53 protein-coding genes, 1 tRNA gene and 1 riboswitch (1 of these 55 running past the window's edge) are annotated in these 57,671 nt (G+C 44.3%); of the genes, 16 read left to right on the top strand and 38 right to left on the bottom strand.

The genetic code is table 11. The features are described 5' to 3' along the window. Positions 1-2: 2 nt before the first annotated feature. Positions 3-641, top strand: coding sequence for an endonuclease SmrB (smrB, locus tag ACM0P2_RS05905; protein WP_159118175.1), 639 nt, complete (start codon positions 3-5; stop codon positions 639-641). A gap of 3 nt (positions 642-644) precedes the next feature. Here the strand turns inward: smrB and ACM0P2_RS05900 are convergent, their stop codons facing one another. From ACM0P2_RS05900 to ACM0P2_RS05875, 6 genes are all read right to left on the bottom strand, one after another. Next, positions 645-770, bottom strand: coding sequence for a hypothetical protein (locus ACM0P2_RS05900; RefSeq protein WP_268891112.1), 126 nt, complete (start codon positions 768-770; stop codon positions 645-647). Between the two features lie 193 nt (positions 771-963). Beyond that, positions 964-1,377, bottom strand: a complete 414-nt coding sequence (locus ACM0P2_RS05895; protein ID WP_159118176.1) for a hypothetical protein — start codon at positions 1,375-1,377, stop codon at positions 964-966. A gap of 102 nt (positions 1,378-1,479) precedes the next feature. Continuing rightward, positions 1,480-1,938: a hypothetical protein gene (locus ACM0P2_RS05890; RefSeq protein ID WP_159118177.1), complete on the bottom strand. Its 459-nt coding sequence runs from the start codon at positions 1,936-1,938 to the stop codon at positions 1,480-1,482. 297 nt (positions 1,939-2,235) lie between these two features. Further along, positions 2,236-2,874, bottom strand: a complete 639-nt coding sequence (locus ACM0P2_RS05885; RefSeq protein WP_159118178.1) for a hypothetical protein — start codon at positions 2,872-2,874, stop codon at positions 2,236-2,238. Positions 2,875-2,941: 67 nt separating this feature from the next. After that, positions 2,942-4,540 carry a glutamate--cysteine ligase gene (gene gshA / locus ACM0P2_RS05880; protein ID WP_159118179.1) on the bottom strand — a complete coding sequence of 533 codons (1,599 nt, stop codon included), beginning with the start codon at positions 4,538-4,540 and terminating at the stop codon, positions 2,942-2,944. A 74-nt stretch (positions 4,541-4,614) separates the two neighbouring features. Then, positions 4,615-7,485 carry a M16 family metallopeptidase gene (locus tag ACM0P2_RS05875; protein WP_159118180.1) on the bottom strand — a complete coding sequence of 957 codons (2,871 nt, stop codon included), beginning with the start codon at positions 7,483-7,485 and terminating at the stop codon, positions 4,615-4,617. A 295-nt stretch (positions 7,486-7,780) separates the two neighbouring features. On the opposite strand from ACM0P2_RS05875, the gene ACM0P2_RS05870 reads away from it, so the two are divergent. The 3 genes from ACM0P2_RS05870 (at position 7,781) to ACM0P2_RS05860 (ending at position 10,167) form a co-directional block, all read left to right on the top strand. Next, on the top strand, positions 7,781-8,347 hold the full coding sequence (locus ACM0P2_RS05870; protein WP_159118181.1) for an Hpt domain-containing protein: 567 nt from the start codon (positions 7,781-7,783) through the stop codon (positions 8,345-8,347). Further along, positions 8,347-9,132, top strand: a complete 786-nt coding sequence (locus ACM0P2_RS05865; RefSeq protein WP_159118182.1) for a pseudouridine synthase — start codon at positions 8,347-8,349, stop codon at positions 9,130-9,132. The genes ACM0P2_RS05870 and ACM0P2_RS05865 overlap by 1 nt, the downstream gene beginning before the upstream one ends. A 78-nt stretch (positions 9,133-9,210) precedes the next feature. Further along, positions 9,211-10,167 carry a ketopantoate reductase family protein gene (locus ACM0P2_RS05860; protein WP_419227420.1) on the top strand — a complete coding sequence of 319 codons (957 nt, stop codon included), beginning with the start codon at positions 9,211-9,213 and terminating at the stop codon, positions 10,165-10,167. Positions 10,168-10,207: 40 nt separating this feature from the next. Here ACM0P2_RS05860 and lysS read toward each other — a convergent pair whose 3' ends face one another. Then, the gene (gene lysS, locus ACM0P2_RS05855; protein WP_105931805.1) at positions 10,208-11,776 is read right to left on the bottom strand and encodes a lysine--tRNA ligase; all 1,569 of its coding nucleotides are present in this window, start codon (positions 11,774-11,776) and stop codon (positions 10,208-10,210) included. Positions 11,777-11,799: 23 nt separating this feature from the next. Next, positions 11,800-12,898, bottom strand: a protein-coding gene (gene prfB, locus ACM0P2_RS05850; protein WP_159118185.1) for a peptide chain release factor 2 whose coding sequence is annotated in 2 segments (ribosomal slippage) — positions 11,800-12,822 and positions 12,824-12,898 — 1,098 coding nt in all. Because the reading frame shifts where the segments join, the coding sequence is not laid out codon by codon here. Positions 12,899-13,231: 333 nt separating this feature from the next. On the opposite strand from prfB, the gene ACM0P2_RS05845 reads away from it, so the two are divergent. Beyond that, positions 13,232-13,450 (top strand): hypothetical protein, encoded by a 219-nt coding sequence (locus ACM0P2_RS05845; protein WP_105932038.1) that lies wholly within the window; start codon positions 13,232-13,234, stop codon positions 13,448-13,450. A gap of 126 nt (positions 13,451-13,576) precedes the next feature. Here the strand turns inward: ACM0P2_RS05845 and ACM0P2_RS05840 are convergent, their stop codons facing one another. After that, positions 13,577-14,662 (bottom strand): alkene reductase, encoded by a 1,086-nt coding sequence (locus tag ACM0P2_RS05840; RefSeq protein WP_159118186.1) that lies wholly within the window; start codon positions 14,660-14,662, stop codon positions 13,577-13,579. Positions 14,663-14,949: 287 nt separating this feature from the next. Here ACM0P2_RS05840 and ACM0P2_RS05835 point away from each other — a divergent pair, with 287 nt between their 5' ends. Next, positions 14,950-16,008 carry a flavin reductase family protein gene (locus ACM0P2_RS05835; RefSeq protein ID WP_419227419.1) on the top strand — a complete coding sequence of 353 codons (1,059 nt, stop codon included), beginning with the start codon at positions 14,950-14,952 and terminating at the stop codon, positions 16,006-16,008. Further along, positions 16,005-17,168, top strand: a complete 1,164-nt coding sequence (locus ACM0P2_RS05830; protein WP_159118187.1) for a fatty acid desaturase family protein — start codon at positions 16,005-16,007, stop codon at positions 17,166-17,168. The genes ACM0P2_RS05835 and ACM0P2_RS05830 overlap by 4 nt, the downstream gene beginning before the upstream one ends. Here ACM0P2_RS05830 and ACM0P2_RS05825 read toward each other — a convergent pair. Together ACM0P2_RS05825 and ACM0P2_RS05820 are read right to left on the bottom strand one after the other, a co-directional pair. After that, a complete protein-coding gene (locus ACM0P2_RS05825; RefSeq protein ID WP_419227418.1) occupies positions 17,146-17,583 on the bottom strand; it encodes a DUF2177 family protein in 438 nt (145 codons plus the stop codon). The two genes, ACM0P2_RS05830 and ACM0P2_RS05825, sit on opposite strands and share 23 nt — an antisense overlap. A 102-nt stretch (positions 17,584-17,685) precedes the next feature. Beyond that, complete coding sequence (locus ACM0P2_RS05820; RefSeq protein ID WP_419227417.1) at positions 17,686-19,611, bottom strand: diguanylate cyclase; 1,926 nt, start codon at positions 19,609-19,611, stop codon at positions 17,686-17,688. Between the two features lie 191 nt (positions 19,612-19,802). Here ACM0P2_RS05820 and ACM0P2_RS05815 point away from each other — a divergent pair, with 191 nt between their 5' ends. Then, a complete protein-coding gene (locus tag ACM0P2_RS05815) occupies positions 19,803-20,267 on the top strand; it encodes a hypothetical protein (protein WP_173359477.1) in 465 nt (154 codons plus the stop codon). Between the two features lie 72 nt (positions 20,268-20,339). Here the strand turns inward: ACM0P2_RS05815 and ACM0P2_RS05810 are convergent, their stop codons facing one another. After that, complete coding sequence (locus ACM0P2_RS05810) at positions 20,340-20,798, bottom strand: hypothetical protein (RefSeq protein ID WP_159118190.1); 459 nt, start codon at positions 20,796-20,798, stop codon at positions 20,340-20,342. A gap of 263 nt (positions 20,799-21,061) precedes the next feature. Between ACM0P2_RS05810 and ACM0P2_RS05805 the strand changes: the two genes are divergently transcribed. Then, positions 21,062-21,940, top strand: coding sequence for a DUF417 family protein (locus tag ACM0P2_RS05805; protein ID WP_159118191.1), 879 nt, complete (start codon positions 21,062-21,064; stop codon positions 21,938-21,940). Positions 21,941-22,001: 61 nt separating this feature from the next. Here ACM0P2_RS05805 and ACM0P2_RS05800 read toward each other — a convergent pair whose 3' ends face one another. Further along, a complete protein-coding gene (locus ACM0P2_RS05800; RefSeq protein ID WP_419227690.1) occupies positions 22,002-24,860 on the bottom strand; it encodes a diguanylate cyclase in 2,859 nt (952 codons plus the stop codon). 102 nt (positions 24,861-24,962) lie between these two features. After that, positions 24,963-26,177, bottom strand: coding sequence for an endonuclease/exonuclease/phosphatase family protein (locus ACM0P2_RS05795; RefSeq protein ID WP_173359475.1), 1,215 nt, complete (start codon positions 26,175-26,177; stop codon positions 24,963-24,965). Between the two features lie 250 nt (positions 26,178-26,427). On the opposite strand from ACM0P2_RS05795, the gene ACM0P2_RS05790 reads away from it, so the two are divergent. Further along, positions 26,428-27,474, top strand: a complete 1,047-nt coding sequence (locus tag ACM0P2_RS05790; protein WP_159118192.1) for a PLP-dependent cysteine synthase family protein — start codon at positions 26,428-26,430, stop codon at positions 27,472-27,474. Positions 27,475-27,787: 313 nt separating this feature from the next. On the opposite strand, the gene ACM0P2_RS05785 is transcribed toward ACM0P2_RS05790, so the two are convergent. The 4 genes from ACM0P2_RS05785 to prfC all read right to left on the bottom strand — a co-directional run bounded on the left by ACM0P2_RS05785 (position 27,788) and on the right by prfC (position 32,582). After that, a complete protein-coding gene (locus tag ACM0P2_RS05785) occupies positions 27,788-27,991 on the bottom strand; it encodes a hypothetical protein (RefSeq protein ID WP_159119510.1) in 204 nt (67 codons plus the stop codon). A 488-nt stretch (positions 27,992-28,479) separates the two neighbouring features. Continuing rightward, the gene (locus tag ACM0P2_RS05780; protein ID WP_159119509.1) at positions 28,480-29,046 is read right to left on the bottom strand and encodes an NADPH-dependent FMN reductase; all 567 of its coding nucleotides are present in this window, start codon (positions 29,044-29,046) and stop codon (positions 28,480-28,482) included. A gap of 202 nt (positions 29,047-29,248) precedes the next feature. Further along, complete coding sequence (gene argS / locus ACM0P2_RS05775; RefSeq protein WP_159119508.1) at positions 29,249-30,979, bottom strand: arginine--tRNA ligase; 1,731 nt, start codon at positions 30,977-30,979, stop codon at positions 29,249-29,251. Positions 30,980-30,992: 13 nt separating this feature from the next. Further along, positions 30,993-32,582, bottom strand: a complete 1,590-nt coding sequence (gene prfC, locus ACM0P2_RS05770) for a peptide chain release factor 3 (protein WP_120960300.1) — start codon at positions 32,580-32,582, stop codon at positions 30,993-30,995. A 505-nt stretch (positions 32,583-33,087) separates the two neighbouring features. Here prfC and ACM0P2_RS05765 point away from each other — a divergent pair. The 4 genes from ACM0P2_RS05765 to ACM0P2_RS05750 all read left to right on the top strand — a co-directional run bounded on the left by ACM0P2_RS05765 (position 33,088) and on the right by ACM0P2_RS05750 (position 37,438). Then, positions 33,088-33,414 carry a MarR family transcriptional regulator gene (locus ACM0P2_RS05765; protein WP_419227416.1) on the top strand — a complete coding sequence of 109 codons (327 nt, stop codon included), beginning with the start codon at positions 33,088-33,090 and terminating at the stop codon, positions 33,412-33,414. Next, a complete protein-coding gene (locus ACM0P2_RS05760) occupies positions 33,414-34,487 on the top strand; it encodes an HlyD family secretion protein (RefSeq protein WP_173359474.1) in 1,074 nt (357 codons plus the stop codon). Before ACM0P2_RS05765 ends, ACM0P2_RS05760 begins: the two co-directional genes overlap by 1 nt. Positions 34,488-34,495: 8 nt before the next feature. Next, a complete protein-coding gene (locus ACM0P2_RS05755; RefSeq protein WP_419227415.1) occupies positions 34,496-35,527 on the top strand; it encodes a DUF2955 domain-containing protein in 1,032 nt (343 codons plus the stop codon). A gap of 153 nt (positions 35,528-35,680) precedes the next feature. Then, entirely contained in the window at positions 35,681-37,438 is a 1,758-nt protein-coding gene (locus ACM0P2_RS05750) for a diguanylate cyclase (protein WP_419227414.1), read from the top strand. Here ACM0P2_RS05750 and ACM0P2_RS05745 read toward each other — a convergent pair. From ACM0P2_RS05745 to ACM0P2_RS05730, 4 genes are read right to left on the bottom strand one after another with little or no spacing between them, the layout of a single operon-like run. Next, positions 37,433-38,368, bottom strand: coding sequence for an alcohol dehydrogenase catalytic domain-containing protein (locus tag ACM0P2_RS05745; RefSeq protein ID WP_419227413.1), 936 nt, complete (start codon positions 38,366-38,368; stop codon positions 37,433-37,435). The two genes, ACM0P2_RS05750 and ACM0P2_RS05745, sit on opposite strands and share 6 nt — an antisense overlap. Before the next feature lie 30 nt (positions 38,369-38,398). Beyond that, on the bottom strand, positions 38,399-39,235 hold the full coding sequence (gene dkgB, locus ACM0P2_RS05740; protein ID WP_419227412.1) for a 2,5-didehydrogluconate reductase DkgB: 837 nt from the start codon (positions 39,233-39,235) through the stop codon (positions 38,399-38,401). 21 nt (positions 39,236-39,256) lie between these two features. After that, positions 39,257-40,165, bottom strand: a complete 909-nt coding sequence (locus ACM0P2_RS05735; RefSeq protein WP_159119500.1) for a TIGR03571 family LLM class oxidoreductase — start codon at positions 40,163-40,165, stop codon at positions 39,257-39,259. A 10-nt stretch (positions 40,166-40,175) separates the two neighbouring features. Continuing rightward, positions 40,176-41,375 (bottom strand): MFS transporter, encoded by a 1,200-nt coding sequence (locus ACM0P2_RS05730; RefSeq protein ID WP_419227411.1) that lies wholly within the window; start codon positions 41,373-41,375, stop codon positions 40,176-40,178. Positions 41,376-41,568: 193 nt separating this feature from the next. On the opposite strand from ACM0P2_RS05730, the gene ACM0P2_RS05725 reads away from it, so the two are divergent. After that, a complete protein-coding gene (locus ACM0P2_RS05725) occupies positions 41,569-42,465 on the top strand; it encodes a LysR family transcriptional regulator (protein WP_419227410.1) in 897 nt (298 codons plus the stop codon). Between the two features lie 7 nt (positions 42,466-42,472). On the opposite strand, the gene ACM0P2_RS05720 is transcribed toward ACM0P2_RS05725, so the two are convergent. The 10 genes from ACM0P2_RS05720 to ACM0P2_RS05675 form a co-directional block, all read right to left on the bottom strand. Next, complete coding sequence (locus tag ACM0P2_RS05720) at positions 42,473-43,402, bottom strand: DMT family transporter (RefSeq protein WP_419227409.1); 930 nt, start codon at positions 43,400-43,402, stop codon at positions 42,473-42,475. 228 nt (positions 43,403-43,630) lie between these two features. After that, on the bottom strand, positions 43,631-43,927 hold the full coding sequence (locus ACM0P2_RS05715) for a 2OG-Fe(II) oxygenase (RefSeq protein ID WP_419227408.1): 297 nt from the start codon (positions 43,925-43,927) through the stop codon (positions 43,631-43,633). 126 nt (positions 43,928-44,053) lie between these two features. Next, the gene (gene rimI, locus ACM0P2_RS05710) at positions 44,054-44,554 is read right to left on the bottom strand and encodes a ribosomal protein S18-alanine N-acetyltransferase (RefSeq protein WP_419227407.1); all 501 of its coding nucleotides are present in this window, start codon (positions 44,552-44,554) and stop codon (positions 44,054-44,056) included. An 8-nt stretch (positions 44,555-44,562) separates the two neighbouring features. Next, complete coding sequence (locus ACM0P2_RS05705) at positions 44,563-45,291, bottom strand: alanine acetyltransferase (RefSeq protein ID WP_419227406.1); 729 nt, start codon at positions 45,289-45,291, stop codon at positions 44,563-44,565. 307 nt (positions 45,292-45,598) lie between these two features. Further along, positions 45,599-45,675 (bottom strand) — tRNA-Trp (locus ACM0P2_RS05700). Positions 45,676-45,885: 210 nt separating this feature from the next. Next, positions 45,886-46,746, bottom strand: a complete 861-nt coding sequence (locus ACM0P2_RS05695) for a phosphotransferase (protein WP_159119486.1) — start codon at positions 46,744-46,746, stop codon at positions 45,886-45,888. Further along, the gene (pnuC, locus tag ACM0P2_RS05690) at positions 46,712-47,356 is read right to left on the bottom strand and encodes a nicotinamide riboside transporter PnuC (RefSeq protein ID WP_159119485.1); all 645 of its coding nucleotides are present in this window, start codon (positions 47,354-47,356) and stop codon (positions 46,712-46,714) included. Before pnuC ends, ACM0P2_RS05695 begins: the two co-directional genes overlap by 35 nt. Then, positions 47,356-47,619: a YkoF family thiamine/hydroxymethylpyrimidine-binding protein gene (locus ACM0P2_RS05685; RefSeq protein ID WP_159119484.1), complete on the bottom strand. Its 264-nt coding sequence runs from the start codon at positions 47,617-47,619 to the stop codon at positions 47,356-47,358. Before ACM0P2_RS05685 ends, pnuC begins: the two co-directional genes overlap by 1 nt. A 17-nt stretch (positions 47,620-47,636) precedes the next feature. After that, positions 47,637-49,727: a TonB-dependent receptor gene (locus ACM0P2_RS05680; RefSeq protein ID WP_159119483.1), complete on the bottom strand. Its 2,091-nt coding sequence runs from the start codon at positions 49,725-49,727 to the stop codon at positions 47,637-47,639. 55 nt (positions 49,728-49,782) lie between these two features. Continuing rightward, positions 49,783-49,886: riboswitch (TPP riboswitch) on the bottom strand. Between the two features lie 130 nt (positions 49,887-50,016). Next, positions 50,017-50,442, bottom strand: a complete 426-nt coding sequence (locus tag ACM0P2_RS05675) for an acyl-CoA thioesterase (RefSeq protein WP_105931777.1) — start codon at positions 50,440-50,442, stop codon at positions 50,017-50,019. Between the two features lie 59 nt (positions 50,443-50,501). Between ACM0P2_RS05675 and ACM0P2_RS05670 the strand changes: the two genes are divergently transcribed. Next, positions 50,502-52,790 (top strand): GNAT family N-acetyltransferase, encoded by a 2,289-nt coding sequence (locus tag ACM0P2_RS05670; protein WP_419227405.1) that lies wholly within the window; start codon positions 50,502-50,504, stop codon positions 52,788-52,790. A 166-nt stretch (positions 52,791-52,956) separates the two neighbouring features. Here ACM0P2_RS05670 and ACM0P2_RS05665 read toward each other — a convergent pair whose 3' ends face one another. The 6 genes in view from ACM0P2_RS05665 to ACM0P2_RS05640 are tightly spaced (at most 11 nt apart) and all read right to left on the bottom strand, a layout consistent with a single transcriptional unit that may run on beyond the window. Beyond that, the gene (locus tag ACM0P2_RS05665; RefSeq protein ID WP_198813386.1) at positions 52,957-54,222 is read right to left on the bottom strand and encodes a tetratricopeptide repeat protein; all 1,266 of its coding nucleotides are present in this window, start codon (positions 54,220-54,222) and stop codon (positions 52,957-52,959) included. Between the two features lie 2 nt (positions 54,223-54,224). Next, positions 54,225-54,836: an energy transducer TonB gene (locus ACM0P2_RS05660; RefSeq protein WP_120960332.1), complete on the bottom strand. Its 612-nt coding sequence runs from the start codon at positions 54,834-54,836 to the stop codon at positions 54,225-54,227. Position 54,837: 1 nt separating this feature from the next. Continuing rightward, the gene (locus ACM0P2_RS05655) at positions 54,838-55,236 is read right to left on the bottom strand and encodes an ExbD/TolR family protein (protein ID WP_012517737.1); all 399 of its coding nucleotides are present in this window, start codon (positions 55,234-55,236) and stop codon (positions 54,838-54,840) included. A gap of 11 nt (positions 55,237-55,247) precedes the next feature. After that, entirely contained in the window at positions 55,248-55,772 is a 525-nt protein-coding gene (locus tag ACM0P2_RS05650; RefSeq protein WP_012517736.1) for a MotA/TolQ/ExbB proton channel family protein, read from the bottom strand. Between the two features lies 1 nt (position 55,773). Then, positions 55,774-57,132 (bottom strand): MotA/TolQ/ExbB proton channel family protein, encoded by a 1,359-nt coding sequence (locus ACM0P2_RS05645; protein WP_159119480.1) that lies wholly within the window; start codon positions 57,130-57,132, stop codon positions 55,774-55,776. Positions 57,133-57,138: 6 nt separating this feature from the next. Then, a protein-coding gene (locus ACM0P2_RS05640; protein ID WP_105931773.1) for a DUF3450 domain-containing protein crosses the window boundary here: on the bottom strand, positions 57,139-57,671 show its 3' portion. It continues 229 nt past the right edge of the window; 533 of the gene's 762 nt are visible here — the last part of the coding sequence; the start codon falls outside the window, past its right edge — the gene reads right to left on this strand; the stop codon is at positions 57,139-57,141.

The following is a 57,671-nucleotide window of genomic DNA, read 5'->3' as shown; positions in this document are numbered from 1 at the left end:
TGATGAAAACCTTTAAAAAAGAACTTAAAGCATTGAAGAAGCAGCTTTCTGAACCTAAACGCCAAACTAATCAGGCGAGGCATAGAAAAGCTAGCGATATAAATGCGGAGGAAGAAACCTTCTCATTTACCGATGCTATGAAGGGTGTAACGCCTTTATCACAAGATAAAATTGAGCCCAATAAGCAAGTTGAGTTGTTTAAAAAGTCTCAGCAAATAAAAGGTAAGCATTTAAAGCACAGTAAGCAATTAGCGGCGAGTTTCGACTTTTCCGATATGTACCAAGCGGCGCTGCCTCAAGAAGGTCCTATGCGTTTTTGCCAAGAGGGCGAATCTACACATATTTTAAAACAGCTGCGTCGCGGAGATTACTCGCCAGAAATGACGTTGGATTTACACGGCCTTACCCGTGAAATGGCAAAAATGGAACTAGCCGCGCTTATTCATACGGCAAGAAAAGAGCTAATAGACTGTGTTTGCGTAATGCACGGCTTTGGTCAGGGCGTACTGAAAGCCGCCCTGCCTCATTACCTTGTTCAGCATCCGCACGTGCGCGCTTTTCATCAAGCTCCGCTAGAATATGGCGGGCAAGCAGCGCTTTTAGTGCTGGTCGATATCCCGCTTCAGAACAACAAGCGCTAACGCTTATTTATTCTCATCAGCGCTATTGTGCATAAAGAGATAGGTGTAATACATCATCATCGCTACAATAATACCTATACCTAATAGTGAGCCCCATACCACAGGATCTTTCATCATCGTCCACAACATAATTTGTCTCCTCTTCAACTACGTTAATAATAGAAGAGGCGCGGTCTAAATAATGTGATCTAGATCAAACCCTATTTCCAGCACTTCAACGGCGCGATAATTTGTTGATCTGAGTCAAAATGCTATCGATACTAGGTCTCTATTTCCCATTCAAAGTATTTAAAGCCTTGTCATAATGAGCGTGATTAAATGCTTACTTGTAACGATTGAATAAATTCAGATCTCCCTCTCTACCAAGCAGTGCTTCTGCATTTCGGCAGAGTTTCTCCATCGACTCGCTAACTTGGATTTCAAAGTTGGGAGGAACTGCTCGCAGGCTATGTTGAAAAATTTTCGCGTTGACATGATTGGCAAGTAAAAGAAAACCACGACATCCATAAGTTCGAAGAAAGGGAAGCCTGGAACAAAGTTGAGACGCCGCCGTATGGGTAATAGTTAAACTTTTATCAGGAATAGAAAAAATGACCCATTCATCGAGCTTTTGTCCCGCTCGCGATATATTTTTAAACCATCCATCAACCGCTCTATCATCATAAACATTGCTTGGTATATCAAAAAGCACGTTATTCACATTGAAAAAACGATATTGGTGCTGACTTCCTACCATGGCTACCTCCTGTTAAGCCTGTAGAATAGTTAAGGCAACCGCCTTAACTAAGATCAATACTTTATGGCTTTATTAAACCCAGAAATAACTTATGTAAAGTCATTACTCTTTAACGCGGGCGCGTTGGTCTATTTTGCAGGCCTGCGTAGATATAAATAACTTATCGCTGAGCCATGCTTCCGCTTCTTCAGTAGCGTCGAAATATTTGTAAGGAAGCTGAGAAGACGCATAAACTCTCGACCAAAATATTTTCTGTAGCGCCTTCCCTTCAGATTCGTGTAACACAATCGCGGTAGCAATTAATCCGGTGGAGGTTGCCTTCGCCACAATGGCTTGACCTGAAATTGTCGCTTCCATCGGGGCCAACGCTAAACCATGTACGTTTACCAGACTCCCCCAACACGGTTGGTCAATTTTCTTTCTTTCGAGCCCTACTACCCCCTCATATTTTTGCATAAATTCAAGGTTGAACGGGCCTACAAGGTCAATAAATAATATGCCCTTGGCCTCTAGAAACTGCGCGCGAACTTCTCCATGCGCCTTAAATTTTTCTCTGTCCATACTTTCCTCCACTCGAAAAGTATAAGACACAGATAATTTTTTGCTTAATACTTTGACATTGAATATGGCCTTTTCGTAAAAAAATGTATTGAAAATCATTCTCATTTACAATATCTTGTAGATGCCTGTTCGACGTGAGTTAAAAAAACGGTCTTGGCTTAGCGTCGCTGAGGGATAGACGCCCGTCTATCCCTCATTTTTTTTCTAATCAAACTTGTTCTCTTACCTTTTTGAAAAGTATTTCAAAGCACAAAAAAACGCGACTAAATGCCGCGTTTTGATTTTGTAGTTTATGTTTTAACTAAACAGCTTCATAAACCAACCTTTCTGCAAGTCTTCCTCGCAGGTTTTAAGTTGAGTAGCATAGCGTAATGAACGTGCTTTAACTTTTGACGCGACTTTTTTAAGCCATGGTTTTCGGTCATAGCTTCTGCGCTTATATCCGCCCCAGCCCTCGTGATAATTTAAGTATTGGGCGTAAGCGTCCCATTTAGAAATGCCGTTCACTTTTTGCGACTTGTAAATAAACCAGCCCATGAAGTCGATAGCGTCTTCGAAATCATCACGATCTGCACCACTGTTATTGGTTTCCCTCATGTAGTCAGACCACGTAGGCGTTTTCGCTTGTGAATACCCATAAGCTGAACTCACCCGTCCCCACGGAATAAGCCCGAAGAACACATAATCACGAGGAGGAAGCGCATCATGGCGAAAGGAACTTTCCTGATACATCATGGCCATGGGTACATGAATAGGCACGCCCCATTTATCTCTTGCATCGGCAGCTGCATCATACCAATCGTCTTTTTCATAGAATATTTCGCACAAATTGCTGATGTCTTTAGGAGGCGTAGTTGCACATCCAGCGATAAGCAGAGGAAAAAGAACGATGAGTGTTGATAAAAAAACAACCAATTTTTTGAACTTTTGGTTCATAGCTTGTCTTAATTAATGTTCTAGTAAAATGTGTGTTTCCCTGGAACCCTTCGATGCCTGACTTATGTCAGGCATTTTTTTTTGCTGGAGGCTCAGCGAAATAGTCACGAATAAAAGTATCGAAGTCTTTAGTGTCAGCAGCTTCTATTTCTTTCTGCGCTGCAAACGACGTCTCCGCTTGCGCAGCAAACCCTGCAGCATCTGTATCGGTATACTCGAAAGACTTCATCTCAGCTTGATAGGCCTGGGCTAACTCTAAGCCTAGCACGCCATTATCTTTGTCGCTCTCTATCAAAGTGGAAAGTAATTTTCCAGACGGTGTTAACTCTGGGTTCTGCACTTTCTCAAATTCAGTTTTAACCGCTTGCGAATAACGAGATGTATCGTTAGCTAAGTCGAGAAGTTCCGCGGCTTGCTCAAATGAACTGAATAATGAAGTACACCAGTTGGGAAGAGAAATGTCTTCACCGCCGTTTTGAAGCAGCAGCTCCGGGCTACGTCCTTCAAGTACGACCTTGTTCATGTTTTCTTTCGCTTCTTTAAGCTGTGTTTCGTCTAGTTCTGGGCTTGGCATGAGCAAGCACGACACTAAAAACACATCTAAGAAATCAAACTGAGTCTGTGAGATACCTATTGCTGAAAATGGATTTACATCCAAGGCACGAACTTCAATATAGCTTATACCGCGGCGCACTAGTGCGTCTGTGGGTTTCTCCATAGACTGGGTTGGCTGCTTAGGACGTATCGGCGAGTACAACTCATTTTCTATTTGAATAATGTTGCGACTTAATTGCTGATAATTCCCTTCTTCTCCTGCAGCAAACTGGCTGAACCGAGAAGACGGAGTGTTCATAGCATCACGTAGTAGCTTGACGTAATTATCTAGCTGATTGTAGCAAATCTTAAGTGAAGACTGCTCTGCGCTTGTATACCCTAAATCGCTCATCCGCAAACAGGTTGCATAAGGCATATATACAGTACCCTTACCAACTTTCCTAAACGGAAGTGCATGTTGCTTTCCTTTCAAGAATGAGCCACACAGCGCAGGGGACGCTCCATATAAATAGGGAATTAGCCAACATAGACGGCGGTAATTGCGAATTAAACCAAAGTAATCCGAAGAAATTTGATCTTGTGAATACGCGTTACCATTGAGCTCTGCCCACAGCTTCCAAAAACTGTCTGGCAATGAAAAGTTAAAGTGAACGCCAGCTATGGCTTGCATCATGCTTCCGTAGCGGTTTTTAAGGCCAATACGATAAACACGTTTCATTTTACCAACGTTCGACTCACCAAAATAAGCAATAGGAATCTCGGCTTCATCTTGAATGAAGCAAGGCATACTTAGCGGCCAAATTTGCTCGTCACCAATATTGTTAATAACAAACTTATGGATATCTTTTAACTGAGAAATTGTTTTAGCAGCGCTGCTCTCTGGTGGCGTAATAAATTCAAGCAGAGATTCAGAAAAATCAGTGGTTATTGAATCATGGGTAAGCGCCGAACCTAATGGTTTTGGATGAGGAGTTTGTGCCAGCGTACCATTTGGATTGATACGCAGGGCTTCGCGCTCAACTCCGCGCTTAATATCTTTAAGCGCGGCGAGAAATTCGGGTGACTTTAGCGCAGCTATGCGCGCTTCAAAACGGGATAAGTCTACAGTCAAAATGGTGGTCCGTTATGTCAATATTGCCCCCAGTTATGGGGGACAATAGTATAAATTCAATAAAAATTAATCTATCAGTTTAACGTTTCTCGGGTGTTACTCTCTACTGACAACTCGATAATCGGCATCGATAGCGCGTTTAACTGGGGTAAAATTTTTGCTTTGTCGCCCACTACAATAATTTGCATCTTGTCTAGATTCAAATATTGCTTTGCCAACGCATCTATCGTTTTCTTGTCTATGTGGTTAATTATGTCTAGCTGCTCTTCTCGATAACCTTTTTCTAGACCATAGCTTAATAACTGTCTTAAGAAACGCGCTTTACTGGTTGGTGTTTCAAACTCAAGTGCATCACTTAACGTAAATGCATTACGCATGAACGCGATTTCTTCTTCTGTTACGCCCTCGGTGCGGTAGCGATTGATCTCTTTCAAGATTTCTGTGATACCCTCACCGGTGTTGACCGCTGTAAGATCTGTACTCACTTCGAACCACCCGAGTGTTTTACCACCGACAAAACCGCTATTAGCACCGTAAGTAAAACCTTTATCTTCTCGCAGATTTAAATTAATGCGACTATTAAAAGCGCCGCCTAATGGGAAGTTCATAAGCCGAGATTTGAAGTGATCGCCTGTTGCGTCAAAAGGTAAGCTTCTATCGACAATATAAACCACTGACTGTACGGCTTCAGGACTATCTATCAGGAAAATTTGATTTTCATCATACTTTGGAAATTCACTGTAATCAGCAAACTCATAAGTTTTACCTTGCCACTGCCCAATAAAATCGAGCGTGTTGACCATGGATTGTTTAGACAGGTTGCCAACGGCAACAATACTCGCCTTATCGGGTGAATAGTAGTTAGCGTAAAAACTTTTAACATCATTAAGCGTAATGTTTTGAACGGTTTCCAGTGTGCCTTCATCCGGCAAACTCACGCGATTTTCATCGCCAAACAAGATAAGATCTCTTGCTCGTCGCGCTAGGCTAGAAGGGGTTTGCGCTTGTTGCTGCAGTCCTTGTATCACCCGCTCTTTCATACGCGCGAAGTCTTCTTCGCTGAACGCTGGGTTGAACAGCTTTTCTTTTAACAGTGTCAGCGTTTCATCTAGATGCTTAGTGAGTGTAGATACATAAATTTGCGAGTACCTTCCTGCGGTACTAAAACGTATAGCACTGCCTAATTTAGCAAGTTCACTGGCCAGTTCTTCGTTACTGTAGTTTTTTGTTGTCTCGTTCATGAGCAGTGCCGTTAGGTAAGCTGTACCCGCTTTACCCTCTGGGTCTAGCAACATGCCACCGTCCATACCTATAGTTAGCGTTACCGTAGGCGTTTCTGTGCTGGTTACACCGAGTACTTCAATTCCGTTAGCAAGTTCAGCCTCCCAGTAGTCAGGCACATCAACGACTGGCGCTTCACCAGCTACAGGCATAACACTTCTATCAAAACTAGATGGTGCGCTACTGAACACTTCTTCATCAGTGACCTTCACAGTTTCAACGTCTATGTTTCTTATAGGGCGCTCAAAATTTTGTTCAGCCGCAGCAAGCGAGACCTGTCCCTTTGGCACGACGCTCAATACAACGCTATTTGCGTCTTTAATATACTTTTTATAAACGCGCATTACGTCTTCAGCTGTCACTGCATTGTAGCGCTCAATGTCTTCAGCAATCAGGTCTGGCGTTTGATAGAAAGTTTCATTCGCAGCAAGCGCAGAGACTTTGCCGGAAACGCTTTGCAAACCAAACACGGTGCGAGCCTCTATTTGCCCTTTTGTGCGGGCTAAATCGTCTGACGTTACACCACGCTGCTCAAACTCTTTGAGAGTTTCATTCAGCACATTCTGTAGCGTTAACAAAGAAGTGATTTTTGCAGGATTTGCTAGCGCTAAAAGTTGGAATTCACAGGCAAGTTCACGGCAAGGATGAGATACCACTGCTTGTACTGCAATGCCTTCTTTCACTAAATTTTTGTAGAACAATGATGTTTTTCCCCCGCCCAAAATATCAGCGAGCACATCAAGCGGCGCTTCATCTTCATGGCGACCATATACGGTGGGATAAGTAATTTGCAGAAGCGGAAGATGCACTTTATCTTCTAAAGTAATATAGCGCGTTTCTTTAAGCATCGCGGGCTGAGGCTTAGGTTCTTCTACCTTAGGACCCGCTGGAATTTCACCGAAATACTTATTAACCCACGCTTTGGTTTTGGCAACGTCGATATCACCACCAATGGTGAGAACGGCATTGTTAGGACCGTACCAGCGTTTAAAAAACGCTTTTAAATCATTAACATTAACTCGGTCTAAGTCTTCAACATAACCAATGGTCATCCAGGAGTAAGGGTGGCCTTCTGGGTATAGTGCCTCGCCATTGAGTTCAAAACGCAGCCCATAAGGTTGGTTATCTACTCGCTGTGCCCGTTCGTTCTTAACGGTCTCTCTTTGGTTTTCAAACTTGGTTTGATCTACGGCTTCTAGCAGGTAGCCCATACGATCTGATTCTAGCCATAACACCTTTTCTAACTGATTAGCCGGTACAGTTTCAAAATAGTTAGTGCGGTCGGTATTTGTGGTGCCGTTCAGATTACCGCCAGACTCGGTAATAACTTTAAAATGCTGCTCATCAGCAACGTGCTTAGAGCCTTGAAACATCATATGTTCGAAGAAGTGTGCAAAGCCAGATTTCCCTATATCTTCCCTCGCAGAACCTACATGATAAGTAACATCTACATGGACCAGCGGGTCTGAGTGGTCTTCATGAAGAATAACGGTAAGGCCGTTCTCTAGCTTATACTTTTCATAGGGTATGGATACGGCGGTTGTTGCAAGTTCTTGAGACGTCGCTTCGTTCTTAGATTGTTCTATTGACACGTGCTGACATGCCGCAACAAACATTACACCTATTGTGAGACTTAAAGTACGTAGGGTCAGTTTTCCTGACATGATGATTCCTTTTAAAATAACAACGCTTTTTCACTACAAAATTAAATTGAGAAGGCACTGATAACGTGAGCCGTATTTTGCAATAGCGAATTTCCGAAGATTACCAGACTTTTTAGCGCTTTACCTGTTTGGACTTTGTTATGATTGTATTAATTTATGTATTTCTGAAATACACTGACGCGATGAAGTCTTCATATACTACGTTTTGGCCAATGTAATCGGCAGACGTGATGTATGAAATAATCAATGATCTCCATTTGATACAAAAAACAAGTGGCTAAATAAGGATAAGCGCATGGATCAGTCAACAACAGTACTCGATATTGATTTCGGAATGTCTCAGTTGAGCGGGAACAAAAAACTTTTGTTTACTTTACTAGGCAAATTCACCGATGAATACCGTACTCTTGATGCCAGTTTGCAAGCCCATATTGCCAAAGGCGACTTTAACGAAGCCTACTCTCTTGTTCATACCCTAAAAGGCGTAACAGGTAATCTGGGGCTGTTTGCTCTACATAATGCTAGCAAGCCAGTAGAAAGCGCTTTTAGAAATGAAAATCGCGTAGCTGATGAATATCCCGTATTTTTAGGTCTGCTCAATGAAACGATCGCTGCGGTAGATGCACTAATTCAGGAGCCCGAAACAGAAGCACCGTCGTCAACCCAAGCGACTGGAGCCGCAGCTGAGCAAGCCAGAAAGCAATTACTGGCTGCGCTAAAAGCCAGTGAGTTCATAGCACAAGACAAACTAGATTATTGGCTTGATGCCATTGCTTTGCCTCAAGAAAAGCGTGCAGCTATCGTTGATGCGGTTGACGAGCTTGATTACGAAGAGGCCATTTCTGAGTTAGAAAATAGCTAGTGCAAGCTATTCCAATTATTTTTGAGGACGATAACGTCCTCATTGTTAACAAGCCTGTAGGCATTGCCATGCACGATGCTGTTGATGAAAATGGCGTAATTAAAGAAGGTAATGAAACGATAACACCCTGTGAAAACCTGAGTTCAACTGCACAGACAGATTCAAGAACAGATGGATTAGTCTCGCTTCTTAAAAAACAGCTTACACTAACAGAATTGCATCTGTGCCACCGCTTAGATACTGGTACATCAGGCTGTTTATGCCTTGCCAAAAACAGCCAAACAGCCGCCGAAATCGGCGCGCTCTTCTCATCTAGACGTGTAAATAAATACTATCTAGCCTTGAGCGCTCAAAAACCTAAAAAGAAACAAGGTATGATAATCGGCGATATGAAAAATCGTCGAGGTGGGCAACGTATCCTTCTAAAGACTCAGGAAAACCCCGCCATCACCCAGTTTTTCAGTAACGCGGCAAAGCCCGGAACTCGCGGTTTTATCGTTAAACCTCACTCGGGGAAAACCCATCAAATTCGCGTGGCGCTCAAAAGTATCGGCGCGCCAATTCTCGGTGATACACTATATGGGGGTGAGGCATCAGACAGGCTGTATCTTCATGCATGGCATTTGCACCTTCCTTTGTCTTCTGGTGAATTAGCAGTTACTGCACCTTTCGATACAGGTGAAGCAATCAACGAAGCCGATGTGCAGACTTGGTACAACGGGCTTAATGCACCAGAAACTTATCCATGGCCTTCTCTGCCCGCACGCTTTATGCCGGTGCGCTAGGAAAAATGCGCTACATGCTTAATAGGTGCCAATAGTCATAATAAAATAGAAGCTACTTTGAATGTTTAATAGATGCTAATGGGTAAACTACATATAGTTGGCGGCGGTGCCATAGGAAGCCTAATTGCTGCGAGCGCCCAGAAAAACGGCGTGCCGTATGACTGCTACCCCAGAAATAGAAAAAGCATGCCGTCATGGGCACAATGGCAAGATGGTCAAACCACCATGCTCAAGCCTGCCAAGTTTGAACCTGTCACGCTGGCAGAAACCGATGTGCTGATACTCCCCCTAAAAGTGTATCAACTTAAAGCAGCCTTATTGCAGTGGCTTCCCTATCTCACACAACAACCTACAGTAGTACTGCTTCACAACGGTATGGGCGGGCTTGAGGCCGCAACAGAGCTGTTAGGCTGTGACTATCCGCTGCTGCTTGCCACAACCAGTCATGGCGCGTTAAAAGTAAGCGCGTCGAGCGGCGATTTTCATGTTAAGTATACTGGCGTTGGCGCAACCCAAATTGGCGCGCCCCAAATTTACGCGCCTTCATGTGACAGTCCACCACCTGGCACGCTGTCAGCACTTTCACAAAAGAAGCCCCAGCTTGCCAACGCGATTGCCGCGTTACATGACGCACTCCCTCCTGTGCAATACCAAGGTAATATCTTAAAAGCGCTGTGGACGAAGCTGTCGGTTAATGCAGTAATTAACCCATTAACGGCGCTTCACAATATTCAAAATAAGTACATTGCTGATGCTCAATTTGAACAAAGCCGCAACGCAATCTGTGATGAGTTTACCCAAGTGGCGAATGCTTACGGGCTAGAGTTTGACGCCCAAGTAGTTCTTGAAAATGTGCTGTCTGTAGCCAAGGCAACCGGAGAAAACTACTCAAGTATGCATCAGGATGTTGCTCACGGTAGACAAACAGAAATAGACGCCATCAACGGTTACATTGTAGATATGGCAACAAAAAAGGGTATTCCCGTTCCCGAGAATACCCTTTTAGTAGAGCGTGTTAAGGCGCTGAAGCTTTAACAGCGCCGAGCACCTAAATCACGATATTTAAGGATTAAGATTATTCTTGTTCACCCGCTTCTTGCGCGTCTTTTGGCGCCTGAGGCTTCATGTGTGGGAACAAGATAACATCTTTAATTGTTGAGCTATCAGTAAATAGCATAGCTAGACGGTCAATCCCGATACCTTCACCCGCCGTTGGCGGCAAACCATATTCAAGCGCGCGAATGTAATCGTCGTCAAAGTGCATGGCTTCATCGTCACCAGCGTCTTTCTCTTCAACCTGCTTCGCAAAACGTTCCGCCTGATCTTCCGGGTCGTTAAGCTCGCTAAAGCCATTCGCTAACTCACGTCCACCTACAAAAAACTCGAAGCGGTCGGTAATGAATGGGTTGTTGTCGTTACGGCGCGCAAGCGGCGATACTTCCCACGGATATTCTGTAATAAACGTAGGTTGGATAAGCTTCTCTTCCGCGGTTGCTTCGAAGATTTCGCAAAGGTACTTACCCGCACCCCAAATACCGTCAACTTCAGGCTCTTTAATGTGGAGCTGTTTTGCCATCGCTTTAAGCGCGTCAAGGTTCGCCTCTGGATCGCGGATAGCTTCCTCGTTAGCTTCTGGCCAGTACTTAAGAATAGCTTCACCCATGCTTAAGCGATCAAACGGCTTACCAAAGTCGTATTCAACTTCTGACGTCACATTACCATCGGCATCTTTGGTTGTGTTCTTGATGATGCTTGTACCTAGAATATCTTCTGCTAACGTGCGCAGCATATCCTCTGTAAGGTTCATCAGGTCGTTGTAGTCTGCATACGCTTGGTAGAACTCAAGCATAGTAAACTCTGGGTTGTGACGGGTTGATAAGCCTTCATTACGGAAGTTACGGTTAATTTCGAACACGCGCTCAAAACCACCAACCACTAGGCGCTTAAGGTAAAGCTCTGGTGCAATACGCAGGTACATATCGATGTCTAGCGCATTGTGGTGAGTCACAAACGGCTTCGCGGTCGCGCCACCAGGAATAACCTGTAGCATTGGCGTTTCTACTTCAAGGTAGTCACGCTCGGTAAGATAATTACGAATACCGTTTACGATCTTGCTACGGATCATGAAGGTTTTGCGGGTTTGTTCGCTTGTGATCAAGTCAACGTAGCGCTGGCGATATTTCGTTTCCTGATCGCTCAGACCGTGGAATTTTTCTGGCAATGGACGAAGTGCTTTGGTGAGCAACTCGTATTGCTCCATGTTCACGTAAAGATCGCCTTTACCTGACTTATGTAGGTCACCCGCCACGCCAATAATGTCACCAATATCTAGTGCACCATATTTTGCTTTGAGGGCTTTTTGCGTGTCTTTATCCGCGTATGCCTGAATGCGACCAGTCATATCTTGAAGCAGCATGAAAGGACCACGCTTAGCCATAATACGGCCAGCGATGCTTACTTTGTTACCCTGTTCTTGCAACGTTTCTTTGTCGAATTCACCGAACTTAGCTTGAAGCTCATCCGCATAGTTTTCGCGACGGAAGCTGTTTGGGAAACCGTTTGCACGGCACTGCTCGCGAATAGCGCTTAGCTTTGCACGGCGCTCTGCAATCAATTTGTTATCGTCTGTTTGTTGGTCAGTCATAACCTTTCACTTCGTTGTTCGGTTTACAGCCCAGATTTCAGGCTGGCTTCAATAAATTTGTCCAAGTCGCCATCTAGCACGGCTTGAGTGTTGCGTGTTTCCACGCCAGTGCGCAAATCTTTAATGCGAGAGTCGTCTAATACATAAGAGCGTATTTGACTTCCCCAGCCGATATCAGACTTGCTATCTTCCATCGCTTGTTTTTCGGCGTTTTGTTTTTGCAGTTCAAACTCATAAAGTTTGGCTTTTAACTGCTTCATCGCCTGATCTTTGTTTTTGTGCTGCGAGCGGTCGTTCTGACACTGCACCACAATGCCCGTCGGCTCGTGAGTAATACGTACCGCAGAGTCCGTTCTGTTAACGTGCTGGCCACCCGCGCCCGATGCGCGATAAGTGTCTATACGTAAATCAGACGGGTTAATTTCAATATCGATGTCATCATCAATTTCTGGATATACAAACGCTGATGAAAACGACGTATGACGGCGGTTGCCCGAGTCAAACGGTGATTTACGTACCAAGCGGTGAACACCTGTTTCCGTACGTAGCCACCCAAACGCATATTCGCCCTGAATACGCAAAGTTGCGCTTTTAATCCCGGCTACATCACCGTCTGATACTTCAATCAGTTCAGTTTTAAAACCGTGGGCTTCACCCCAACGCAAATACATGCGCAGCAACATATTGGCCCAATCTTGTGCTTCTGTACCACCAGAGCCCGACTGAATATCAATATAGCAATCGTTTTCATCGTTAGGACCGGAGAACATGCGGCGAAACTCAAGCACTTCTAGCTGCTCAATTAAGCCTTCAAGCTCAGTTTGTGCCTCAATAAAGGTATCTTCATCTTCGGCTTCAACGGCCAATTCGACAAGACCTTCAACGTCTTCAGTTCCCTGGTCGAGCTTGTGGATCGTTTCTACGATTTGCTCTAGGGCCACTTTTTCTTTGCCAAGCGCCTGTGCTCTGTCTGGCTCGTTCCAAACGTCAGGGCTTTCTAACTCTCGGCTAACTTCTTCTAAACGCTCTGACTTTGCATCAAAGTCAAAGATACCCCCTAAGCGCTTCGGTGCGCTCGCGGATATCTTTTATCGCATTAGTAACGGGGTTTATTTCAAACATAGTCCGCTTATTTCGTTAAAAATTTAAGACCGCGGATAGTACCGAATTTAGAGGAATTTTGATAGGGGTTGGCGTAAATATTGCGACGCTGATTTTACCTGGTTATGCGAACACTTTTTGAGCACTAAAGATAAAATGAACAATTTTACCGTTTAACGGCTTGCAGCCAGTATTGGTTTTACCGCCAATACCCATAAGATAAAAGTTATAAAGCGCTATATGCTTTACAAACCCTGTGACTACTGCACCGGTTTAATGCAATCACTTATTACAACTGTGCATTGCGGCCTTGGAATCGTGATACTCGACAAATGGAAACGCAATAGGAAAGGTATGTCGCTAAATAATTTTTCATATGCTGTTATCGGCGTGCTGCTTGGGCTTTTGGTATTGGCATTAGGCCAACTGTTCGACTGCCAGAATTTAGCTGGCGCGACCATGGCACTGCAATGCCCGAATGGAACGCCAATTTCAAAATTGTGGGTAATAGCTTCGATGCTGATAGCGGGGAGCGGAATAGCTGCTTGGCTATATCGAAACCGTAATTTTTAAGCAAGCTCAGATACGTATAAAATTTCTGTATTTAGCTGCAAGCATCTTCAAAAACAACAATCACACAAAAAGGGGCGGCGCCCCTTTTTGTTCTATGTACTCTTTAAACGTCTGCCGATTGAAGGTCTATTTGGCAAACGAATAATCCGTATAACCTCTTTCATCACCACCAAATAAAGTATCAGGTTTATGCTCATTTAGTGGCAAATCGTTAGCTAACCGATGCGGTAGATCTGGATTAGCGACAAAAGGACGACCAAAACCAATCATATCTGCCCATCCTTCTGACAGCGCGCTTTCGGCACGCGCTTTGTCGTACTTTCCTGCATAAATCAGTATACCGTTGAATGCTCCGCGAATAGACTGCTTGAAAGATATTGGCATTTGCGGTGCATCGTCCCAGTCGGCCTCTGCAATGTGCATATAGCCAATCTTGAAACTATTAAGCATGGAAGCAATGGCAAGATAGGTCTCTTCAGGATTATCGTCGACTGTCCCGTTTAATGTTGTTAGTGGCGCTAAACGTACACCTACTTTATCAGCGCCAATTTCCTCACACACGGCCCGCACCACTTCTTTTAAGAATCGAATACGGTTTTGTAAAGTCCCGCCGTATTCATCTGTTCTTGCATTACTCTGAGAATCAATAAATTGGTTAAGCAAATAACCATTAGCCGAATGCAATTCGATACCATCAAATCCTGCTTCCAAAGCATTTCGAGCCGCGACGCGATACTCTTCCACCACCGCGTCTATATCTTTAATACTCATTTCACGTGGCATTACCGACTCGACAAAGCCCGGGTTGCCGTCTTCATCAACGAACACCTTTACTCCTTGTGCTTGAATTGCCGATGCGCTAATCGGCTGCTGCCCCTCCGTATTGGAAGGATGAGATACTCTCCCCACGTGCCAAAGCTGCGCAAACATCACTCCACCCGCTGCATGCACTTTATCTGTCACCAATTTCCAGCCTTCGATTTGCGCCTGGGTATAAATGCCCGGCGTCCACGCATACCCCTTACCGAGCACAGAAATTTGCGTGCCCTCGCTTACGATTAGCCCTGCGCTTGCCCGCTGAGCGTAATAAACTGCCATTAAGGCATTGGGCACATCACCAGGCTGGGTTGAGCGAGAGCGAGTCATTGGCGGCATAACAACACGGTTTTTAAGCGTTTTTCCAGCCAGCGATACGGTTTGAAATAATTTCATAAATCGGTCCTTTCAGCTTCTTTGCATTGTAAACGTTCAGATAGCAGTAAATATAGGACCTATAAGCTAGGTCAGAACCCGTATTTCTAACAAAGCACTTTTGCATTTTTCGCAAAAATATTAGCTCATTTCGACGACGTTACCCTAAATTTTTACACCTCTACTCTTGACGCAGAAAAATTTAAGCTTACACTTGTTCGCTGAATGAGAGTACAGTTGTACGCTTAAATATTGTCATCACTTTTGTATTAAAGATATTCAGACAGAATATAGGTGTGAGTTCTACATTGAGACTATTACTAAATAAATTTACTGATAGCATACTTCACCATGGCTCTTGGAAGGGCTACTGGGAAGTACTGGTGCAGCAATTTAAACCTGCTTGGCGCGACGGCTATTTCAGAGCCAGAATTGTGGCGGTAAAAAACTTAAGCACTGATATGCTTGAGGTGGTACTTAAGCCTGAACGGGCTTGGCCTACGCATGCCGCTGGGCAGCATATCGCATTGACCATAGAAATTAATGGCAGGCTCACCACTCGCGTGTTTACTGTAGCAAGTGGCGCAAACACTCATCGGCGAACTAAATGCATACGTCTGGTGACAAAAGTGAAAGACCAAGGTGCCCTAACGCCTCACCTCCATTCTTGTCCACCTAACCAATGGGTAAATATCTCGGCGCCAATGGGGGAATTTATATGGCCGAAAGTTGAAAAGCCCCTTCTCATGATAGCCGGCGGTTCGGGTATAACCCCTTTTATTGCAATGCTCGATGATGTCATAGAAAAAGCACAACTCAATAACACACCGGTGCATTTACTTTATTTCGCCAAGCCCAATGAACACGTTCTGATTGACGAATTGTCAGCTTTCCAAAAGCGCTGCGAAAGCTTCTCTTATTCAATTTTAACCAAGCAGAAAGGCGGTGATTTAGAAGCGCATTTATCTTACTTTGCTAACGCACACTGGTTAGTATGTGGCCCAAATGCTATGTACGAGCAGGCAAGGCGCTTTGCAGAGCTAATCAGTGCGCCCCTTTCGAGTGAGCACTTTGCTGCGCTTCCAGCTATAAACAGCTCCAGCCCCGGCCAAAGTGAAACCTTCTCGTTGCTACACAACGGCGAAACTTTAACTATCGACAATCAGCAATCCCTACTTTCACAACTTCAACAAGCAGAACAACCCGTAACATACGGCTGTGGCATGGGCATTTGTCACCAGTGCCAATGCGTTAAAAAACGCGGCGTGGTGAGAGATACCCGCACTGGCGAACTTTCAGATAGCGCAGAGCAACTTATCCAATTATGTGTGTCACAAGCTGTTACCGATTTGGAGATCCAATTATGACCACTAGCGTTACGATAGACACACAGCATCGTGAAGAAGTCACTGAGCAAGCACAGTTACCGGTGCACAAAACTCAGGAGATTCAAGTAGCTCAGCCAAAGAGCAATGGAAAAAAGCCTAACTATGAGTTACTCGCTGCTCAGTTTGATGAAATTAAGGCCGACGTAAAACGAAAAGTGGGGACAGAAGATGCCTCGTATATTAGACGCATTATTCTTATTCAGCGAGTTTGCGAGTGGAGTGGACGCATACTACTCATGTTGGGGTTCATTCAACCGCTGCTTTGGGTTGCCGGCGTATTGAGTTTAGCTACGGCTAAGATTCTCGATAATATGGAAATAGGCCACAACGTGATGCACGGTCAATATGACTGGATGAATGATAAACATATAAACTCAAGACGCTACGAATGGGATATTGCTTGCGACGGTTCCAGCTGGAATCGAGTCCATAACTACGAGCATCACACCTATACCAATATTATTGGTAAAGACAGAGACTTTGGCTATGGCTTGCTTCGCTTATCTAACGACTTTAGATGGCGGGTAAAAAACCTTTGGCAGTTCGCGACATATATCGTGCTTAGCGTAATGTTTCAGTGGGGCGTGTCTTACCACGAAATGGCTGCGGAGCGTGTCTTTTTTGGAAAGAAAAAAGACAATCGCAAAAATCAGGTTACCCATAGCGAACTAAAAAAACGTTTTTTTAGCAAAGGTGCGCGTCAGTTAGTCAAAGATTACGTGCTATTTCCGTTGCTAGCTGGGCCGTTATTTTTATGGGTATTTACCGGCAACCTTATTGCCAACTTATTACGCAATTTATGGACTTCTACCATTATCTTTTGCGGTCATTTCACTGGCGACGTAGAAACGTTTAAAGAGGAAGATTGTACTAATGAAACCCGAGGACAGTGGTACTATCGTCAGGCACTAGGCTCTTCGAACATTAAGGGCGGAAATCTGTTTCACGTTCTCACTGGGCATTTGAGTTTTCAAATAGAACACCATTTGTTTCCTGATATTCCTGCAAGGCGTTACCGGGAAATGGCCCCCAAAGTAGAAGCCGTATTCAAAGAACACGGCATGCACTACAACACTGGCGGCTTTATAAAACAATACGCCAGCGTGTTAAAGCGAATTATTCGCTACTCTTTTCCTTAACCAGTTGAAACCCTAACCAGCCAGCCATAGCGCTTGCGCTGGTTAGGCACGTCCCCCACGCCCAATCAATCAACATGATAAACAAAGTAAAACCTTCAATAATGCTGTACGCCGTTAAATTGTAGGCGCCATAACTGGCCAACCCTAGAAGCGCGCCATCGATCCCAGCATAAAGTAGCGACTTATCTCTGTTCGCCACCACAGCAAGTACAAACACCACGCATCCATACATAAGGTAAAAAACCACCCAAGGCCACGTGATAAATTGACTTCTAAGCAGAGGAGCCATTTCACTTTGATACCAGCCATCCGCAATAACGCCAAGCCACAAGAAGTCGAGCACACCAAAAAACACAAAGATTGCAATTAAGGACACTACAATGTTTTTCGCAAAGCGAATGATATTGGAAAGCATGAAACTTATCCCTGTTAGCATAGAGTGACCTTAATGAGTTTACTCTATTATTGATTATTAAACTGAGCATAGAACCGTAAACATATGCCCCATTATCAATGGCTATTCTGTTAACGTTTTTGCCCTTCCCGTTCTTTTAGCTTCGTATAAAAGATAATCGGCACGCTCTAATACTGACTCAATCTTATCAGTGCTTTTAAATGTTACAATACCGGCGGAGAAGCTTACGTTAAATGGTACTTCCTGCTCTCCCCAGTACTCAATGCCCTCTACCTCTTTTCGAATAACATTCATTATTGCGCTCGCCTCAGAGATATCTGTTGCTTGTATAACCAACAAAAACTCTTCTCCCCCATACCGGCATAAGCGATCTATTTTACGTATGCGTTTTATGATAATTTGACTCAGTGTTTTGAGCACTTCGTCTCCCAAATTATGCCCATAGTTGTCGTTAATTTTTTTAAAATGATCGACATCTAAAAGGACTGCACAATTAACCTGTTCAGGTGAGATAAAGGTCAACCAACTGTTGATAGCTCTCCTAGTATAAGCACCGGTTAGAGAGTCTACGTCGGCCAAGGCTTTGGAGATATTGTGTCGACGTCGGTACCACAGCGTGGTGAAACCTAGAATAATAGCCAAACCGCCAAACAATATACTTTTTAGAAAATTAGCTTGGTTGGTCAATTGGTCTTTTTCTCTATTAATTTTTATGTTTTTAAGTTCAGTGATTTCAATTTCTTTTGAGAGAAAGTCATTACCGAGATTAGCATTTGAAGATGAGATAAGTTGGTTTCTATCTAATTTTAGCGACCGATATTTAGTAGCGAATTGATACGCTTTTTTGTAGTTTCCCTTTACCTCATAAATTCTCTGGAGATTTTGATAAAGCCTTAGGTTGATATCCGTTGGTGAGGGATGCAGTGCTGACCAAGTCTCATATTTTTCAGTAAGAGTATCAATCTCCTCAGAGAATGTGACAGGGTCATTACCATCTAATGCTTCAATTAGAGTTAGAGCTGTCTGAATATACGCCTCTATCATTGGCGAAGAGCTATTGCTAGTACTTGCATCAACAACAGCCGCTATTCGCCCAGCTAAACCTCTTATTTTATCGACTTCGGCTTCTGTCATATAATGCGTATATACAGATAAATTAAGTATTAATGCGACAATCAGATTATCTGTATCGTCCTGCTCTGTTGCTAATTCAACAGCCGATTCTGATTTTGCTAAAGCTTCCGAAAAGCGCCCTAATTGGGTCAATGCTTGGACTGAAGCAATGTAGTCTACAGAATATCGCTCACTTACAGGCACTATCGATAGAATATAATCTGCGTACTGCAAGGCCTCAGAGTAAAGCTGAAGCTCTATGAGTATATTCGCTATATATGCTGCAATTTCTCTTTGAGTTAGCATAGCTTTGAACGAATCTTCTTTCTCAACGTTCAAATAATTAAACGAATATTTAAATTCGACTAATGCGTCAATATGCGATTTTGATTGAAATTCATTGCCTAGCCATGCACTTACAAGAGCAACAGCCTTACTATTTGAGGCTTCGAGCATTTCAGATTTTAAGCGTCTAAGTTTTTCTATCGCTGGACTTACTTGTTGTTCATCTCCATCGTGTCTAGCCGAACTCGAATAAATAAAGTACGATCGAACTCCAGCATAAAGTTCAGCATCTAGGCTTTTAAGGGCATCCCAATCATCCGTATCAATTAGCCTGCTTGGACGGCTAAACCAGTTTTCAACTGCTTTATCTCCGTTAAAACCTTCCCAGATAACGTGTTTAAAGATAAGCCCCAGCGAGGAGTCATCCCGAGGGAGACCTGACGACTTAATTTGTTTGCTTAACTCATTATTCAATTGTTCATTATTATTCGACCAGAGGGTTATCGCTCTATATGTTACCTGATCGTAGCGGCTTAATTTCGTTAAATCTTGAGCATTCGCTTCACTCACATGAAGTGCGAAACACAGAAGTATTGAAATTATGAATACCTTCAATTTATTCAACGGCATTAGCTAACTCTTATATTCTCTATAATAAAAGTAGGTTTTTATTTATAAATAGCCATTGAACTTTGGTATCCAATCAACAACGAACACCCCAAATAAGTCGGAAATACTTTACTCAAAACTTACACTGCATATTGTAACAATAGACGCTTTTGAACCTCAAAGTAACGTGGTTTAAACAAGCGTAAAATAAAATGAAAAGAACAGTATTAGTAGTAACGACCTCTTTAATTGTGAGTGCGTGCGCCCACAGGCCACCACCTTTAGACAAGGATGAAATATATTTTGAGACCAAGATCAAGCAAGACGGCACCAAGCTTTTCGCGTTTAGCATTCCTTCAATGAAACAACCAGGTGGCGGTAAAGGTGGCGGCGCTAAAGATGGCGGCGGCAGAGGAGGCCGTGGTGAAGGTGGTGGTCGTGGCGGCCGTGGTGGACAAGAAAACCGAGGAGGCTCATCACAAAAATCGTCAGATAGCGGTGAGAGAATGACAGAGCAACTCTATGCCTCTCTTGATGAAAAATTGGATGAAACAGGTTATTGCCAAACCGGCTATATAGAAATCGATACACATCAAACCGAAGATAGGCTGCACCTATTAGGCGAATGTAATGAGACGGCGAGTGAACTGGACAGACTCGACTTTCCTGCACGTTAGTTGACTATTGGTTGATGAAGCGCACCGCCGTTGGCATGTGCTTCATTCAACGCCCGTTAGCTTTAACGCCTCTTAATCAACACATAGGGTATGCTCCACAATCCCCTTAGACACATAGGCTCTGCAGCCAAATAAGTCAGTAGTTTCTAAACACACGCCACTGACCTTTTGCCCGGCTTCTACCTGATTTTTTCCTGTAACACAAGCCACTTCACACTCGCTGCTGTCACTACACGCTTTACCAGCATCATTCGCTGGTAGCACACAAGCATAAGCCTGCTGTCGGCCTACTTTCTTCCACTTACCACCTTGTTTGTCGCACACTTTTTCAGACTCGATGGAATAGGCTTGCTGTACCAAGGGCAAGGAGGTGTCAACAACTTGCTCTAATCTTTCGACGTCTTCAACACTCGCGATTGGCTCATCAATAGGTTCTGGGGGCTGAGCGCCACAAGCAGACAAGGCTGCACACGCGCCTGCTACTAACCAGATTCCAAAACGCTTATGTGCTCTACTGCTTGTTTGTTTCATTTTTTCTCTCAATTTATTTTACTTTTTAAACCACTACTATTTAAAAACCAAACCATTTAAGCCCTACACTACTTAAGACCTAATTTATTTAAGACCTCTGCTACCTATGACAACTGCTATTGGATAAGTTCTTATTTTGTCGATAAATCCTTATTTGCTTATTGCGCTATGCCTAATAAATTATCAAACCTATGAAATTTTAGTGCTACCTCGACGGGTCTCTACATACACTTCGCAAAACTAGCAGTATTTACGGACGCTTTATGACACTAAACCAAACCGAAAGCATGGTCACCGCATTGCTCACTTTTAGCTTCGCAGTTCTTGGCCTAACATTTTTACTGGGTGCAAACCCCAATGCACTTATCGCTACATTTAATTTCTACTCGTTAGGCACTGTGTTGAGCCAGAGTGCCCTTGGTGCTTTTTCTGGTATCGCGTTGCTGTTGCTACCGTTAATGACCATTGCAGCACGTTTTAACCTAGTTTCAGCAAAAGCAGTAACACTATATGCCGCTTTTGTAACTGCCATTCCATTACTGACGTTATTATCACCAACGAGATGGATGGCCGATTTAGGGGGCTTCCCGATTATTGGCAGCGGTCAAGGCATCATTAAGTACTTCGCAGTATTACCGCTTTTCCTATTCTTGTTTTATCGCGAAAAATTTTCGCTCAAGCAACTTACATACCTTAACTTTGCTCCTGTAGCCATGGTCTTATTATGGATAGGAGGCATGAAGTTTTTCGAGTTTGAAGCTAATGCGATTGTGGGGCTAGTTGAAACATCACCGTTTATGTCGTGGCTATATGCTGTGTTTAGCGTTCAAGGGGCATCGAATGTAATTGGTGGGTTTGATGTCCTCTTTGCACTGCTATTGGGTGCGGGCATCTTTACTAAGAACAAGCCGATGATCATTGCGAGCGGACTGGCTTGTTTATCGGTTTTTCTTATGACACAAACGTTTTTGTTTACTGTGCCGGATACTTTTAACAGCACGACTATCGTCAATCGCCTAGGTCAGTTCGTTATTAAAGACCTTTGGTTTGTCGCTAATCTTGCTGTGGTGGCTTACTTTACGCTGTTCGAGGCAGTTTCACGAGAACGAGAAGAAGCGCAGTTGGGTCAATCGCCACAGTAGAGCTTTACGGCAAAGTCAGGTTAAAGATGTTGTAGTAATTAACCACTACTTCACTTATCGTTTATTCGAAAATGGTCACTTGGTTGCGGCCATATTCTTTTGCAGTGTAAAGTGCTTGGTCGGCATGGGTTAACATTCTGTCGTGATCTCTCGCGCCATCAGCACTTGCTACACCAATACTGATTGTGACTTTCAGCGTTTGCGCTATAAAACTGAAATCATGTGCTGCCACGATTTTTCGAACATGATCCATAGCAACACTTGCATTTATCAAGTCATATTCGGGTAACAACACAGTAAACTCTTCGCCGCCCCACCTTGCACATTTAGCATAATGCGGAACTTCGCGATTTAATATACGGGCCACCTCAGTAATGACTTTATCTCCTACTAAGTGGGAGTACTGATCATTTACCTGTTTGAAATGGTCGATATCGATAACGGCAAGACATAGAGGAGATTGTTTCGCTTTAGCCTCTTCAAAATATTGTACAAGCCAGCGGTCGAATGCTCGTCTATTTGCAATACCGGTTAGATCATCATGAGTTGCTTGGAACTCGAACCGCTTGGTTTGTAATTCTAATGACCTGGTTTGTTCATCGACCCTTTGTTTTAAATTCATTTCTGATTTTTTCAAGTGATGAAAACGTACTTTGTAAAGTGCATAGATAACGAAGCAGAAGAAAAGAAATACCGAGAATTTAAAAGCAAATGTCTGATAAATGCTGGGTAGCACGCGAATAGAAAATGGTGACGTAATCTCTTGCCAGGTGCCTCCAATGTAACGAGCACGTACTTTAAACTGATAACGACCAGGTGCTAAATTAGTGTATTCAGTCATTCTAAATTGATGACGGTTAACCCAATCTTGGTCATATCCTACTAACATAGCCTGATACTCTATACGCGAAGGCATAGCGAATCCCAACCCTGCATACTGAAACGCAACTCGCGTGTTTAACGGCGTTACGTCTACTTCCCTTTTATCCGTATCAAATTGCTGGTCAGCACCGTCCAGTAGTACCGCCTCTATACTTACCGGAATAGGGAATTCACTCAGCATGGCAAGGTTTGCAGGCGTTACTGTGGCGAGCCCTTTCGCAGTAGGAAGCCAAACATTTCCGTCTACATCAACAAACTGAGATGGCTGTGACCCACCATTGATTTGAATACTCGCCAGGCCATTTTCTTCCTTAAAATGCTCAAATTCCAATAATGCACTTGGATGTGTCAGACACTCCTTAAGACTTGATAGTGAAGTGAGAATGACCCCTTGGTTTGAACTTAGCCATACACCGCTGTTGTGATCTATACCGATTGAAAACAGTTTATCTACGGGAAGCCCCTGCGACTTTTCGATTACACTAAGTGCCTTAGTAGCATTGTCAAAATACGCAAGGCCTCGATCGGTTGTAATCCAAGTACCCTTTTCAACAACGCTAAAACTGAACGCGTGCTGTGCATCTGAATGTTCAGGAAACGAAACTACGTGCACAATACCCTGTTGGATATAGGCGAGCCCTATCCCTGTAGCAATCCAGATTCGTCCTTCACGATCTTCTGCCAAGCCCATCGAAAAATGGGCAGGTAGCCCATTTTGTTCATTAAAATGGATTAGCTTTCCATCTGGCGTTTGTTGAACTACACCTTGCGCCGTGGCATACCAAACACTGTTATCACTCGCTAAAAGAATGGCCCTTACTTCATTACTCGGTAACCCTAAATGTCTATTGAGGTAAGGAGTAAGTTGGTCATTTTCATATCGCAGCACACCTTTTGTATAGGTGCCAACTAACGTTACCTCTTCAGTTACCGCTGCCAAACTGAGTACAGAAAAAGCTTCACCCGTAGTGAGCGATGCGCTGGAAAACGCATCATTGTAAAATATATCTAATCCAGCACTTCCACCTGCTAAAAGTTTGCCATCAGACGTTTGCAAAACAGTTCGCAAAAAGTCTCCACTCATTCCTTGGCTTTGCGAGAATGTGGTAAATAGCGCGCGACGCAGCCTAAACAAACCACCATTAGTGCCAATCCAGATATTTTTTTCCAAATCTTCAAGCAGTGAAAAAACGCGGTTATTGGGAAGACCTGCTGTCGCATCCAATTTTTCTAGGCCTAAGTCACTCAGACGATAAAGGCCATGATTGATGGTGCCTACCCAAATGCTATTTTGATGATCAAGCAAAATACTACTAATTGATTTGTCGGCAAGTGAGTTGTGAAGTAGCGCGAAGGTACCGTTTCTTTGCTGCCAAACACCGTGTTCTGTGCCAACTAAAACACGTTTTTTGCTATCAAGAGCGAGAGTAAATGATGGACCAGAGAGTATGTTGTGGTCGGGTACAGCTATCTGAAATTTATCGTTTATGTATTTGAATAACCCTTGATTTGTTGCAAACCAGATTACTCCAAATCCGTCTTCGATTATGCGGTAAGCACTCGAATTTACAATGTATTCTTTTTGCGTGCCGTCAGGCGTTCTCATTGCAATCCCCATGTCTTCCAGCGCAAACCACAACACGTTATTACTGTCTCTGAATGCATGATTAACCATTGAAGACAGGGGCGCTTGAGCATGCCACTGCTCGGCAATAAGCGACGTTACACCGCCTCGGTTTCCTGCCACAAGTAGCTCGTCGCGGGACTTGTTGTAATACAAGCTTCGAATGCCGGAGTCTGGTAATCCCGTTTGCGCGCCGCGGGTAAATACAGTGAACTGCTGACCATTGAACCGAGCTACACCTTCCCAAGTACCCGCCCATAGATACCCATTGGACGTTTGTGCTAATGCGTGAATACTATTGTGAGGAAGCCCGTCTTTCGTTCCCCACGATTGAGGGAAATAACGGTTGAGCGGCATGAGCTGAGAAGACTCTACCGAAAAGCCATCTATGGGTATCACCCACAGCAAACACATCACAAAAGTGAGAGACACAAACTTCAATGGCTTCTCGGTATATTATTAGATAGACGATGTAATAATACCTCTATCTATTAACTAACACAAAAATTGTGGTTTTTAGTTATCTTCGGTCAACAACAAGTTAATCCAGACTAACCTGTGATCTGAGCTGGCTTCGCGGTCTTTAACTAATCGATATAGGTCACTGGTTTTTGCAGGCCAGAAAACGCCAGTATCGTTCACATCGAAGCCAAATCGAGATGGCAAAACATAGTCAGCTCTGGCTCCCCAATAGGCAGTAAAGCGGTTACTAAACTCCGCTCCTGACGCGCCTGCACCACCTGCGCTTGTTGGAATTATGTCGTTATTAACTAACGGGTGCTCGGTTAACTGTTCAATTACACCCTCGCGATGTTTATCTCCAATATCCGCCGCGTTAAAATCACCAACAAGTACAAAACGCGCGTTCTCTGACAGGCTGACTTTCTCGCCATTATCATCGTAGATGTAGGCTCCTTTATCCGGAGAAAGATAATCTGCCATAAGCCTAATTTCGTCAAAGTTGCGTTTGCCGTTGCGATCCTCGCTTCCATCGAAATTAGGTGGTGTTGGATGCATAGCAAGTATGTGTACGGTTTTATCTCCTACTTTCACCGGCACATCCCAGTGAGACTTAGAACTCAACCTTAGCGCGGCCCACTCTTCTACGTCGTACCAAGGCTTGCCCTTATCAGTACTTCCGCTCTCATCGGGAATAATTGGAACCTGTGGGTGAGGCATGTGATGCCATTTAAACGTCTGAAAGGTGCGAATACCATCAACATCAATAGGGTATTTTGACAAAAGCGCCATGCCATATTGCCCGGGATAAAGCCCAAAGCCATATGCATCGCCACCAAAACCTTCTGCTTTGCCATTGTTATCTAAGTCGAATGTCGTGGGCTCCCCTGTGTTGACTGTGGCCACATACGTATATGGGTAATCCACAGGCTCAAGGCCACCTTGTGAAACATTCAGGTAGTTCTTAACAAATGCTTCTACCCCTTTACGCTTATCTGCAATGTAGTCAAATTCGTTCAACATTAAGATATCGGGGTTAACGCGTTGAATAATTTCAGCAATGTTTTTAACTTGGCTATGCTCACCCGTTGAAAGAACGTGTTGAAGTACTTCATCGCTTGGCTCCATGCCCAAGGCTTTATAATTGGTGGCCTCCATACTTACGTTAAATGTGGCCACTTTAAGCGTGTTAATCTCTTCTGCACTAATTTGCGCACCTAATAGGGTCGTGAACAGAAAAGCTATTTCTGTAAAAAGCAATGTAGTCTTCATGTTGTTACTTATTACCTAGTGAGGGGTGAGGGGTAAGGAATAAGGTACAAAGATATCAAGAATAGCTAGGTTGCTGAAATTCTTTGTTTCCACAATTTCTCTGTCAAGCAGACACACCAACCTTTTAATTTTTTACAACACGAACAAAATGAAGAATATTTTTCTAAAAAAGTACTATTCAAACAAAAAAATTAAACGTTATTTCTCTAATCGCATTGATACCCTTGTCGTTAACAATGAGGAGATCAACATGACGTGCTGGGTTACACAAGCCATAAATACTATTAACGCTGATTATCAACGCTCGGCTGATACGCATCTAATTAAACTAGCGCCAATAGCGTTCAAAAATATCGATATCTATTTAAAAGATGAAAGCACGCACCCTACGGGGAGTTTAAAGCACCGCCTTGCCCGCTCACTTTTTCTATACGCCCTTTGCAATGGAAAAATTGTGCAGGGAACAACGGTTGTTGAAGCTTCATCGGGCAGTACTGCAGTATCTGAAGCTTACTTCGCCAAAATGATTGGTGTCCCCTTTGTTGCCGTTATGCCTAAGTCTACCGCCCAGAGTAAAATAGCCCTTATTGAGCGGTACGGAGGGCAGTGCCACTTTGTAGATTGTCCTACTCAAATGCACAGCGAAGCCACTAAGGTAGCGAAAGAGCTTCACGGCTACTTTATGGATCAGTTCCTCTACGCCGAACGTGCTACAGACTGGCGCGGCAATAATAATATTGCTGAAAGTATCTTTGAGCAGATGAAAGCTGAACCTCATCCTGTGCCTCACACCATAGTAATGAGTGCAGGCACAGGCGGCACGTCGGCAACAATAGGCCGCTATATACGCTACAAAGGTCTAGCTTCCAAACTTGTAGTCGTCGATCCTGAATTCAGTGTGTTTTTTGAAAGTTTCAAAACAAAAGATCACACGCTAACAGCAACGAGAGGAAGCCGCATAGAAGGGATTGGCCGCCCTAAAGTAGAAGCCTCTTTTCAACACGACGTGATTGACGAGATGATTGCGGTTCCCGACGCGGCAAGCGTTGCCACCATGCATTGGTTAAACAATACCATGGGAATTAAAGCCGGCCCCTCTACAGGCACGAACTTATGGGGGGCGCTACGTATTGCCAAGCAAATGAGCGAAAACGGCGAAGCTGGGTCAATCGTTACCCTCATGTGCGATAGCGGTGAGCGTTACTCAGATACTTACTATAGCGCAGAATGGGTGCATGAAACCATAGGTTCACCCGACCCATATAATGTTGAACTGAGTAATATTCCACTGCGATGAAACTTTGCTAACACCATAACGTTCGCAGTTTAAAGTGTCTGTGCGTTGTATATGGCGCAGCACTTTATCTGTAATGTTTATCAATATACATTGGTTGCAATGTAATTTTACAAGCTAGCCAAATCATTAAGAAAATAAAAACTATCGTTTCAGCGCGGTCGCGTTTACAACAGTGTTGTCTATCGACAGTGCTTTCGCATCCACTAATTTATATGTAAAAGTGTGAAGCATAGCAAGAGAGCCGCACTCGATTTAGCGGCTTTCTTTCGACACCTAGCGTCAAAATAATACAGAGAGTTCGAGAAACAACACGTTATATAATGCTGTCTGTTTCAAATGCATTTTCATTTGAGCGATTCGCAAGTTTTTTGAGAATTGCGAGTAAGAGTAGGTTTTGAAACTCAGGCTCTTTTAAAAGCGAGAACCCCTCTGTTGAAATAATACTCTCAAAGAGAGAGATAATATTTAATAGCACGAGAAACCAAAATGCTATGTTGCCGTAATTTTTCTTATCCATGATTATTTGCCTTTGTCCATGCTTAAATAAAACTAAAAAAGCAGACCAAAGCCTGCTCAATCAATACTAAGAAATTTCTGGCTCGTTTGCACCATCGTAGAATCCGTTGCCAAATCCTCGACCGAAATCATAAGTCAACTACACCTGCACCTGAGACTGCATCGATTTCGTTAATGTTGAGTTCTTCCATAATAAAGCTCCTTTTTTTCAATTAAAGTAATGTGCAAATGCACTGAGCTAGACTATGGCATCAAAGCAATAATGACGACTGGCCATGGGTTGGGTTTTACGTCGTTTTGTGAATTGAAATTTGTTTTTCTAGGATGGGCAATGAAGGGGCTTGATGGTGCTAAGTGTTTCTCATATTAAATAGCGCACTCTCTAATCGAAGCAATTTCAAAGGCACACTTGTTTAGCATGGATAGAAATTCTGAAATGTAGATAGCTAGAGCGCGTGCGGCTTACTCTAGCTACCCTAAACCCATGTCTCAGGCTAGCTTACCAGCCAACTCGGCGGTTTCTTTCCCCAAATTTTTTAGCTGCTTTATCGTTTTTTCGTCGGTAATTGCACCATCTTCCATAAGCGAATCAACCTTTGCGATAGCTTTTTGATTTGGCAGTACCATAGTACCTAGGTTTTCAAGTAGCATTCTCAGCACCACAAGTACACGCATACCGCCTAAACCACCGGCAGACGCCGCCATAATACCAGCCACTTTACCGCGATAGGCTTGCAATGGTTTTTCTCCTTCCCCCATGCGCGATGCCCAGTCGATGGCATTTTTTAGCAGTGCGGGGTAACTTGAGTTATATTCTGGTGATGCAATGAGAAACCCATCATGGCTCATGAGTAGCTCTTTAAATGCCTGTGCTCTTTCAGGCATACCAAACTCAGCTTCTTCGTCTTCATTAAATATTGGCATTTGATAATCAGCTAAGTCAATTACAGTAACCTCTGCGCCAGACTCTCGTGCACCTTCGGCGGCTACGTTCACAATGGCTTGGTTAAATGAACCTTTACGGGTGCTGCCTGCAAATGCAAGGATCTTTGTCATTAGAATTTCCTGTCTCTTTTTTGCGTTGTTTTTTTAATAATCTACTTTATAAGAATATATCGGCCTATCGGTTTTAACTGGGATACAAAAATGTTTATTAAAACCAACAAGCCAAGTCTTGGTCGTTTGCATTACGTATATAAAAAGGCTGACAAACACTGTCAGCCTCTTCAATATCAATATCTATGTTGTACCGCGAACACTACATTTTTTCGAGTGTTTCAATACCTAGTAGAGCTAATCCCTTCTCTAATGTTTTGGCAACCAAAGCTGACAATGCTAAACGGCTGTCGCGTACCGCTGGCTCAATACCGTCTTTTAACATTGGGCAGGCTTCGTAGAATGTCATGAATGCTGACGCCACATCGTAGAGATAAGTACACAACACGTGAGGGGTCGCCTCGCGCGATACCATGCCAATTACTTCTTCAAACTGCATGAGCAGCACAGCGAGCGCATGCTCTTGTTTCTCAACGATGTTAATATCAACTGGCATTGTTGCCATATCAACGCCCGCTTTTCTGAACAAGCTTTTCACACGAGTATAGGCGTATTGCAGATAAGGCGCTGTATTACCCTCAAAGCTTAGCATTGAGTCCCAATTGAACATGTAGTCGGTTGTGCGGTTCTTAGATAGGTCAGCGTATTTTACTGCGCCAATACCTACCTTCCGTGCAACTTCTTTAAGCTCGTCTTCACTTAAATCGTTGTCACGCTCGGCAATCAGTTTGCCTGCTCGCTCAACCGCTTCATCAAGCAGTTCAACCAATTTAACCGTGCCACCGGTACGGGTTTTAAATGGCTTACCGTCACTGCCTAGCATCATACCAAACGGGCAGTGCTCGTATGTTTGCTCTTCTTTCATGAAGCCTGCTTTGCGGCCTACAATTTCAGTTTGTTTGAAGTGCAGCGCCTGGCGAGCGTCAGTAAGAATAAGCGTACGGTCAGCGTTTAATTTGCCGCTACGATAGCGCATTGCCGCAAGGTCCGTCGTTGCGTACAGGTATCCACCACCGGATTTTTGAACGATGTAAACGGCAGGGTTACCTTCTTTATCGGCAAGCTCAGGAATAAACACAACCTGCGCTCCCTGATCTTCTACCGCGATGCCTTTTGCTTTAAGGTCGCTGATTACGTTGGCCAAGTCGTCGTTATAAGCCGACTCACCCATAATATCTTTGCGGGTAAGGCTTACGTTTAGCTTGTCGTACACTTCTTCTGAGTGAGCAATAGATACATCGATGAACTTTTCCCACAGTGCGAGGCACTGAGCGTCGCCGCCCTGTAGCTTGACAACGTATTCACGGGCGCGGTCGGCAAAGCCTTCTTCTTCGTCAAAGCGAACTTTAGCTTCACGGTAAAAGTCTTCAAGATCAGACAGCGCGGTTTCAGCCACTTCCTCTTGAAGTTTGTCTGAAAGGTGCGCCAGCAACATGCCGAATTGGGTGCCCCAGTCGCCCATGTGATTTTGACGAATTACGTTGTGACCTAAAAACTCTAGTACCTTAACAACGGCATCGCCGATAATAGTAGTACGCAGGTGACCCACGTGCATTTCTTTCGCTAAATTCGGCGATGAATAATCTACTACAATGTTTTGCTCCGGCGACTTTGCAATGCCTAAGCGAGGATCGGTCAACGATAGCTCGCACTGGTTAGACAACCATGCGTCATTTAGATGAACGTTGATAAAACCGGGGCCCGCTACTTCTAATTTGCTGGCAATATCGTCAAGCTTCACTGTCTCAACAATTTTATCTGCGATATCACGTGGCTTTTGTTTTAGCTGTTTCGCCAGTGCCATAGCGCCATTAAACTGGTATTCACCAAACTCTGGTCGAGCACTGCGCGAAACGGGTACTGGCGCATTCTCTACGCCCATCTCTTGCAGAGCTTCAGTGAAACGATTAACTAATAGTGCATGTATATTCATAATGTATATTTCTTTAATTTTCGCGCGTGTTCGTAAATTGGATATCTGGGTAGCGTTCTTGGGCTAGCTGCAAATTCACCATAGTCGGTGCGATATACGTTAAGTTATCGCCCCCATCCAACGCCAGGTTCTGCTCACCTTTGCGGCGGAATTCATCTAGTTTTTTCTCATCACTTGAGTAAACCCAGCGAGCCGTTGAAACGTTAATATGCTCGTATAGCGCATCTACGTTGTATTCGGCTTTTAAACGAGCCACAACTACGTCGAACTGCAGAACACCTACCGCACCAACAATTAAGTCGTTGTTAGCCAGTGGTCTGAATACCTGAACCGCCCCTTCTTCTGAAAGCTGAATAAGGCCTTTAAGCAATTGCTTTTGCTTAAGTGGATCTTTCAAGCGAATACGTTTAAATAGCTCGGGCGCAAAGTTTGGAATACCGGTGAAACGATAGTTATCACCTGACGTGAAAGTGTCACCAATTCGAATAGTACCGTGGTTGTGCAGGCCGATAATGTCGCCAGCATACGCTTCTTCTAGCAGTGAACGATCACCGGCTAAGAAGGTCAATGCATCGGAGATACGCACATCTTTGCCTAAACGGCTGTTACGCATTTTCATGCCTTTTTCATACTTGCCCGACACAATACGACAGAACGCAATACGGTCGCGGTGTTTCGGGTCCATGTTGGCCTGAATCTTAAATACGAATCCGCTGAACTTTCCGTCAGTGCTTTCGATAGTACCTTCTTCTGTCTCGCGGCCTAGTGGCGCTGGCGCCCATTCAACCAAACCATCAAGCATGTGGTCTACGCCAAAGTTACCCAATGCTGTGCCGAAGAATACGGGCGTCAACTGACCTTCACGGAATAGCTCTTGATCAAATTCATTTGATGCGCCGCGCACAAGTTCAAGCTCGTCACGCAAGGTTTCAGCAAGATCGCTACCCACGGCAGTATCGAGTTCAGGATTATCTAACCCCTTAATGATACGAACCTCTTGGATAGTGTGACCGTGGCCGCTTTGATACAAAATAGTCTCATCGCGATGCAGGTGATATATACCCTTAAAACTCTTACCACAGCCAATTGGCCAAGTAATTGGCGCACACAATATATCAAGCTCGGTCTCCACTTCATCAAGCAGCTCCATGGGATCCCGAATATCACGGTCAAGCTTGTTCATGAAAGTAATGATAGGTGTATCGCGTAAGCGAGTGACTTCCATTAACTTACGAGTTCTGTCTTCTACACCTTTCGCGGCGTCGATTACCATAAGGCACGAGTCAACGGCTGTTAGCGTACGATAGGTATCTTCAGAGAAGTCTTCGTGCCCTGGGGTATCCAGCAGGTTTACCAAGTGGTCGCTGTAAGGAAACTGCATGACCGAGGTAGTTACCGAGATACCACGCTCTTTTTCCATCTCCATCCAGTCAGACTTAGCATGCTGACCTGATTTTTTACCTTTTACAGTACCGGCGGTCTGAAGCGCACGTCCGAACAACAGTACTTTTTCAGTAATGGTGGTTTTACCCGCATCCGGGTGCGATATGATTGCGAACGTACGTCGCTTTTTAATCTCTTCTAGAAGTTTCTTATCTGACATCAATACTTATCTTCGTTATCTATTATCCCTGTAAACCAATAACTTACAGGCGCGTTTTATATCGGATAAGCAATGCTTGTCCGCGCAAATTGTATATTGCGATGAAACGCTTGATACGGCTTGGTAATTAATTGCGCGGATTTTAGCATTTTACTGGGCGTAACAGTAGAGCGAAATTACGTAGCACCTGTCTCATGACGGGTTAAATGAATCGACGGTTTAATTTTAAAGATGTCTTCAAATTCTTATCATTCAATTTAACGAAAACCTTCACGTAGACGCTCAACGAACTTATTAGCCTATTCGTCCCACAACCATTTACTTAGCATGCTAACCAAATAAAATACTTAGCATGCTAAATAAATTAATAAGTATTACGATGATGTTTTCAGAACCGATGCCGCTTCACTTAATCGCACTGTTTGCACGTACTTCAAGAAGATGTAGAAAAACGGTCACCAAATCTGTAGCCCACCTTGACCTCACTGAATCGAGGTGGCGTGTGATGATTCATATTGCTTTGCTTGGCGAAGGATGTACCCAACAAATGCTAGCGGAAAGTCTTGAAATAGAGATGCCAAGTCTTACTAGAACGATCAAGCAATTAGAAACCGCAGGGTTGATCAAACGCATTGTTGATAAAAACGATAAGCGAAGCCGTTTGCTTTATTTCACACCAATGGGAAAAGGCCGTATGAATGATATAGAAAGCACGCTCGCCGCGCTGCGGGATGAGGTCTATGCAGGTATATCCGACGAGGAGCTAAATATCATGGCTCTATGTATTAACAAAATTGAGCAAAATGCCGTTCGGCTTCTGGAGGCGAATTAGTGAGTGAAAGAACACCCGACCAAGCTTTTGCAAGGTACGTGAAACTAGCGTTAGTAGCTTTTGCTGCCTGTTTTATATATTTTGTAGTTGCCGATATCCGCATACCAATGACACCTCAAGCAAGGGTGTACCATCAGGTTACACAAATATCACCTCAGCTTAATGGCCCAATCATTAAGGTCTTAGTTAGCAACAATCAACACGTTAAAAAAGGGCAAGTATTGTTCGAAATTGACGATACTCCCTACAATATTGCGCTTGAAAAAGCGCAGATTGAATTGGCGAATGTGGCACAAGAAAATGCTCAAATTGACGCCCAGGTGGACGCAATTAAGGCAAGAATAGCAGCCGCGACTGCCATACTCGTAGAGCGCAAAAATGAATACCAACGATTAAACACATTAATAGAAAGCAACGTAGTTTCTCAACAAGACGTGGATAAAGCTAACGCCCAACTTCAAAGCGCCGAGGCAGATTTAAGCGCACTTAAAGCTGAGTTAAACCAGCAGATTGTAGCTAGGGGAGAAAGAGGCGATCGTAACCTCAAATATCAGGAAGCTCGCAACGCGCTAAATCGTGCAGAATTAAACCTGGTATACACCAGAATAAAGGCTCCGCACGAAGGCATTATGGCAAACATGCAGGTGTCAAAAGGAACCTATGCCAAACAAAGCGTTCCCCTTGCATCTGTTGTAGATAACAAGCTTGACTTGGTTGCTGACTTTAGAGAAAAGTCGCTAACCAATGTAGAAAAAGGCGTGCGTGCTAAAGTTGTTTTTGATGCGATACCTGGGAAGGTGTTTGCGGCGCAGGTGGAAGATTTCGAGGCTGGCGTTAGTGAAGGCCAACTGTCAGCAAACGGCACGCTAGCCACAGTTGAAAAATCGAATCGATGGGTGCGTGACGCGCAACGCCAGCGCGTTCATATCAGCTTAGATGAAGGTGAAGCGCCATTAAATCGTCTGACCAGTGGTGCCAGGGCGACGGTTCAAATTGTTCCTAATAACCCCATAGAAAGCTTTGTCGCGAATGTTCAAATTCGCTTTATCAGTTTATTGCACTACATCTACTAGAACAGGTTATGAAAACACAACTTAGCGAAAATGATGTTCAACAGATGCTTAGAATTGCCAGCGGCGCGACTCTCGGGTTTACTATATCAAAGGCAATGGACTGGCCGAACCCGATATTTTTTACACTTTACCCCATTCTATTACTAGGGCTGGTAGCCGTTTTAAATGGGCACATAATAAGACAGTTTCTTGCAGCGACCGTATTCCCAGCAATGGTTGTGCTAGTAGTGTATGGTTTGTTTGGAACCCACCCGCTGCTTATTACACCATTAATCGCAGCAACCTTTGCTTTTTTATTTTGGCAAATGAGTAAGGGCACATTATTTTTGTTTGGCGCATTTTCTCTGGTTGGGCTGTCGTTACAGCTGCACTTCGCAAGTTACAGTAACGATGGAATAGACATCTACCCGTTGGTGATTTCAAATATTGGCGCAATTTTACTTGCTTTAGGCATCGCTTTTGCCTTACACCTAATATTCCCCGATAGAGCACCGCGAACACCACCGCCTAAGGTCTCTAAAGATCAAGCGAGCATCCGACACGAAGTCATCTTATGCTCGACAGTGGCTACGTTATCTTTTGCTGTGTTTCAAACCTTCGATTTAGTTGATTCTATTTCGGCGCAAGCAGCGAGCATACTGATTCTGTTCCCTCTTTGCTGGAAAGGGGCCACCTTGAGCGGTTGGCAGCGAGCAATAGGCACCTTGATTGGGTGCAATTTAGCCCTGCTCGCTCAGCTGGTTTTGCTGAATTACAGCGATACGTTATTTTTCGCTAGTTTTAGCCTGTGGATATTGGTCTTTTTTATAAGTCGGCAGCACGTTTTGAACGGTGGTGGCGCGGGGACCGGCTTTGGCGTACTTACCACTTTTGGCATCTTGTACGGACAGTCACTTTCCCCCCAACAAGATATTATATACAGTGCGCTTTATCGGTTCTCGTCTGTTGCGGTAGCCATTGCATTGAGCCTGTGTGCTATTTTTGTTGTACATAGCCTACTGAATAAACATCAATCTACACGGCATCACACGTTTTCTTGACCTTACTTTCAACATGCTAGACCTGAGTAGTGCTCTATAGATATAAGCTGATAATTATGTGTTTTTGTTTTTATTTATTGGGCGCTTACATTTTTAAACAATGTGCTATATTGATTTTTAAACAAAAAGTAACCAACAGTACAAGGACGATGAATGCTGCGAATATTATTCGCATGGCTTGTAATAGCATGCTTTTGCCCAACCGCTAACGCAGCTAATTTCAATGATCCTCAGTCTATGCTGCCTTTAGACAGCGATGTCGTTTTTGCAGTAAGCAACTCCGCTGAACTTACAGGCGATGAACAGTGGTTTTATAACGCTGATGTTATAGAAAGGTCGCCTTCACAGTATTTACATTTTAAAGTTCGCGTTTACAACCAATTGGATACGCAAGTTCCTGTCTGGTTTTCAATTAGCTTTCCAGCAATAAAACGTTTAACAGTGACTGACGGCACTAAAAGGTGGGTAACGGGCGACAGTTTGCCTTTTAGCTCTCGTTCTGTGAATGCGCCGAACTACCACTTTCCTTCCATATTACCACAGTCAGCCTATACAGAATTTAGCGGCACTATGAAAGGCGAAATATTAAGGTATAGCTTTTCAGTCGCTACACCTGAATATTACAGCAACCTTTATATGAAAACCTTGCAGCGGGATATGGCGTTTTTCGGTGCAATGGGGCTGCTTACTGTACTTTGTACATTGGGCTTCATTGCTAGCCGCAATTTAGTCTTTTTAAGCTTTGCCTCGTTCATTTTTACTATAACCTTTTGGTTTTTGCGCGTCTTCGGTTACGCGTTTGAATTACTTTGGCCTAATACGCCAAATTTGAACGATATTAGCTATGCTGTAAGTATTTACTCTGTTTTGATTACCGCCTTTTGGGTTTTGTTTCAGACACTAGCCAGAGACAACCATGAAGTGTACGGAGCGAAGCCCGTCAAACGGTTCTGCGCGATTTTGCCTTTTATGGGGATATTATTATGGCAAAGCGTAGGGCTTGATTCTGCACTAAAACTTCCTGTAATTCTCTTTTTCCCTTTCTTGTTAATTGCCGGTATCACCATCTTTGTAGAGCACAAGCGAGGCTCTGACAGAGCCAAATGGCTAGCTGCCGCTATGCTTCCAGTAACATTTAGTACCCTAGTCCTTACTATTATTGCACTTTTTGAGGTCGAGCTTTATCTAGAGCCTATCGCCACTTTCATGACTGGACTCGTGATGACCTGTCTGTTTATGGTCGCGCTTACCGCGAACTACATGGTTAAGGTTGCGCAAAGAGAAAGAGACGCACAGAAAGAAGCAGCACAATTAAAAAGTGAACAGACATTTAAACTAGAAGCGCTGGTGAGAGAGCGTACACTAGCGCTCGAACAGACCAACATTGCTTTGGCAGAGTTAGCTTCTAAAGATAGCTTAACGGAATTGCCCAATCGTCGTACGCTGGACCTATTTGTAGATAAAACGTTTGATAAAACCTTACACAATCATGCCGCGCTAGCCATTGCGCTAATCGACTTAGATCACTTCAAAAGTATCAACGATACGTTTGGACACGATGCAGGTGACGAAGTACTAAAAGGCATTGCTAACATTCTTGCGCCGCTTAATGATGAGGGACAAGTAGCAGCGCGCTATGGTGGAGAAGAATTTGCCATTGCAAAGCGTGTCACACAGCCTAATGGTAACCAGTCTAGCGAAGCCGAGGAATTTGCAAAACAATTGGAAATCGTCCACCGTGCCTTTAATCAGTTAGCGATTGCATCGATAGATAACAGGAAACTGGGAGCATGTATAGGTTGGACATTATGTAAAGGCTCCGACGATATTGTCGAAGCCTTTAGGCGAGCTGATAAAGCCCTTTACGTAGCCAAAGATAAAGGAAGAAACTTAATCATTCCGGCTTTATGACACCGCAACCACTGCCTTTCGTTTGTCTTCTTTTGAAAATTGCAGCGCGTTGTTCAAATTATCGAATTCAAACACGTTAGGTATTTCGACAACCAACGTTTGCGCAGCAACTTGCTCAAGTAACGCCTCACCGTCTTTCACCAAACGCTGCCACTGTGACAAATCGCCATAATCATGCAGCGCACCTAGCGCTATCTCATGATAAGAAATAGTGCGAGTGAAAGGCGCATCAACAGGCACTTCAATACGACCTAGAATACTCACCACGTGACCATTAGCTTCAAGAAGCGGCACAAGTGACGCCGCATAGTCTGGCCCGTTCGCGTCGAAAAGCGCGTAAAATGTTTGTCCTTCAGGTTTACCGCGATGGATGGCTGTTACTCCCATTTCAGCAGCTTGCTCTTGCGTAAAGCTTCCTGAGATAACATGTACATTAAAACCAGCCTGAGAAAGCATTTGCGCCAGCAGTTTGTTAACGGCGCCCATACCGCTGACTAACACGTTAGCCCCCTTTCTGACCGGCACTTTACTGAACGCTTGCCAGGCAGTAAGCATCGGACATGGCAACGCAGCAGCTAGCGCAAAATCAACGCTTTCTGGCACGACCATTACACGGCTAGCATACACTTCACTATGGTCGGCAAAGCTTCCGTTTTCACCCAGACTATGATGGTAAGCCACCCGCTTACCAAGAAGACTGTTATCAACGCCCTCACCTACAGCGACAACAACACCCGCACCGTCCACACCGGGAATATGCCCTTTTTCCCAGTCGCGCGGGTTATCATCGATAAACTTCCAGTCAACTGGGTTAATGCCAATAGCATAGTTGCGCACGATAATACGCCCGGCCTTAGGCTCAGAAAGCTCGCGTACCTGCTTTACCAGTGATGCGCCAGCTTGTTCAAATTGCCAAACGTTAGCTTGCATAAAAGCTCCTTAACACAGTGATTTTTCCGATTAGTCCCACGCAGGTGAAAAATCTGGGTTAGCTTGACGGTCGCCACAATCTAGCGCGTCAATTTTTGCGATATCGTCAGCGCCTAGGGTAAGTTCAAGCGCTTTGAAATTGGTTTCCAGATTCTTGCGCTTAGTCGACGATGGAATAGTGACTAAACCATGGGCCAGCTCCCAGGCTACCACTACCTCAGCAGTGCTCACGCCATGCTTATCTGCAATTGCAATGATGGTCTCGTCTTTTAACACTTTACCAACAGCAAACGGCATATATCCTGTCACTGTGATACCGTGTTTCTCACACGCTGCACGCACTTTTTCATTAGTAAGATAAGGGTGTACCTCTACCTGATTCGTGGCAATAACGCCCTCGCCCAAGATACGCACCGCTTCTTCAATTTGTGCCACGGTAAAGTTAGAAATACCAATTTCTTTTGTGAGTCCCAGTTCCTTAACGCGCAGCAATTCTCCTAGGTACTCTTCCATGCTTTCGCCGTTTTCCGGTGACGGCCAATGAATAAGTAGCAGGTCAACATACGACAGTTGAAGCTTTTCCAAACTCTCTTTTACGCTATCCACAAAGCTTGCTTTATTCAGCTTGTCATTCCACACCTTGGTGGTGACGTAAAGGTCTTCACGTGCAACAAGATTGTTTGCAATAGCGTCTTTAATAGCGCGACCTACCGCTTCTTCATTGCCGTATATTTGCGCCGTATCAATATGACGGAAACCCACTTCAAGTGCCATTGTCACGCTGTTATAGGCTTCATCGTCTTTTAAGCGAAACGTGCCTACACCTAGCGAAGGAATTTTAGATTGTGACTGATTTACATTCGGCATGATGCCTCCTTGTTGGTTCCGTTATTTATGAAAGTGAGGTAATACGTTGTCAGCAATGCGCTGCATCGCGTCTTCTACTGGTTGCGTATTACGTCTGAAGTGCAGGCCAATATGATCAACCCCCGCTTCTTTCATTGCATTGAGTTCTTTGATAAGCCCATTTACACCAGTTTCAACCCCGAACCGGTGGCGTTTTATGGGCGCTTCATCGTCTTCAACCAAGTTGAGATGAATAAAACTAACGTAAGGCTTATTGCCCGCGACATTTCGCCATAGTTCTACGCGCTTTGCATGGTCGTTCGGTGTACCTGGATACGCCAACCAACCGTCCATATTTTCTCCAACCCACTGAGGGCTTTGCTGAGCGAGCCCTGCAACGTACAAAGGCGGCGTGGTTGAGCGCGGTAACAGTGACATGCCAGGCTCAAGGGAATTCTCACCGTGCTTTACAATTTCAAGTGACTGCCTGAACTGCTCGCCGCGACTGTCAAAATCGACATCGAACAACGGATACTCGACCGGTCTATCCCCACTGGCTACACCGAGTATAAGGCGGTCGTTACTTAGCTGCTGCACCGTTGCTGCCGCCTTTTTAACAAGCCATGGCTGCCTAAGAGGTAAAACAACAGCGGCTGTGCCTAATAGAATATTGTCTGTGATACCCGCTAAATAGCCCAGGTAAGTGAATGTTTCGAAAACCTGAGCGGCATCACCGAAGCTAGGGTCATAAACCGGTACATCTCGTACCCACGCTGCTTTAAACCCTAGTTTGTCGGCTAATTGAATACGGCTGTGATGCTCGGTCATATCAGGTACTCCGAATGGCGTACCTTTTGTGGCGTCGAAATGCGCCCAGTCGTTATCTAGCGGAAGCTCTACACCTACTGAGAACGTATGTTGTGCAAGCTTATCAAAGGTATTTGTCGTCATTATGACCTCCTTACGCACTCGTTGTATTATTCGCCGTATTGGCAGTACTGAGTGCGCGCTTGTCTAAATAGCCGCTGTATCGCGTAACAAGTAACGCTGCAACAGAAATAATTGCGCCAATCCATGCGGTATCAGATAACTGCATGCCGTCTACAATTGCACCGCCCAGAATTGAACCCACTGCTATGCCAATGTTAAATGCCGCGATATTTAAACCTGAAGCGACATCAACAGCATTAGGGGTAAACTTCTCTGCTAATTGAACAACGTACACCTGAAGTCCTGGAACATTGCCAAAGGCAAAGGCGCCCCACACTAAAACGGTGATCACTGCGGCAACTTTACTGCCCATGGTAAACGTTAGCGCAAATAAGATGATGGCAAGGGCTGAAAAGATGATTGTTAGCGCGCGAATCGGGCCTTTTTTGTCAGCAAGCTTGCCACCATAAATGTTGCCTACCGCGACAGATACACCGTAAACCAGCATAATTAAGCTAATGGCTGAGGGCGCAAAACCCGCCTCTTCCTGCAATATAGGGGCAAGGTAGGTGAATGCCGTAAACGTGCCGCCATAGCCCAATATCGTCATCAGATACACTAATACCAGACGAGGCTGAACCAACACCTTCATTTGTTCACTCAAGGTGGCCGGCTTACTTTGTTTAAGATTACCCGGTACCAGCAACGCACTGCCAATTAGCGCAAGCGTGCCAAGCGCGGAAACCACAAGGAAGGTTGCTCTCCAACCGAAGTTTTGACCAATCCAGGTACCCAAAGGTACGCCAGTAACCAAGGCTACGGTTAAGCCCGTAAACATAATGGCAATAGCACTGGCTTCTTTTTCTTTCGCCACTAGCCCTGTAGCAATAGTTGATCCTATGGAAAAGAACACACCGTGGGCAAGGCCTGTCAGTATGCGGGCTAGAATTAGGCTCTCGTAGCTAGGGGCTTGCCAGGCAAGAATGTTACCTGCCACAAATAGCGCCATTAAGCTCAGCAGAACATGCTTTCTGTTCCACTTTCCCGTAAGGGCGGTAAGAACCGGTGCGCCAACGGCAACACCAACAGCGTACAAGCTTACCAGTAAGCCTGCACTCGGTAGTGTAACGCCAAGATCGGTCGCAATTGTAGGCACAAGCCCCACTATCACAAACTCTGTTGTGCCAATAGCAAACGCACTTAACGTTAATGCAAACAATGCAATAGGCATTTCAATTATCCTCAAAAAGTAATTAACGTAATTGGAGTCGTTGCCGACGCCAGCAATTCCCTTCAAGCGAACAACTTAACCGTCTTTCGGGGAGTCATTTATAAAGTGCGTACAGTCTGACGATATTTTTATTTGCAAAAAACAGCACTAATGACAAAATGCTTTTGCGATATTTGAAAATATAAGGTGTGTAATGCCAGTCTCATCAAAAACTGAAGATTTAGAAGCCTTTCTAACCGTTGTGGATACAGGTAGTTTTTCCAGTGCTGCTAATTTGCTTAATCAGCAAGTTGCGAAAGTAAGCCGAGCTGTTACCCGTCTTGAAGATACGTTAGATGTAACCCTATTGAATCGCACTACTAGGCGGTTGGAACTAACAGAAGAAGGTGAGCTTTTCCTGCAATATGCCAGAGACGGGCTAAATATATTAGAAAAAGGCGAAGAAGCTTTACGGCTATTAAAGCGCGCCCCGTCTGGAAAACTTCGGGTTGATGCCGCGAGCCCGTTTGTATTCCACCAGCTAGCGCCGTTAGTGGGAGAATTTCGAGAAGCGTTTCCTGACATAACCCTCGATATCACCAGTCACGATAGTATTATTGACCTGTTGGAACACAAAACCGATATCGCAATACGTATTGGTGATTTAAGCGACTCGAATTTACACGCAAGGCGCTTAGGAAAAAGTAAGCTGCATATTGTGGCGAGCCCACAGTATCTTGAAAAATATCCCATATCTGAAAACGATGATGGAATTAGCACGCTAAACAAACACAAACTGATTGGCTTTAGCGACTCACCAAGTCTAAATAAATGGCCGCTTAAGCAAGATATCAACTTACAGTACAGTCTTCGTGCATCAAGCGGCGAAACTATTCGCCAGCTGTGCTTGGCAGGTCAAGGTATCGCGCTACTTTCTCACTTTATGGTACACAAAGATATCAGCGCGGGCACGCTTGTCGATGTGTTTAGCGACGATATCGTCAGTCCAAACCGCAGAGAGTCGGTACAAGCGGTTTACTATAAAAATAGCGCTGTATCGTCTCGTATCTCTGCGTTTTTAGATTTTATACAGCCTCGACTAACTCTTTAACTTACCGTTATTTCGCGTGGCCTTTACCTAATATCTTTTTAAGTGTGCTTTGAGGAAGGCCATTTACTATTAGCGCGGCTATCATCAATATTGCGCCGGCCATAACCATAGGCAGTAGCGTTTCTTTAAGCAATATCACAGAGCTTACATAGCCCACAATTGGCGTAAGTGTGCTAATTAGAACGATTTTATCTGGGGGTAATTTAGGCCCCGCCGCTACCATAAGGCCGAATCCGAGACCCGTTGCCACTGGCCCAATGTACGCCAGTAGCAACCAATCCCTTATATCGTAAGCCCCAAAATTAGGTGTTGGTTCAACTATCAGTGCAATAGCAAGCATGGCGAAACCTGCGATGGTAAACTGCCAGAATACCGCCTCAATAACGCTACCTTTCCATTTATGAAAAGACACTCTTCGAATAGCAACTGCCCACAATGCAGACGCTAACAACATCCCAAAGAGCGGCAGCCAAGCGCCTGGTTCTCCCGAAGCAAATAAAATCATTGCGCAGCCAATAGTAGAAATACCGGTAAGGATTAATCGTTTAGAAGGCGGGCGTTGCCGATACCATAGGGTGTCAATAAGCAGCATCCAAAGCGGTGTGGTGTAAATAAGAATACTCGCCGTGCCCGCGGGTATAAACTGCAGTGAGACAGTAATAAGCCCCATTGATAGGATAAACTGGAAAAACGCTACAACAAAAACCACCGAGCGATCTTTGCGATTTAATACTGGTAAACGTTTCTTGGTGATAAGTACAAACAGCGCGAGTACGGGAAGGCTTAACAAGAAGCGCAAGCACACCATCCATACAGGCCCGACAATCTCAAGCCCTAATTTCATGCCTGGCCAGTTAAGTCCTAAACACAACACCGCAACCAAAAGCATTTTAATGCCTTTTGATTGCTCTTTTTCCGCCACCGATGATGAAGACATGCGTTTTAAAAAATCCAATTACACGAACTGCGTTAAGAGAAGTTTCTACCGCCCGGTAAGCTGAATGTAGGCGGAGAATTTTGAGGGCGCAAATATAAGTGAATTAGCAAGGGATTAAAACCTTCCTGACCGTGCAAACACGCCAATTTATCGACCAAATGGTCAACTTTTTAAAACCTTGTGGAAACTTTGCTATACGGGTGGTTAATCACTGATAAACACTATGACTTACAGGTACAATGCAACAGACAGCAGCTTCCGCTCCCCTTTTTCTATTTTGCTAACGCTGTGCATGTATTTATCTGGCCGAAAAAAGTAAATGCGGTTAAAGAGGTTAAAGATGACTTTCTCTGCCCAAAACTGACCGCCGCGCTTCGGCTTTTTAAGCACCACATTAAACTTAAAGTAACGCCCGCTGCCCATAGGGTCATTATGCTCTAACACGCTATGACCCTCTTTGTAGGTAATTACATTTATAGCAAATCGTTTTGATGAGATTAAAGCCTTGTTGAGCACTTTAGCCATGCTATTTCTACCTTGCTTGATGGTAACGTGTTCTAATTTAAACACGCGCGTATGGTCTGGAAGCGTATGCTGAGTTCAGAAAGTGCTTTGATATACGCGAAACGTATATGCCTAGGAATACAAACACTAGGCCAAGGTGGGGTTTGTCCACTTCATGATTTTAGCGTTTTCTTTTTGTGCGCTGTTTCCATTACTCTTGTCATGCCCGTCATTATCACTTTTTACTGTGTAATAGTTTTTGCGGGTTTCTATATGCTCAAACCCCGAGTTCTCGTAAAGCGCAATAGCAGTATGGTTACTTTCACGCACTTCTAGCCACATTTCACGCATTGCATTTTTCACTGATGTCTCAATGACAAAATCAACTAAAGCGCGACCTACACCCTTGCCTCTTGCGCGACTGTCTACCGCAATATCCATCAGCGTAGCTTCATCAACGACTTCAAGCATAATGGCATAGCCAACAATCTTGTCATTATCAAAGGCGAACACCCCGTAATAGGGTTTGGTGAAACAGTCCGCGAAGGTACTTAGTTTCCAAGGCGACACGTGTGCCTCTTGATGGATAGCATGGGCAAGTTCAATGTGCTCGTTAAAGCCTTGCGGCGGTACGATTGTTAACTTCATCGAGGCCACTACTGGCCGTTAGCGGAGTGGTTTAATTTGCGTGCTGCGCTGATAAGCTGCGCCCACAGCTCCCGTTTTTGCACAGTTGTGAGTTTAAGCGGTGTGGCTGGTAATATAATGGCCGTTGCGTTTACCGATAGCGTACGGCCAATCGTTATGGTGCTAGCCCACTGTGACGGTATACCCAACTGAACACAGGCTAGCTGTAAGTCCTTCAGCCATTGCTGTGATTTTGCTTTCTGTTCTGCACTTAACGGAATACCTTCTGGCGATGCAGGCCCTTTTGCGCCAATAGACTTTGTTAAAGACTCTTGCGAGGTAACCGCATTGTCGAAAGACGGCGAAATGTTGTGTGACTGTGAAGCACCTGTTTCGGTTTGCCCTACTTTCCCTTCATTGTGCGACGCGCCAGATGTGGAAAGTTTTACTGCCCCGCCGTTTTTAGGCTTAGCCTTATCTTTCGCGCTACTGCCAACATTTGCCCGCAACTGAGCAAGACGTGATTGCTTTTCTTCTTGAGATATTGGCGTTGAAGGCGGCTTATTGGTTTGAGCGTTTTGGCTGAAGGGTAATTGTGTCGATGAACTACTAGCAGTTCCGACGTTGCGTTGTACTGCATTAGTATTGTTTTGTTTCGCTTGGTCTTCCTGCTTTAGCTCAGTGTAGGCTTCTTTGGTGATCCAAACCGGGATCCCCATTTCCTGTAAAACCGCCTGCTGATATGAAGTAAGAGACATTGCGCAAAAACACCTAACGTGGATAGTTCATCGTATTTGTTTAGTTTACTAAAGTTGCAGGCTTGGTTGAATAACTATCGCGTTCTTTTGCTCGGATTGCACCTGCTGTTTAATGCTTAAGCGCTAATTCACAAGCGTTAATTCATAAGGGTTATTCGCGAATTTATAATGCCTAGCCCTTGGTATAAGAGGAAATAAAACAGCTGCAGCAAATTAAGCACTAGCAACAGAAACCAATAAAATCTAAGAAGAATTTAATAAAGAAACGATTTAGGATTTGAACGTAAACGTTCACAGGAAGAGAAAGTGGCAGGGGTGGAGGGACTCGAACCCCCAACCATCGGTTTTGGAGACCGCTGTTCTACCAATTCGAACTACACCCCTAGCGCGCTGTGCATTATACGGATGACATTAAAAAGGTAAAGCCTTTTTATCATCACATACAACTGCATGCTTAATTAACATGCAATGCGCTGTTTTTTCAATCGAATAGTGCTGAGTTTAAGTGATGCGCAACTTTTCATTCAGCCCTCTACCCAAGTTTGAAAAAGGCAATACATAGGGTTTATTAGATAGAAGTCTCCCCTGCTTTCCCTATACATGTTTCGTTGCATTGAGCGCTGCAAACCACAAATCATTCGTGATAGCGACAATCTCGGTATGCAGTTCAAATTTCTCGAGCGCCTTATGTTCATCTATATTCATGATGGCGGCGTAATGCTGCATCAACTCATCACTTTCTTTATTATCGAGTTTATTGATAAGGCAGCAGCTAGCTAAATCGAAGTAGCGATTGCCCATTGCTGCATATTCCCAATCAATAATTGTTACAGTGTTGTCTGCACTTATTAACAGGTGATTAATCAGCAAATCGTTATGGCACAACACATAGTCATCATCGTCTTCTTCGCTCTTTATTGCTTTTTTACGAAACGCCTGCGCCTTTAAATAAAGCTCGCTGCTTATATCGAGCTGTGCAGCATCACTGTAATGGAGCCATCTTGCGGCTAAATTTAATGGCCTAGCGGTTACAGGTAGTGAATGAATACGCGCGAGAGCCTTTGCCAAAGTATATAAAGGAAGTCTATGCGAAGAAAACGTTGCACTTTCACTGTGGCTTTGCCACCGTTCAACCCAGATGGTTTCATCATCGCTTAACCATATGGGCTGTGGCGCTACACCCAATCCGTAAAGCTGTTGCTGCAAAGCAAACTGATGCTGACGTTCCACACCGCTAAAATCATCATCGCCCATCCATTTAACGGCTAAATCGACAGGGGTATCTTCAAGCTTCTGATTATTATTACTTCGATGATTGCCGTTCCTTGAAAGTAATGGGTTAGTCACCGGGTCTTGAACGCGATAAACACGATTTACCGCACCAGCTGGATGTATAGAAATTTTAGCACTGTCGCTAAGGTTAAGCGCCTTTTGCAGCGTGGCGATGATATCCAACTTGTTCACCTTGTTTCTTATATTGCACCAGCCACTGATAATAGCCAAATACCGCAAAGCCCACGTAACCCAAAAATAGGCAAGCTGACAATGCATAACCCACTTGCAGGTATAAATACGCAGAAGCTAAATTGATGAAGAACCAATAAACCCAGTTTTGCAGAATTTTATGTGCCACCATAAATGTGGTTATTACGCTAAGTAAATTAATGCCTGCATCTAATAGTAGGTACTCACTATTAAACTGTGAGCCTGCTACTTCAGACAAAACCCATGCGAGCAGTAACATGCTAGGTACAATGAGAAAATGTACCCAAATCGGCCAGTGACGTACCGGCTTAATATCGCCGTTTTCCGCCCCTTTCGACCACTGATAATAACCGTATCCCGCCATTATCATGTAAAAGAAATTAAGCGCAGACTGAAATGGCAAAGTCACCTGCCAAAATAGCCAAGTGTAAATCGCCGTACTTACAAAAGCACATAGCCAACACCAGCTATTTTGTTTTGCAGCTAACAGTACGTAGGCAATAGCAAGGACAACCGCTACCCACTCTAATAGTGAAGTAGCGGCAATTTGTGAGGTAAACTCAGAAAATAAGTTAGCCATTAAGACGATTTTCTGGATTGCATGGCATCGAAGTTAAGAAACTTGGCCACGAAAATAGCCTGCCCCACTTCTTCATGGGTTCTTTGCATTTCTTCACTAAGTACATTCATTACCACACCATAGTCACCGGTAACCTGCGTGCTGGTTGAACTTGTTGAAACCGTGATCTCACTGTAGCTATTTAACCTATCTATGAAATCTTGAATAGGCGGAATATATTCGTTTACCAGTGGGTACAACGACAACTCAACCATAACTTGCATGCTCGTTTCCTTTTATTTTAAAACGCGTATTTAACAGTGATACCGAACTGACGACCATTACCTATTTGGTAATATGGCTCTTCAAAGGCATATTCATCGCGAGGGTCGTTACTAAAACCACCGAAACCTCGAGTGTAGTACTCGCGGTCAAATGCATTTTGGATCCACAGCGAGGTTTGCCAATCACCGTGTAACACTACGATTTCAGAGTTAACCAGTGTTGTGCTTGGTGCGGTTACATCATGGCCGTCAGAAAAACGGTATTCGCTTTTATAGTCTACGTCTACGCGCCAAAGCACGTCATCTGTAAGTGCGTACTCACTATAAAGGTTTGCCGTCCATTTAGGTGATTGAGCCTGTCGTTGCTCTGATACTTCAGTGCCGTCTGCAAGCGTATACCCTTCAAAGGTAGCGCTTAGGTAACCAACACTTGCATCAAGCTGCCATGCATCACTAGCAATCCAGCTAAGCTCCAGCTCGGCTCCTTTGTTTGTTCCTAAATCAGCATTATCAATAATATCTACGAACCCTGCCGTACCGTCATCACGAGTGATTACGTCAAAATCGCTCACCTGAGTATCTTTTCTATCCATATAGAAAATTGCAGCACGAGCAACAAGGTCAGGCGTTAATAGCGGGCCTTTTACGCCTACTTCATAGTTCCAATTGTACTCTTCGCCGAAGAATCTCTGGTCGTCATTCACGCGGCTGTCGGGGTTAAAGCCTGCACCTTTGTAGCCGCGCGAGATACTGCCGTAATAGAAGTGCTCGCCTTGTGTATACTGAAGCGCTACTTTTCCGCCGACCATGGTGGTATCAAAAGCACGTGTAAGCTGATTATTATCAGCGTAATCAAAATCGTAGTTTTCTACTCTCAAACCCGCTACAAGTGCTAGGTTATCATTCAAACGGCTTTCTGTTTGTGCATAGATAGCAGTGGTTGTTGGTGTATATTCACTGGCAAAGTCACTGTCTAAATACGTGTACTGACGCAGCAACTTTTCTTCTGTGTTTTTATAGAATACACCTAAGGTCCAGTCGGTCATACCATCGAAAAGCGCGGCACTGTCAGACGAGACAAAACGCAACTCACCTGTTTGGGTTTCGACATCGCGGTAGTACGCGTCAAAAGAGGTGTAACCCCACGGATGAAAACCGGTGAATGTCCAATCTTCATCATATCCATAAGCGATGTTATGAGAAGCATGAGTAGCAATAAGAATGAGATCGCCCGCGGCCGTACTCGTTGTTGAGCGCGCACTTACTGCGTGAGTTTGATGTTCGTCAAAACCTGGCTCGTCAGACAGTGTTTTGTTGTCGTTATCAAGCGAGAACGCATCGTAGCCGTTGTCAATGTCGTACCAGCGATAAGTAAGCGCGAGTGTGGTTCTCTCGTCGACGCTGCCTTCTACAGCGAAGCGCAATGCGGTTTCATCGATATTATTTGTATCGCTTCTACCTAAAAACGTGTTTTCTACAAAACCATCGCTACGGTCATGAACCAGCGCAACGCGGTATCCCCAATCAGAATTAATATCGTCGCCAGTGGCACCTTCAATACGGTAGCTATCTTTGTTACCAATGCGAGCCTCAACGTAGTCTGGCCCATCGCTGCCTACATTGTTACTGGAAAGTTTAACTGCCCCTGCCAGTGCGCCAGTACCATACAGCGTGGCCTGAGGCCCGCGATAGACTTCTAGCTGATTGGTATCAAAAATAAGGCCCGCTGCGGCAAGACCAGAAAAATCGAATTCATCGACAATAAAGCTCACAGAAGGATTGATTGGTTCGGCAAATTGGCTACGCTCTCCAATACCGCGAATTTGCACAAAGCGGCCACGAGACGCGCCAGCAGCAAAATTAACGTTTGGAATACTGTTTAACACACTGTCGATATGGCTAGGCTGCCTACTGCGAAGACGCGTTTGGTCTAAAATAGTCGCACTGGCGCTTAACTGATCCAGTGTGGTTTGACGAAAATCGCCAGTAACAACGACGCGTTCAATATCGGTTGGCGCGCTATTTGGACTTTTACTTACATTGGTATCTTGCGCATAGGCTGCAACAGAACTCGCAAGTAATGAAAGCGTGAAAAGTGTTTTATACATGGGATCTCTTGTTCTTATTTAAGAAAAAAGATCCGGGTCTAACGGCAGGTGATAAGGCTATATTGTGAACCATCCCTACGCCGGTATTATCCGGATCAGGTTTAAGGGTTCCCACACATGTGGATCTCAGACCGAAAACGGACACCCCTTGGTATTGCGTTAAAGTACTCTGTAAGGAGGCTTTAACAACTGCGACGGAGTCTACCAGTTCGATACGCGCCGTCAAGAAGATAAGACATTAAGCTAACGTCAGAATTTTTATATGATATAAGGCATTAGAAGCGTGCAGTTAGTCCGCGTCGATATTCATGTTTAGGCGACGGACTTCATCGTCAGTCTGAGCCTTTAACCCTTCCAGCGTTTTGCCATGTGCCGTTGGTTGACGCGTATCTGGGTCAACTTTTACAAAAACGATATCGTCTGCAAAACAAATAGTTTTCTTGGTGGCTTTGTTACGAACCAAGCAGCTTACAGTAATAGACGTTCGGCCCACAGCCTTAGTTTCTAGGCCAAATTCTACGATATCCCCCTGCATAGCGGGTGATTCAAAGCTTATTTCACCAATATGCTTTGTTACCAAGCAGTTGGTTTCTAACTGACAAATTGCCCAAATGGCAGCTTCTTCGTCTATCCATTCTAACGCGCGCCCACCGAACAAAGAATTGGCATAATTAAGATCGTTTGGCATTACTAGACGCCGAGAAAGAAAGCGCATTCGAATTCCTCATAATAAATCGCTACTATAGCGTCAGATTATACCGAAAAAACTGATTCATGGCGCTAATTCAATTACGCGAATGGCTTCTAGCCCCCTATCGCAAAGACAGCTGCAAAAACGGCTCACAGGCTACTCCCCTGCTTCACCGAAGAATGCTGGTTATTTCAGGAGGTAATGACTTTTGTGAAGCTGCGATATCTAGCCTTAGAAGCTCAACAAATGAGCTGTCATCGTTAAGTATTTCGAACCTCACTGGCAACGCATTAAAAGGAAAGATGCGAAAACAAGTGCTTGGCGTCGAATGTGACATTGCCTTATTGGATTGCCGCGATTCCTTTAAGCCAGGTGATATTATGGCTGTGGCGGGCATTGTTAAACGTAGTGGCTGCTTAATACTCATTTGCCCAGAATTTAACGCATGGGTCGACAATATAGCGGTGCCTTTCTTATCAGAAGGGTTTACGCTTAACCACAGTCGATATCTTTCTCGCTTCATTGAGAACTTGCGTAAAAACCCATACATGGGTTTTCATACTGAAACGGAGACTGTTCTTCCCAATGTTTCCATTTACAGCGTAGAACAAGGATCAATTTACAACGAACACGCAAATACCCGTTTTCGCTCTGTTGAGCAAGAGCACGCCTACTATCAGTTGCATCAAGCATACATGCGTAATCATCTTTATGCGCTTATCACAGCACCAAGAGGTAGAGGTAAATCATCCCTTTTAGGCCTATTTATCGATAGCCTTGTAAAAGAAGGTAAGCACATTTTACTTACCAGCGAACGTTCTGAAAACGTAACAAATGTTTTATCTCGCTTTGCAGAATCTGAAGAAGCAGACAACCTGAACGTAAAATTGTATACGTCGCAAGTGGCAAGTATGGAAACACAACGAGCGGAACAGCAAACTGCGCCAAAAGGTTTGGTTAAGTGGGTCCCGCCCGATAGTGAGTTGCTTTTTGGCAAAGAAGACACGAAATATGACCTCGTTATAGTAGATGAGGCTGCGTCCATGCCACTTCCCGTTATTCACCGAATAATGGCGTATAACCCACAGTGGGTGTTAAGCACCACACTTTTAGGCTATGAAGGCTCAGGAAGGGGTTTTATTCATAAACTCATTCCCAATTTACCAAACGAGACTTTACATCTAACGCTAACAACACCTTTACGTTGGTTTGAAAACGATCCTGTTGAGGCCTTTCTTAATAACACCTGCCTGTTTGAAAATGATTGCATGAACGATGCTGGTTGGAACGTAAACTCAGAAAGTAGCATACAAAATAGCATAGCCTTTCTTACATCACTCAATACCTCTGAGCTAATAACGGCGTGCGAATTTGATATTTGCTCTTTTGAGAATGTAGACGAAAACATACTGCGGCAAATCATGTCTTTGCTTTCACTTGCTCACTACCAGACCACCCCTGACGATTTTATGCGCCTGATGGATAGTCCAGATGTTCTGGTCGTGACTTTTAAAGTTAAAGACCTAGTACTTGCTACAGCAATAATTAACATAGAAGGCGGAGACTGCCTAAGCGATGTTGCTCTTGGTATAGCAGAGGGTAAGCGACGCCCCAAAGGTCATTTAGGAGCGCAACGATTAACACTCCTATCTGCCGACTTTAATGCTGCAACACAGAGCTATTGGCGAATAAACCGCATTGCTGTTCACCCAAAGCTTCAAGATAAAGGTGTTGGCAGCCTACTAATCAAAAAAATAGTGAAACAAGCCCGTAAGCGCACTATTGATGCAATATTAACGTCTTACGGAACGACAAATAAACTTGATGGATTTTGGTCTAATAATGACTTCTACATCGTTGATTATGGTCGAAAGCCTAATAAAGCCAGTGGTGAAACCAGCGCTTTGGCTGTGTTACCTATAAACAATTATACCAATGAACTGGTTGAAAAAGTCGTAGCCCTCAAAGCGAGTTTCATTAGTGCACTTAGTCTGCACGAGCTACCCATTTCTGTTCTTGAAATCTATATAAGTAAGCTAAACCACTTTACACAGGGAACGCGAACGCTTGATGATACTTGGCCTATATTGAATAAATTAGCGAGCGAGGCAAAGCTCTGCCCTAAAGCAACAAATGACAGGCACGAAACCAAACACAGTAATGACGCTGAATTACTTAATACTAGCCTCTACGTACTCAATAAGCTTATAAAAATAATGAATACGAATAGTTACCTAGTATCACTATTTGAAATCTCAGATATGAATATGGCGCTTATTAAAGAAGTGCTAGAAGACAACGGTATTAAGGTAAATGGGTTGAAAGGATTAACGGCAGCAATTAGGGCTATATTGCGCCCCGCATTCGAGTAACTTTCTTGGATACTGTTAAGTGAAGTGTCGTTAGATACGTTATTTGCTATCGCCCTTTTTACAAGTCACTTTTACGACGGTTCAGTTTCTACTCTAAAGTCATACACTAAAGCTTACGCCAATAAAAAAGCCTCCCAAAGGAGGCTTTTATCGCGAATTCCGAGTATTAAATATTAATACCGCGGTTTTTCGCTTTTTCCTTGATGTAAGGTTCCCACGCGGCTGCGTTTCGGCGTAGTGAGCGGTCCTTCTTAGCTTCTTGTACGTGCTTATAGGCAGATTTATAGTTACCTGCGTAGAAGTTCGCTTCCATTAATGTGAAGTGAATTTTCTCCGGGTTATCTGCGCCACGTTCTAAAGCATTTTCTAATGCTGTAATAGCACCCTTATAGTCTTCAGCTACAAGTAGAAGCGTACCTTGCTTACGATAGTGCTCAGGATCTGAACTCTTAGCTGCAGCTTGCGCATACAAGTTTGCTGCTGTTTTAAAGTTCTTAGCCGAGTGATATGCGTTAGCAATATTAGCTAGCATATCAGCATCGTTTTTAAGCAAACCATCCTTCATATGCTTCTCAAGCAATTTAGCTGCCTTGTAGGGCATACCGTTGCTTTGATACAGCTGGGCTAGCGTTTTGATTTCTGACTCTTTTTCTAGATAACCTTGCATATAAGCAAGCTCTAGTGTTGAAAGACCTTTATTATAGTCTTCAACCAAGATGTAGAAAAAGCCAAGACGCGACCACCAAGTCTTTTCCTGAGGGAAAGTTCTAACAAGATCTTCCGCAACAGCAACCGTCTCAGGGTACATCTTACGCTCGTAGTAAGAAGTCAGCTTCAATACATACGGGTTTTTGTTTGGCTCTTCATACAAAGCAATTGCTTTGTCTGCCGGCTCGACCATCTTTGCTAGTTGCTTAGATTCGTAATAAGCCTGAGCTAAACGCGTATAAACATCGGCGTCCTCTTTACACGTGAAGTCCATCCACTTGTTGTACCACTTAATCGCATCAGTATACTTTTCTTCCTGCATACTCAAATCACCTAAAAGCTTAAGTGTTTGAGAATGTTCTAGGTCGTTAAGTACCTTGGGCTCAACTGATTCAACTAAGTAGTTTAGTGCTTTACCACCTTGACCTTCTTGCGCAGCAAGTAGGTTACCAATAAAACGCTTAACGTAAGCTTTATCGAAATCGTCTGACGGGTCGGCTTCGTAAAGTACATTTAATGCTTCAGTGACTTGGTCTTCATTGTAGAATTCAAACGCCTTCTGAACCTTTTTACCGGTACGCTCACCAACAAGCGTCGTTTTTCCCTTCTCATATCCAGGACAAACAACAGGTGATGTCTGCGCAAGGGCAGCGGGTGCTGAAAGCACCGCACTTGCACCTAGCACTAAAGCAACGGCTGACATTTTGAATGTACGTTTCATCATGATCATTGCTCCAGTTTAAAGTCTAGCTGTACGAACATGCCTGGTTGTTTAACCGGCTTGCCATCAACGATCTTAGGCTTGTATTTCCACTTACGTAGAGCACGACGTGCTTCACGGTCGAAAATACGCTTAGGTTCAGCATCAATAACTTCGATATCATCTACACCACCAACTTCGTTGATAGTGAAAGACAGTCTTACCCAACCTTCACGACCATCACGGGCAGCATCAGGTGGATATTTCGGGTCGATACGAACGATAGGTGTTGCTTCACCATCACGTTGCATTGCACCAACACCACCAATGTTTACACCTACACCACCTGTGTCGATAGCAGGGATAGCTAAGCTAAAGCCATCTGCATCAGGTTCCGCTGTTTCCGGCTCGACTTGCTCCATTTTCGGAGGTTGTGGAGGCGGAGGCGGAGGTGGTGGTGGAACACGAGTACGCGTTTGCGTCTGGTCGTCTGGTTCCTGCATTACAATATCGATAACCGGTGCAGGCGGTACCTCGTCTGCTGGTCTAGATGAATTTTCAATCAACTTGGCCATTAGAACGAAAAGGGCAAATGCAACCGCAGCACCTAATACAATAGATACAAGTATACGTAACATCTTATCCCCTTGCCGCTACCGAGACTCGGTTAACGCCAGCGGCTTTAACCTGATCCATAATTTCAACTACTAAACCATGCTTTGCTTTAACATCAGCTTGAATGATTACGTAGTCAGTCGGCTGCTCGGTTAGCAGTCTTTCAATATTCGCTCTTACGCTGTCCGGCGCTACTTCACGCTTGTCTAGCCACACATTTCCGTCTTCAGTTACGGCGATGAAAATGTTTGCATTTTTGTGAAGAATCGCCTGGCTCGCATCTGGCTTGTTGACTTCGATCCCTGCTTCTTTAACGAAAACAGTGGTAACGATAAAGAAGATCAGCATGATAAACACGATGTCCAACATTGGCGTCATGTCGATCTGTGCATCTTCTTCCTCGGTTCTGACTTTTCGAGCCATAATCTCTCTCTCTAATGATGTGGCAGGCTATCAACTAGCCCTTCTCTTGCCAGCTTCACTTTCGCTTCAAGACGTGAACTGATGAACAGCCCAGATAGCGCAGCTACCATTCCCGCCATTGTCGGGATAGTTGCCATAGAGATACCAGCAGCCATTAGACGTGCGTTGCTGGTGCCCTGAGTTGCCATTGTCTCGAAAACACTGATCATTCCGGTTACTGTTCCAAGTAGACCGATTAGTGGACACATTGCAATAATGGTTCTTATAATCAGCATTCTAGCGTTTAGATCGTCTGACGCTTGAGAAATCCACGCGTCACGGATTCTATGCGCATACCATGATGTGGTATCTGCTCGGGCATCCCAATTCGCGATGATGTTTTTCTTCACCTTTGGGAAGACCGAGGTTAAATACCAGTAACGCTCAATCATTAAAACCCACATAAGAAAGAGCGCGGCAGCAACGAAGTAAAGTACGTCACCGCCGGTAGCGATAAAGTCCCTGACCGATTCGAATAATCCAATCAGGTAATTCATATTACGCTTTCTCCGACTCTGAGTGAGCAGCTATGATACCAGCAGTTTGCTCATCAAGAATGTGGATGATTGACTTGCTACGAGAAGCTACGATGCTGTGAGTAAGAATTAGAGGCAGAGCCGCAATAATACCCTGAGCTGTAGTTACAAGAGCCATTGAGATACTTCCTGCCATCATACGAGGGTCACCTGTACCGAACAATGTGATGGTTTGGAATGTCTCGATCATACCTAGTACCGTACCTAGTAGACCCAGTAGTGGAGCAATCGCTGCGAAAATCTTGATAACGTTTATGCCGCTTTCAATTTTCGGAAGTTCACGAAGGATCGCTTCATCAAGTTTAAGCTCAAGATTTTCTGCATCCGCAGTTTTGTTCTCTTGATAAACTTTAAGGATACGACCTAACGGGTTACTTTCTGAAGGATTGTTTACGTTCTTAAGCTGTGAACGCATTTTTCCACCAGTGATGGTCAATGTGATCATTTTGTACAAACCAATCAATAGACCAACAGCAAGCATTAGCGTGATTGTGTAACCTACCGGACCACCAGCGTGGTAGCGCTCAGACATTGTCGCTTTCTGCTTCAATAGGCCAAGAATACCGCCTTGAGATGGGTCAGCGTAGAAAGGCGTAAAACCTGAAGTCGCGTCAATTAGATTTTCCGCAGACGCTACGAAGTGACTGTCTGGTTGACGACCAAGAGGCTGAACAACTTCAGACTCAGCATCATACGCTAAATAACCGTTTTCACCGACAAGGTTAAATGTACCAACACGCAGTACTTCTTGCTGTGATGAACCGCCGTCAAGGTTAACAACTTCTGTAGTGAACTTAACTATTTCACCACCTTCAGTCATTTCTTTCTGAAGCGCAAACCATAGGTCTTCTAGTTCTTTAATGTTTGGAAGACCTTTAGAGTCCTCAGACATTTCTGCTAAGAACTGACCACGACCTGGGTATTGTGCACTTACGATCGACGTAGAGATACGGCCGTAAGCTTCAGAAGATGCTTGACGTACCACACCGAACATTTCACCTAGTGTACCGGTAGCTTGGTCTAGTTCAGCCGCTTTTTCGTTAAGTGTTACTTCGTTGTCTGAGAATTGCTTCTGTAGACGATCACCACGATCTTGCTCGGCTTTAAGATTTGCTTGAGCCTTGCGAAGAAGCGCTTGCTTGTCAGCACGAGCTGATTGGAATTCAGCTTCGCGTTGCTTATCTAGTTTCGCTTCAGAAACACGGTTCTGCTGAACCTGATCTAGAAGGTCTTTCAGGCTCTTTGCTTCCTGAGCCTGCGCTCCGGTTGCCGCAACTGCAACTGTCACAGCGGCTAAAAGAGATTTGAATACTGGTTTCATTAACAATTACTCCGCTGCGCTAATTGGTAGTTTAACAAGAGCCGCAGGAATGGTTCCGTTCGCCATTTTCACTGCGTCAATAGTCGAAGAAAGGTACTCATCACCTAGCTTCTCCCAAGAGCGGCTTTCATTGTTCCAAACCCACGCATGCGTCTGGTCAAGTGAAAGAGCTAGTAACGCTGTACGACCCAGGTTAAAGAAATCTACAGTTACTTCTGTACCTGCATCATCAATAGTGCCTTGGTAAGAATTGATCTTAGTACCGTATTCAACTTCTACTAAGTAGGCTTCTAGCACCTGACGGAACTGTTCAGAAACAGTAACGTTAGAATTAGCCATAAGGTCACGAAGACGCTCAACACGCTGTAGACGCTCTTCCAAACGGATAGGGCGATCTAGCTTGATGAACTGCTCTAAGCTATCAATCATGCGGAACATAAGAGGAACAATGCCCTGCTTAGTTTGTTCGATGCTGTCGATTTGGCGCTGTAGTGAATCAATACCACGTTGCTGATCTGCAACTAGGCTAGCGATGTAAT

The sequence above is a fragment of the Alteromonas sp. OM2203 genome (genome assembly GCF_048517045.1).
In the GTDB taxonomy this organism is placed as follows: Bacteria; Pseudomonadota; Gammaproteobacteria; order Enterobacterales; family Alteromonadaceae; genus Alteromonas; species Alteromonas gracilis.
This window is presented reverse-complemented; position numbering and strand designations above follow the sequence as displayed.

Bases quoted from the DNA above. Each gene is read 5' to 3' on its own strand.
- smrB (WP_159118175.1), top strand. From the start codon at position 3: ATGAAAACCTTTAAAAAAGAACTTAAAGCATTGAAGAAGCAGCTTTCT.
- ACM0P2_RS05900 (WP_268891112.1), bottom strand. From the start codon at position 770: ATGTTGTGGACGATGATGAAAGATCCTGTGGTATGGGGCTCACTATTA.
- ACM0P2_RS05895 (WP_159118176.1), bottom strand. From the start codon at position 1,377: ATGGTAGGAAGTCAGCACCAATATCGTTTTTTCAATGTGAATAACGTG.
- ACM0P2_RS05890 (WP_159118177.1), bottom strand. From the start codon at position 1,938: ATGGACAGAGAAAAATTTAAGGCGCATGGAGAAGTTCGCGCGCAGTTT.
- ACM0P2_RS05885 (WP_159118178.1), bottom strand. From the start codon at position 2,874: ATGAACCAAAAGTTCAAAAAATTGGTTGTTTTTTTATCAACACTCATC.
- ACM0P2_RS05875 (WP_159118180.1), bottom strand. From the start codon at position 7,485: ATGTCAGGAAAACTGACCCTACGTACTTTAAGTCTCACAATAGGTGTA.
- ACM0P2_RS05870 (WP_159118181.1), top strand. From the start codon at position 7,781: ATGGATCAGTCAACAACAGTACTCGATATTGATTTCGGAATGTCTCAG.
- ACM0P2_RS05860 (WP_419227420.1), top strand. From the start codon at position 9,211: ATGGGTAAACTACATATAGTTGGCGGCGGTGCCATAGGAAGCCTAATT.
- lysS (WP_105931805.1), bottom strand. From the start codon at position 11,776: ATGACTGACCAACAAACAGACGATAACAAATTGATTGCAGAGCGCCGT.
- ACM0P2_RS05845 (WP_105932038.1), top strand. From the start codon at position 13,232: ATGTCGCTAAATAATTTTTCATATGCTGTTATCGGCGTGCTGCTTGGG.
- ACM0P2_RS05840 (WP_159118186.1), bottom strand. From the start codon at position 14,662: ATGAAATTATTTCAAACCGTATCGCTGGCTGGAAAAACGCTTAAAAAC.
- ACM0P2_RS05830 (WP_159118187.1), top strand. From the start codon at position 16,005: ATGACCACTAGCGTTACGATAGACACACAGCATCGTGAAGAAGTCACT.
- ACM0P2_RS05825 (WP_419227418.1), bottom strand. From the start codon at position 17,583: ATGCTTTCCAATATCATTCGCTTTGCGAAAAACATTGTAGTGTCCTTA.
- ACM0P2_RS05820 (WP_419227417.1), bottom strand. From the start codon at position 19,611: ATGCCGTTGAATAAATTGAAGGTATTCATAATTTCAATACTTCTGTGT.
- ACM0P2_RS05815 (WP_173359477.1), top strand. From the start codon at position 19,803: ATGAAAAGAACAGTATTAGTAGTAACGACCTCTTTAATTGTGAGTGCG.
- ACM0P2_RS05810 (WP_159118190.1), bottom strand. From the start codon at position 20,798: ATGAAACAAACAAGCAGTAGAGCACATAAGCGTTTTGGAATCTGGTTA.
- ACM0P2_RS05805 (WP_159118191.1), top strand. From the start codon at position 21,062: ATGACACTAAACCAAACCGAAAGCATGGTCACCGCATTGCTCACTTTT.
- ACM0P2_RS05800 (WP_419227690.1), bottom strand. From the start codon at position 24,860: ATGTGTTTGCTGTGGGTGATACCCATAGATGGCTTTTCGGTAGAGTCT.
- ACM0P2_RS05795 (WP_173359475.1), bottom strand. From the start codon at position 26,177: ATGAAGACTACATTGCTTTTTACAGAAATAGCTTTTCTGTTCACGACC.
- ACM0P2_RS05790 (WP_159118192.1), top strand. From the start codon at position 26,428: ATGACGTGCTGGGTTACACAAGCCATAAATACTATTAACGCTGATTAT.
- ACM0P2_RS05785 (WP_159119510.1), bottom strand. From the start codon at position 27,991: ATGGATAAGAAAAATTACGGCAACATAGCATTTTGGTTTCTCGTGCTA.
- ACM0P2_RS05780 (WP_159119509.1), bottom strand. From the start codon at position 29,046: ATGACAAAGATCCTTGCATTTGCAGGCAGCACCCGTAAAGGTTCATTT.
- argS (WP_159119508.1), bottom strand. From the start codon at position 30,979: ATGAATATACATGCACTATTAGTTAATCGTTTCACTGAAGCTCTGCAA.
- prfC (WP_120960300.1), bottom strand. From the start codon at position 32,582: ATGTCAGATAAGAAACTTCTAGAAGAGATTAAAAAGCGACGTACGTTC.
- ACM0P2_RS05765 (WP_419227416.1), top strand. From the start codon at position 33,088: ATGATTCATATTGCTTTGCTTGGCGAAGGATGTACCCAACAAATGCTA.
- ACM0P2_RS05755 (WP_419227415.1), top strand. From the start codon at position 34,496: ATGAAAACACAACTTAGCGAAAATGATGTTCAACAGATGCTTAGAATT.
- ACM0P2_RS05750 (WP_419227414.1), top strand. From the start codon at position 35,681: ATGCTGCGAATATTATTCGCATGGCTTGTAATAGCATGCTTTTGCCCA.
- ACM0P2_RS05745 (WP_419227413.1), bottom strand. From the start codon at position 38,368: ATGCAAGCTAACGTTTGGCAATTTGAACAAGCTGGCGCATCACTGGTA.
- dkgB (WP_419227412.1), bottom strand. From the start codon at position 39,235: ATGCCGAATGTAAATCAGTCACAATCTAAAATTCCTTCGCTAGGTGTA.
- ACM0P2_RS05735 (WP_159119500.1), bottom strand. From the start codon at position 40,165: ATGACGACAAATACCTTTGATAAGCTTGCACAACATACGTTCTCAGTA.
- ACM0P2_RS05730 (WP_419227411.1), bottom strand. From the start codon at position 41,375: ATGCCTATTGCATTGTTTGCATTAACGTTAAGTGCGTTTGCTATTGGC.
- ACM0P2_RS05725 (WP_419227410.1), top strand. From the start codon at position 41,569: ATGCCAGTCTCATCAAAAACTGAAGATTTAGAAGCCTTTCTAACCGTT.
- ACM0P2_RS05720 (WP_419227409.1), bottom strand. From the start codon at position 43,402: ATGTCTTCATCATCGGTGGCGGAAAAAGAGCAATCAAAAGGCATTAAA.
- ACM0P2_RS05715 (WP_419227408.1), bottom strand. From the start codon at position 43,927: ATGGCTAAAGTGCTCAACAAGGCTTTAATCTCATCAAAACGATTTGCT.
- rimI (WP_419227407.1), bottom strand. From the start codon at position 44,554: ATGAAGTTAACAATCGTACCGCCGCAAGGCTTTAACGAGCACATTGAA.
- ACM0P2_RS05705 (WP_419227406.1), bottom strand. From the start codon at position 45,291: ATGTCTCTTACTTCATATCAGCAGGCGGTTTTACAGGAAATGGGGATC.
- pnuC (WP_159119485.1), bottom strand. From the start codon at position 47,356: ATGGCTAACTTATTTTCTGAGTTTACCTCACAAATTGCCGCTACTTCA.
- ACM0P2_RS05685 (WP_159119484.1), bottom strand. From the start codon at position 47,619: ATGCAAGTTATGGTTGAGTTGTCGTTGTACCCACTGGTAAACGAATAT.
- ACM0P2_RS05680 (WP_159119483.1), bottom strand. From the start codon at position 49,727: ATGTATAAAACACTTTTCACGCTTTCATTACTTGCGAGTTCTGTTGCA.
- ACM0P2_RS05675 (WP_105931777.1), bottom strand. From the start codon at position 50,442: ATGCGCTTTCTTTCTCGGCGTCTAGTAATGCCAAACGATCTTAATTAT.
- ACM0P2_RS05670 (WP_419227405.1), top strand. From the start codon at position 50,502: ATGGCGCTAATTCAATTACGCGAATGGCTTCTAGCCCCCTATCGCAAA.
- ACM0P2_RS05665 (WP_198813386.1), bottom strand. From the start codon at position 54,222: ATGATGAAACGTACATTCAAAATGTCAGCCGTTGCTTTAGTGCTAGGT.
- ACM0P2_RS05660 (WP_120960332.1), bottom strand. From the start codon at position 54,836: ATGTTACGTATACTTGTATCTATTGTATTAGGTGCTGCGGTTGCATTT.
- ACM0P2_RS05655 (WP_012517737.1), bottom strand. From the start codon at position 55,236: ATGGCTCGAAAAGTCAGAACCGAGGAAGAAGATGCACAGATCGACATG.
- ACM0P2_RS05650 (WP_012517736.1), bottom strand. From the start codon at position 55,772: ATGAATTACCTGATTGGATTATTCGAATCGGTCAGGGACTTTATCGCT.
- ACM0P2_RS05645 (WP_159119480.1), bottom strand. From the start codon at position 57,132: ATGAAACCAGTATTCAAATCTCTTTTAGCCGCTGTGACAGTTGCAGTT.